The sequence below is a fragment of the Ectothiorhodospira sp. PHS-1 genome (assembly GCF_000225005.1).
Taxonomy (GTDB): domain Bacteria; phylum Pseudomonadota; class Gammaproteobacteria; order Ectothiorhodospirales; family Ectothiorhodospiraceae; genus Ectothiorhodospira.
This window is the reverse complement of the sequence record NZ_AGBG01000001.1, coordinates 56,290-113,960: the sequence shown is the minus strand read 5'-3', so window position 1 is coordinate 113,960 and position 57,671 is coordinate 56,290. Positions and strand designations below refer to the sequence as shown.

49 protein-coding genes and 1 tRNA gene (2 of these 50 only partly in view) are annotated in these 57,671 nt (G+C 64.4%); 9 read left to right on the top strand and 41 right to left on the bottom strand.

The annotated features are described in order from the left end of the window. Positions 1–501: the start of a 2-isopropylmalate synthase gene (locus ECTPHS_RS00525; protein ID WP_008930708.1), read on the bottom strand. The gene continues 1,050 nt to the left of window position 1, outside the view; only the first 501 of its 1,551 coding nucleotides appear in the window; the start codon lies at positions 499–501; its stop codon lies beyond the left edge, outside the window. 435 nt (positions 502–936) lie between these two features. On the opposite strand from ECTPHS_RS00525, the gene folD reads away from it, so the two are divergent. Further along, complete coding sequence (folD, locus tag ECTPHS_RS00520; protein ID WP_008930707.1) at positions 937–1,812, top strand: bifunctional methylenetetrahydrofolate dehydrogenase/methenyltetrahydrofolate cyclohydrolase FolD; 876 nt, start codon at positions 937–939, stop codon at positions 1,810–1,812. A 147-nt stretch (positions 1,813–1,959) separates the two neighbouring features. On the opposite strand, the gene cysS is transcribed toward folD, so the two are convergent. Further along, positions 1,960–3,342 (bottom strand): cysteine--tRNA ligase, encoded by a 1,383-nt coding sequence (gene cysS / locus ECTPHS_RS00515; RefSeq protein ID WP_008930706.1) that lies wholly within the window; start codon positions 3,340–3,342, stop codon positions 1,960–1,962. A 151-nt stretch (positions 3,343–3,493) separates the two neighbouring features. On the opposite strand from cysS, the gene ECTPHS_RS00510 reads away from it, so the two are divergent. Further along, positions 3,494–4,066: a peptidylprolyl isomerase gene (locus tag ECTPHS_RS00510; RefSeq protein ID WP_050814174.1), complete on the top strand. Its 573-nt coding sequence runs from the start codon at positions 3,494–3,496 to the stop codon at positions 4,064–4,066. 10 nt (positions 4,067–4,076) lie between these two features. Further along, positions 4,077–4,796 (top strand): UDP-2,3-diacylglucosamine diphosphatase, encoded by a 720-nt coding sequence (locus tag ECTPHS_RS00505; protein WP_008930704.1) that lies wholly within the window; start codon positions 4,077–4,079, stop codon positions 4,794–4,796. A 12-nt stretch (positions 4,797–4,808) separates the two neighbouring features. On the opposite strand, the gene ECTPHS_RS00500 is transcribed toward ECTPHS_RS00505, so the two are convergent. From ECTPHS_RS00500 to rnr, 12 genes are all read right to left on the bottom strand, one after another. After that, entirely contained in the window at positions 4,809–6,269 is a 1,461-nt protein-coding gene (locus ECTPHS_RS00500) for an HDOD domain-containing protein (RefSeq protein WP_210386873.1), read from the bottom strand. An 80-nt stretch (positions 6,270–6,349) separates the two neighbouring features. Continuing rightward, complete coding sequence (locus ECTPHS_RS00495; RefSeq protein ID WP_008930702.1) at positions 6,350–7,579, bottom strand: glycerate kinase; 1,230 nt, start codon at positions 7,577–7,579, stop codon at positions 6,350–6,352. A 23-nt stretch (positions 7,580–7,602) separates the two neighbouring features. Further along, positions 7,603–8,808, bottom strand: coding sequence for an O-succinylhomoserine sulfhydrylase (locus ECTPHS_RS00490; protein ID WP_008930701.1), 1,206 nt, complete (start codon positions 8,806–8,808; stop codon positions 7,603–7,605). A gap of 203 nt (positions 8,809–9,011) precedes the next feature. Further along, positions 9,012–10,262, bottom strand: coding sequence for an EAL and HDOD domain-containing protein (locus ECTPHS_RS00485; protein WP_008930700.1), 1,251 nt, complete (start codon positions 10,260–10,262; stop codon positions 9,012–9,014). 61 nt (positions 10,263–10,323) lie between these two features. Further along, positions 10,324–11,403 (bottom strand): alanine racemase, encoded by a 1,080-nt coding sequence (gene alr / locus ECTPHS_RS00480; protein WP_083838723.1) that lies wholly within the window; start codon positions 11,401–11,403, stop codon positions 10,324–10,326. Further along, on the bottom strand, positions 11,403–14,846 hold the full coding sequence (dnaB, locus tag ECTPHS_RS00475; RefSeq protein ID WP_008930698.1) for a replicative DNA helicase: 3,444 nt from the start codon (positions 14,844–14,846) through the stop codon (positions 11,403–11,405). Before dnaB ends, alr begins: the two co-directional genes overlap by 1 nt. 116 nt (positions 14,847–14,962) lie before the next feature. Beyond that, positions 14,963–15,415: a 50S ribosomal protein L9 gene (gene rplI, locus ECTPHS_RS00470; RefSeq protein WP_008930697.1), complete on the bottom strand. Its 453-nt coding sequence runs from the start codon at positions 15,413–15,415 to the stop codon at positions 14,963–14,965. A gap of 63 nt (positions 15,416–15,478) precedes the next feature. Next, positions 15,479–16,363 (bottom strand): DUF2232 domain-containing protein, encoded by an 885-nt coding sequence (locus tag ECTPHS_RS00465; protein WP_246828283.1) that lies wholly within the window; start codon positions 16,361–16,363, stop codon positions 15,479–15,481. Between the two features lie 67 nt (positions 16,364–16,430). Further along, the gene (rpsR, locus tag ECTPHS_RS00460) at positions 16,431–16,655 is read right to left on the bottom strand and encodes a 30S ribosomal protein S18 (protein WP_008930695.1); all 225 of its coding nucleotides are present in this window, start codon (positions 16,653–16,655) and stop codon (positions 16,431–16,433) included. Positions 16,656–16,690: 35 nt separating this feature from the next. Next, a complete protein-coding gene (rpsF, locus tag ECTPHS_RS00455; protein WP_008930694.1) occupies positions 16,691–17,101 on the bottom strand; it encodes a 30S ribosomal protein S6 in 411 nt (136 codons plus the stop codon). Positions 17,102–17,187: 86 nt separating this feature from the next. Further along, on the bottom strand, positions 17,188–17,961 hold the full coding sequence (rlmB, locus tag ECTPHS_RS00450) for a 23S rRNA (guanosine(2251)-2'-O)-methyltransferase RlmB (RefSeq protein WP_008930693.1): 774 nt from the start codon (positions 17,959–17,961) through the stop codon (positions 17,188–17,190). A gap of 3 nt (positions 17,962–17,964) precedes the next feature. Continuing rightward, the gene (gene rnr / locus ECTPHS_RS00445; protein ID WP_040404635.1) at positions 17,965–20,409 is read right to left on the bottom strand and encodes a ribonuclease R; all 2,445 of its coding nucleotides are present in this window, start codon (positions 20,407–20,409) and stop codon (positions 17,965–17,967) included. Positions 20,410–20,520: 111 nt separating this feature from the next. Here rnr and ECTPHS_RS00440 point away from each other — a divergent pair. Continuing rightward, positions 20,521–20,607 (top strand) — tRNA-Leu (locus tag ECTPHS_RS00440). A 325-nt stretch (positions 20,608–20,932) separates the two neighbouring features. On the opposite strand, the gene fabG is transcribed toward ECTPHS_RS00440, so the two are convergent. The 14 genes from fabG to ECTPHS_RS00370 form a co-directional block, all read right to left on the bottom strand. Beyond that, positions 20,933–21,706 carry a 3-oxoacyl-ACP reductase FabG gene (gene fabG, locus ECTPHS_RS00435; RefSeq protein WP_008930690.1) on the bottom strand — a complete coding sequence of 258 codons (774 nt, stop codon included), beginning with the start codon at positions 21,704–21,706 and terminating at the stop codon, positions 20,933–20,935. Between the two features lie 65 nt (positions 21,707–21,771). Beyond that, positions 21,772–24,510, bottom strand: coding sequence for a cation-transporting P-type ATPase (locus ECTPHS_RS00430; RefSeq protein WP_008930689.1), 2,739 nt, complete (start codon positions 24,508–24,510; stop codon positions 21,772–21,774). A 120-nt stretch (positions 24,511–24,630) separates the two neighbouring features. Further along, positions 24,631–25,923, bottom strand: a complete 1,293-nt coding sequence (locus ECTPHS_RS00425) for an adenylosuccinate synthase (RefSeq protein WP_008930688.1) — start codon at positions 25,921–25,923, stop codon at positions 24,631–24,633. A 2-nt stretch (positions 25,924–25,925) separates the two neighbouring features. After that, positions 25,926–27,110 carry an ATP phosphoribosyltransferase regulatory subunit gene (locus ECTPHS_RS00420; RefSeq protein WP_008930687.1) on the bottom strand — a complete coding sequence of 395 codons (1,185 nt, stop codon included), beginning with the start codon at positions 27,108–27,110 and terminating at the stop codon, positions 25,926–25,928. Positions 27,111–27,178: 68 nt separating this feature from the next. After that, positions 27,179–27,367 carry a DUF2065 domain-containing protein gene (locus ECTPHS_RS00415; protein ID WP_008930686.1) on the bottom strand — a complete coding sequence of 63 codons (189 nt, stop codon included), beginning with the start codon at positions 27,365–27,367 and terminating at the stop codon, positions 27,179–27,181. Between the two features lie 125 nt (positions 27,368–27,492). Then, positions 27,493–28,371: a protease modulator HflC gene (gene hflC, locus ECTPHS_RS00410; protein WP_040404599.1), complete on the bottom strand. Its 879-nt coding sequence runs from the start codon at positions 28,369–28,371 to the stop codon at positions 27,493–27,495. Then, positions 28,371–29,543 (bottom strand): FtsH protease activity modulator HflK, encoded by a 1,173-nt coding sequence (hflK, locus tag ECTPHS_RS00405; protein WP_008930684.1) that lies wholly within the window; start codon positions 29,541–29,543, stop codon positions 28,371–28,373. The genes hflC and hflK overlap by 1 nt, the downstream gene beginning before the upstream one ends. An 81-nt stretch (positions 29,544–29,624) precedes the next feature. Continuing rightward, positions 29,625–30,908 carry a ribosome rescue GTPase HflX gene (gene hflX / locus ECTPHS_RS00400; protein WP_008930683.1) on the bottom strand — a complete coding sequence of 428 codons (1,284 nt, stop codon included), beginning with the start codon at positions 30,906–30,908 and terminating at the stop codon, positions 29,625–29,627. A 70-nt stretch (positions 30,909–30,978) separates the two neighbouring features. Then, positions 30,979–31,227 (bottom strand): RNA chaperone Hfq, encoded by a 249-nt coding sequence (gene hfq / locus ECTPHS_RS00395; RefSeq protein ID WP_008930682.1) that lies wholly within the window; start codon positions 31,225–31,227, stop codon positions 30,979–30,981. 160 nt (positions 31,228–31,387) lie between these two features. Then, the gene (gene miaA, locus ECTPHS_RS00390) at positions 31,388–32,335 is read right to left on the bottom strand and encodes a tRNA (adenosine(37)-N6)-dimethylallyltransferase MiaA (RefSeq protein WP_040404598.1); all 948 of its coding nucleotides are present in this window, start codon (positions 32,333–32,335) and stop codon (positions 31,388–31,390) included. A gap of 1 nt (position 32,336) precedes the next feature. Then, on the bottom strand, positions 32,337–34,196 hold the full coding sequence (gene mutL, locus ECTPHS_RS00385; RefSeq protein WP_008930680.1) for a DNA mismatch repair endonuclease MutL: 1,860 nt from the start codon (positions 34,194–34,196) through the stop codon (positions 32,337–32,339). Positions 34,197–34,201: 5 nt separating this feature from the next. Further along, positions 34,202–35,560, bottom strand: a complete 1,359-nt coding sequence (locus tag ECTPHS_RS00380; protein ID WP_008930679.1) for an N-acetylmuramoyl-L-alanine amidase — start codon at positions 35,558–35,560, stop codon at positions 34,202–34,204. A gap of 106 nt (positions 35,561–35,666) precedes the next feature. Beyond that, the gene (gene tsaE / locus ECTPHS_RS00375; protein WP_008930678.1) at positions 35,667–36,128 is read right to left on the bottom strand and encodes a tRNA (adenosine(37)-N6)-threonylcarbamoyltransferase complex ATPase subunit type 1 TsaE; all 462 of its coding nucleotides are present in this window, start codon (positions 36,126–36,128) and stop codon (positions 35,667–35,669) included. After that, entirely contained in the window at positions 36,125–37,609 is a 1,485-nt protein-coding gene (locus tag ECTPHS_RS00370) for a bifunctional ADP-dependent NAD(P)H-hydrate dehydratase/NAD(P)H-hydrate epimerase (protein ID WP_008930677.1), read from the bottom strand. The genes tsaE and ECTPHS_RS00370 overlap by 4 nt, the downstream gene beginning before the upstream one ends. A gap of 52 nt (positions 37,610–37,661) precedes the next feature. Here ECTPHS_RS00370 and queG point away from each other — a divergent pair, with 52 nt between their 5' ends. Beyond that, positions 37,662–38,717, top strand: a complete 1,056-nt coding sequence (queG, locus tag ECTPHS_RS00365) for a tRNA epoxyqueuosine(34) reductase QueG (protein WP_008930676.1) — start codon at positions 37,662–37,664, stop codon at positions 38,715–38,717. Between the two features lie 11 nt (positions 38,718–38,728). Here queG and fbp read toward each other — a convergent pair whose 3' ends face one another. Then, the gene (fbp, locus tag ECTPHS_RS00360) at positions 38,729–39,754 is read right to left on the bottom strand and encodes a class 1 fructose-bisphosphatase (RefSeq protein WP_008930675.1); all 1,026 of its coding nucleotides are present in this window, start codon (positions 39,752–39,754) and stop codon (positions 38,729–38,731) included. Between the two features lie 211 nt (positions 39,755–39,965). Here fbp and ECTPHS_RS00355 point away from each other — a divergent pair, with 211 nt between their 5' ends. Beyond that, positions 39,966–41,462 (top strand): DASS family sodium-coupled anion symporter, encoded by a 1,497-nt coding sequence (locus ECTPHS_RS00355; protein WP_050814172.1) that lies wholly within the window; start codon positions 39,966–39,968, stop codon positions 41,460–41,462. 9 nt (positions 41,463–41,471) lie between these two features. Here the strand turns inward: ECTPHS_RS00355 and pgi are convergent, their stop codons facing one another. Then, positions 41,472–43,121 carry a glucose-6-phosphate isomerase gene (gene pgi / locus ECTPHS_RS00350; RefSeq protein WP_008930673.1) on the bottom strand — a complete coding sequence of 550 codons (1,650 nt, stop codon included), beginning with the start codon at positions 43,119–43,121 and terminating at the stop codon, positions 41,472–41,474. A 129-nt stretch (positions 43,122–43,250) separates the two neighbouring features. Between pgi and glgA the strand changes: the two genes are divergently transcribed. Both glgA and ppc read left to right on the top strand, forming a co-directional pair. Beyond that, on the top strand, positions 43,251–44,702 hold the full coding sequence (gene glgA, locus ECTPHS_RS00345) for a glycogen synthase GlgA (protein ID WP_008930672.1): 1,452 nt from the start codon (positions 43,251–43,253) through the stop codon (positions 44,700–44,702). Positions 44,703–44,707: 5 nt separating this feature from the next. Next, positions 44,708–47,548 (top strand): phosphoenolpyruvate carboxylase, encoded by a 2,841-nt coding sequence (gene ppc / locus ECTPHS_RS00340; protein ID WP_040404633.1) that lies wholly within the window; start codon positions 44,708–44,710, stop codon positions 47,546–47,548. A 393-nt stretch (positions 47,549–47,941) separates the two neighbouring features. Here the strand turns inward: ppc and panD are convergent, their stop codons facing one another. The 7 genes from panD to ECTPHS_RS00300 all read right to left on the bottom strand — a co-directional run bounded on the left by panD (position 47,942) and on the right by ECTPHS_RS00300 (position 54,237). Next, positions 47,942–48,322 (bottom strand): aspartate 1-decarboxylase, encoded by a 381-nt coding sequence (gene panD, locus ECTPHS_RS00330; RefSeq protein ID WP_008930669.1) that lies wholly within the window; start codon positions 48,320–48,322, stop codon positions 47,942–47,944. A gap of 83 nt (positions 48,323–48,405) precedes the next feature. After that, positions 48,406–49,269: a pantoate--beta-alanine ligase gene (gene panC / locus ECTPHS_RS00325; protein WP_008930668.1), complete on the bottom strand. Its 864-nt coding sequence runs from the start codon at positions 49,267–49,269 to the stop codon at positions 48,406–48,408. 2 nt (positions 49,270–49,271) lie between these two features. After that, positions 49,272–50,087: a 3-methyl-2-oxobutanoate hydroxymethyltransferase gene (gene panB / locus ECTPHS_RS00320; RefSeq protein ID WP_008930667.1), complete on the bottom strand. Its 816-nt coding sequence runs from the start codon at positions 50,085–50,087 to the stop codon at positions 49,272–49,274. A gap of 54 nt (positions 50,088–50,141) precedes the next feature. Next, positions 50,142–50,795: a deoxynucleoside kinase gene (locus ECTPHS_RS00315; RefSeq protein WP_008930666.1), complete on the bottom strand. Its 654-nt coding sequence runs from the start codon at positions 50,793–50,795 to the stop codon at positions 50,142–50,144. Further along, positions 50,792–51,292 (bottom strand): 2-amino-4-hydroxy-6-hydroxymethyldihydropteridine diphosphokinase, encoded by a 501-nt coding sequence (gene folK, locus ECTPHS_RS00310; RefSeq protein WP_008930665.1) that lies wholly within the window; start codon positions 51,290–51,292, stop codon positions 50,792–50,794. The genes ECTPHS_RS00315 and folK overlap by 4 nt, the downstream gene beginning before the upstream one ends. Before the next feature lie 4 nt (positions 51,293–51,296). Beyond that, complete coding sequence (gene pcnB / locus ECTPHS_RS00305; protein WP_008930664.1) at positions 51,297–52,649, bottom strand: polynucleotide adenylyltransferase PcnB; 1,353 nt, start codon at positions 52,647–52,649, stop codon at positions 51,297–51,299. 124 nt (positions 52,650–52,773) lie between these two features. After that, positions 52,774–54,237: a peptidoglycan DD-metalloendopeptidase family protein gene (locus ECTPHS_RS00300; RefSeq protein ID WP_008930663.1), complete on the bottom strand. Its 1,464-nt coding sequence runs from the start codon at positions 54,235–54,237 to the stop codon at positions 52,774–52,776. On the opposite strand from ECTPHS_RS00300, the gene ECTPHS_RS14725 reads away from it, so the two are divergent. Next, positions 54,200–54,457, top strand: a complete 258-nt coding sequence (locus tag ECTPHS_RS14725) for a hypothetical protein (RefSeq protein ID WP_168044628.1) — start codon at positions 54,200–54,202, stop codon at positions 54,455–54,457. The genes ECTPHS_RS00300 and ECTPHS_RS14725 overlap by 38 nt on opposite strands. Positions 54,458–54,643: 186 nt before the next feature. Here the strand turns inward: ECTPHS_RS14725 and phbB are convergent, their stop codons facing one another. The 4 genes from phbB to ECTPHS_RS00280 form a co-directional block, all read right to left on the bottom strand. Continuing rightward, on the bottom strand, positions 54,644–55,390 hold the full coding sequence (gene phbB / locus ECTPHS_RS00295; protein ID WP_040404593.1) for an acetoacetyl-CoA reductase: 747 nt from the start codon (positions 55,388–55,390) through the stop codon (positions 54,644–54,646). Positions 55,391–55,441: 51 nt separating this feature from the next. Next, positions 55,442–55,813 (bottom strand): phasin family protein, encoded by a 372-nt coding sequence (locus ECTPHS_RS00290; RefSeq protein WP_008930661.1) that lies wholly within the window; start codon positions 55,811–55,813, stop codon positions 55,442–55,444. A gap of 159 nt (positions 55,814–55,972) precedes the next feature. Further along, positions 55,973–56,518, bottom strand: coding sequence for a polyhydroxyalkanoate synthesis repressor PhaR (gene phaR, locus ECTPHS_RS00285; protein WP_008930660.1), 546 nt, complete (start codon positions 56,516–56,518; stop codon positions 55,973–55,975). Between the two features lie 102 nt (positions 56,519–56,620). Then, positions 56,621–57,671: the 3' portion of an acetyl-CoA C-acetyltransferase gene (locus ECTPHS_RS00280; protein WP_008930659.1), read on the bottom strand. It continues 134 nt past the right edge of the window; 1,051 of the gene's 1,185 nt are visible here — the last part of the coding sequence; its start codon lies beyond the right edge, outside the window; its stop codon occupies positions 56,621–56,623.

Below are 57,671 nucleotides of genomic sequence, written 5' to 3'. Positions count from 1 at the left end.
GGTCCTGGCACCGGCGTCGATCACCGCCTCGATCACCCGACAGAGAAAGTCCAGCTCGGAACGGCCCGCGTCCTCGGGGGAGAATTCCACGTTATCGGTCCACTGCCGGGCCCGCTTGACGGCGGCCACCGCCTGGGTGAGCACCTCGTCGGGGGACATCTTCAGCTTGTACTGCATGTGGATGGGCGAGGTGGCAAGGAAGGTGTGGATGCGGGCGGAATTGGCCTCCTTGAGGGCCTCGCCGGCGCGATCGATGTCCACGTCCTTGGCCCGGGCCAGACCGCAGACGGTGCTGTCCTGCACCGCGCGGGCCACCGCCCGCACGGATTCGAAGTCACCGGTGCTGGCGGCGGGGAAGCCGGCCTCAATGATGTCCACGCGCATCTTTTCCAGCGCCTTGGCGATGCGGACCTTTTCTTCCCGGGTCATGGATGCGCCGGGGCTCTGCTCGCCGTCGCGCAAGGTGGTGTCGAAGATGAAGAGTTTGTCTTTGCCTGCCATGTTCTGTGACCTCTGCGCGCCGGAGGGGTCCGGGCGCTTGCTCTCTGGGGGAAATTCTACATGACCCGCACCCGGCCTGGGGCGGATGTCATGGGATCAGCGAACGCGTTTGGCCTCGCCAGGCGTGAGAGAGTGTGCCGCTAGCGCGGCAGTCGCAGCAGGGATAGCAGACGGGCAATGCGGGACGCACGCATCCAGGCGCCGCTCCTGGAGGGCGGCGCCTGGATCACACCATGTTGTGCGCGCGGATCGGTCATGGGGGCATGATTTCTGGACTTGGTCTTGACTCTACCAGACGCTCCACAAGGATGCAAAGCCTACCGCAACCATCAACCATTAGCGATGACCCCCGGGATTGGACGATCAGGACATTCGGTGGGAAAATACCTCCCGTTCCAGAGACATCCGTTCCCCCCCTCAGTCAGGACCTCGCCCATGCCCGCCCGACTCATCGATGGCCGCGCCATTGCCCAGACCGTTCAACAGGAAGTCCGCCAAGCGGTGGAAGCCCGTCTTGCCGCGGGCAAGCGGGCCCCCGGGCTGGCCGTGGTGCTGGTGGGAGACGACCCGGCTTCCCATGTCTATGTCCGCAACAAACGCCGCACCTGCGAAGCCATCGGCATGGAATCCCGCTCCGTCGACCTGCCGGACAACATCTCCCTGGGAGACCTGCTGGACGTGATCGATGAACTCAATGCCGACCCCACCGTGGACGGTATCCTGGTCCAACAGCCCTTGCCCGGACACATCGACACCGAGCAAGTGGTGGAGCGCATGGACCCGGCCAAGGACGTGGATGGCTTTCATCCCTATAACATGGGTCGACTGGCCCTGCGCCTGCCACGCCTGCGGCCTTGCACCCCCTATGGCGTGCTGCGACTGCTGGAAACCACAGGGGAAACCTACAAGGGCCGTCATGCGGTGATCGTGGGCGCCTCCAACATCGTCGGCCGCCCCATGGCCCTGGAACTGATGCTGGCGGGGGCCACGGTCACCGTCTGCCATCGCTTCAGCGTCGACACCCCGGAGCATGTGGGACGCGCGGACATCGTGGTGGCCGCGGCGGGCAAGCCGGGGCTGGTGCGCGGGGACTGGATCAAGCCGGGGGCCACCGTGATCGACGTGGGCATCAACCGGCTGGAGGACGGCAGCCTGGCGGGAGACGTGGAATTTGATGCGGCGGCGGAACGGGCCGCCTGGATCACCCCGGTCCCCGGCGGCGTGGGGCCGATGACGGTGGCGATGCTGATGAAGAACACCCTGCAGGCCTGCGAGGACGCGGAGCGGGTGGCCAGCTGTTTCTTGCCCTGAACCTGTCCCCTCACCCCAACCCCTCTCCCGCAAGGGGAGAGGGGCTTGAACCGCGCCACACCCGGCAAACCCTCCCTTCTCCCCTCGGGGAGAAGGGCCGGGGATGAGGGGGAAGCCGGACACCGGCTCAGCGCCGGAACCGTTCCCTCAGCCGCGACGCCAGGTGGTGCCGCCCGGGCCATCCTCCAGTACCACGCCCTGTTCCTTGAGGACATCCCGAATCCGGTCCGCCTCGGCAAAATCCTTGCGCCGACGGGCCTCCAGACGGGCCTCAATCAGGGTCTGAATCTCGGCCTCGTCCGGTCCCTCGCCGGCCCCTCCCTGCAGATAGGCATCCGGGTCCGACCCCAGAATCCCCAGCACCCCGCCCATTTCTCGAAGCAATCCGGCCAGACGCCCCGCCGCTTCCGGCTGACTGTCCCGCAGACGGTTCACCTCATGGGCGATGTCGAACAGCACCGACAACGCCACCGGCGTGTTGAAGTCATCCTGCATGGCGGCATCGAACCGGCTCCGGAACGGCGCCCCCTCCCCTTCCGACGGCAGCGGCGCCACCCCCCGCAAGGCGGTGTACAGACGGTTCAGGGCGGCACGGGCATTGTTGAGCGGCTCGTCACTGTAGTTGAGCGGGCTACGATAGTGACTGCCCAGGATGAAATACCGCACCTCCTCGGGCCGGTAATGCGCCAGCACCTGGCGCACGGTGAAGAAATTGCCCAGGGACTTGGACATCTTCTCCTCGTTCACCCGCACGAAACCGTTGTGCATCCAGTAATTCACATAGTGTTCGCAGGAGGCCGCCTCGCTCTGGGCGATCTCGTTCTCATGGTGGGGGAACTGCAGATCCTGCCCGCCCCCATGGATGTCGAAATGATGTCCCAGATAATGGGTGGACATGGCCGAGCATTCGATATGCCAGCCGGGCCGCCCCGGTCCCCAGGGCGAGTCCCAGGCCGGCTCGCCGGGCTTGGCCGCCTTCCAGAGCACGAAATCCAGCGGATCCCGCTTGGACTCGTCCGGCGCCACCCGCTCGCCCGCCCGCAGATCCTCAATCCGCTTGCCCGACAACTTGCCGTACCCATCGAACAGGGAGACGCTGTAATACACGTCCCCGTTATCCCCCACATAGGCAAAGCCCCGCCTGAGCAGGGTGCCGATCATGTGCAGGATGTCGTGGATGTGGGCCGTGGCCCGTGGCTCGAAGCTGGGACGCGCCACCCCCAGGGCATCGGCGTCCTCGTGCATGGCCTGGATGAAACGGTCGGTCAGGGCCTCGATGGATTCACCGTTTTCCGCCGCTCGGCGGATGATCTTGTCATCGATGTCCGTGATGTTGCGCACATAGGTCACCTCATAGCCCAGCGCCTTGAGGTAGCGGTAGACCACATCGAACACCACCAGCACCCGGGCATGGCCCAGGTGACAGTAGTCATACACCGTCATGCCGCAGACATACATGCGCACCTTGCCGGGTTCCATGGACTGGAACGGGTCCTTGCGACGGGTGAGGGTGTTGTAGATATGGAGCATCGAGGATTCTGTCTCTGGTTCGTCAGAGGATTGATCTTACCAAGCCGATGGATACGGGGCCATCACCCCGGGCTTTGCCCGTCCGGGCGCCAGCGGCTATCATCACGGATCGTCAACCGGTATCACCGACGGACATCCACCAATGAAATCAATGATTCGACAGCTTGCCCTTAGCCTCACCCTGCTGTCTGCAACCATGGGAACTCAAGTCATGGCCGAAAACACTGCCCCCAGGGTCACCATCGAGACCACCAAGGGCACCATCGTCCTTGAACTCTACGCCGACAAGGCCCCCGAGACCGTCGCCAACTTCCTGGCCTATGCCAATGACGGCTTCTATGACGGCACCATCTTCCACCGGGTGATCCCCGGCTTCATGGTCCAGGGTGGCGGCTTCACCCAGGACATGCAGCAAAAGCCCACCAAGGACCCGATCCGCAACGAGGCCAACAACGGCCTGAGCAACGAAGTGGGCACCGTGGCCATGGCCCGTACCCCCAATCCCCATTCCGCCACGGCCCAGTTCTTCATCAATGTCCAGCACAACCGTTTCCTGGACTTCACCGCCGAGACGCCCCAGGGCTGGGGCTATGCCGTATTCGGCAAGGTGGTGGAAGGCATGGACGTGGTGGAAAGCATCGTTGCCGTGCCCACCGGCAACCATGGCATGCATCAGGATGTCCCCCGGGAACCCGTCATCATGACCCGCGTCAGCGCCGAGTGACCCCACGGCTGTGAGCGAGACGTTATTCATCTCGGATCTGCATCTGGACAAGGATCGTCCACACAGCCTGCGGCTCTTCGAAGGTTTTCTGCAAACCCGCGTACCCGGTGCGGACGCCCTTTACATCCTGGGCGACCTGTTCGAGTACTGGGTGGGCGACGATGACCCGGCGGAACATCTGAAACAGGCCTTCGACCTGCTCAAGTCACTGAGCAACCGGGGCATGCCCCTGTACTTCGTTCACGGCAACCGGGATTTCCTGGTGGGCGAGGCCTTTGCCCGGCGCTGCGGCTGCCGGCTGCTGGACACGGAGACGGTGGTAGACCTCTATGGTACCCCCACCCTGATCATGCACGGCGACAGCCTGTGCACCGACGACGTGGACTATATGGCCTTTCGCGCCATGGTTCGGGATCCGAAGTGGCAGGCCGCGTTCCTGGCCCGTCCCCTGCCCCAGCGCCATGCCGAGGCGGAAGAGGCCAGGGCCCGTAGCCGCTCATCCACCCGCGGCAAGTCCGCGGAGATCACCGACGTGAACAGCCGTGCCGTGGAAGATGCCCTGCGCCGCCATGGTGTCTACACCCTGATCCACGGCCACACCCACCGCCCCGCCATCCATGATCTCGATCTGGACGGCCACCCTGCCCGCCGCATTGTGCTGCACGACTGGTACGACACAGGGGGACTGCTGGTGTGCCGCCCGGACGGGATGTCGCTGGGTACCCTGTGAGGATTGCGACCGCTATCGCCCCTGCAGACGGTACAGGGCAAAACCGATATTGGCCTGCTGCACGAAATGCCGAAAGGCACGGAAATCCTCCTCGGTCAGCGGCTGGCCCGTATAGGCGCGATCACAGTAGATCAGCCCGATGGGTTTGTCCTCGGAATACATCGACATGAGAAAACAGGGATGCCTGCCCACCACCGCCACATCATGGGCGGTACGCAATCGGCCGTCATGATCCGAGGAGATCCAGTCACCCTCGCGGCTGTCGAGGGCCTGCTGAAACAGATTGGGTGGTGACTGAATCAGAGGGAAGGCAATGGTCTGCAACGGGCTGTCCCTGCGCCAGCCCAACGCCACTTTCTCCCGCAACGTCGCACGGTCGGGAGAGAGCACCGCAAACATGGTTCGATCCATCCCGATGCCGCGCTGTATACCCTCCAGAACCATCTCCAGCAGAAAACTGATATCCAGCATGCCGCTACTGAGAATCCCCGAAATCTCCTGCAGGATCTGAAACTGCAGTTCCTTGCGGTCCGGCACCGCCGCGATGGCCGTGGACGCTTCCTCCGCAAACCGGCGCGCCTTGCGCTGGATCAGCTCCGCAGCCTCCACGGCCCCGAACTGACGGGCAATATGGGCGGCCGCATCGGTATGGGTCCGCAGACTTTGTTTGACCTCATCCCGTGTCTGTCCGGTGATCGCGGTGATTCGTTCCAGACAGGCATCATAGGACTTCGGATCGGCTTTCTCCTTCAGGACACCGACCACCTCGCAGCCCAGATTGACGATACGCATCCGGGGATCCATGACCTGCGGATGCTTGCGAATGGCCTCTTCGATCAAGCCCTTCAGATTCCAGCTCCTGCACAGGGACACATCCAGTTCCGATAGCTTGAAACCCAGCACCTGACGCTCCGCCGCATCCTGGGGAATATGGCCGTCGGCCAACAACGCTTCCAGACGTTCTCCCTGCTCCCGGCAGAAACACCAGAAGGCGATACGCCCGATATTCTGCAACAGGGCCGCAATGAACACCTCCTCGGGATAATCATCGCCCGCGGCGACGGCGATCGCCTTGGCATGTACGGCGGCATGAATGGCCTGGGCGATCTCCTCATGGGCCCGGCGTTTGTTACGGGGGGAGAGGATGGCCTCAAAAAACGAACAAGCCAGCACCAGTTCGCGGATCACGTCGATGCCCAGGATGACGATGGCGCGACTGACCGTCACGATCTTCTTGCGATAAGGGTTGTAATAGAGACTGTTGCTCAGTTTGAGCAGCTTGGCGGTCAGGTTGGGGTCCTGAAGAATGGCGGTCGCCAGATCCATGGCGCCCTTCCTCTCATCCCCGATGATATCGTGGATGGTCTGAACGGTACTGGAGAAGATCGGCATCTCCTGTTCCCGCAGCATGTGTGTCCAGTCTTCCAGCGTGGAGGGATCCGCAGCGGTCGGAACGGTGGGAGTCTTGTTCATGCCTGTCAGGCCTGGGGACGGGAACGGGAAGCGCCAAGGCACGGCAGATGCGGCCGCTGCATGACATCGTCAATAATCCGTCAAGATTGCCTGATACCGATCACCAGGTCCATCACATTGGTGCCCGTCGGCCCTGTGGTCACCAGATCACCGCAGGCCTTGAGCAGCACATGGGCAGCGGCACCGGCCAGGGCCTGTTCTACGTCCAGCCCCAGCGCACCGGCGCGGGCCACCGTGCCGGCATCCACCAGGGCGCCGGCCGCCCGGGTATTGCCGTCGGAACCATCGGTGCCGGCGGCCAGCAGGGCCGTGCCGGGATGCCCCGCCAGCACCCGGGCCGCCGCCAGCGCCAGGTGCTGGTTGCGTCCGCCCAGCCCCGGATCGGCCGGCAGGATGACCGTGGTTTCGCCGCCCCAGATATGGATGCCCGGCGGGCCGGCCAGCAGCTCCCGGGCCAGGCGCTCGCCGCAGGGCGCAGCCTCTCCGCGGAGGAATTCCCCATGCAGTGTCACATTCATGCCGCAGCGTTCGGCCGCGGCCGCGGCAGCCCGACAGGCATCCCGCAACGTGGCGACCACATGGACCGGGACGGCCACTCCCGATGTATCGGTGCAATCCGGCACCCGGGCCGCCATCGCGGTCACCCACTCACGGATGCCCGGCGGCAGCTCGGGCAGAGGGCGGGCCACTGAAGGCGGCACCAGCAGACCGGAGCCGATCACCGCCGGATCATCCCCGGGCACATCCGAAATCAGATAGGCCTCGGCGCGGCGCTGCCCCAAATGGCTTCGCAGGCGCCCGCCCTTGATGCAGGAGATGGCGGCGCGCACCCGGTTCATGGCCAGGATGTCCAGACCGGAGCCCAGCAACCAACCGTTGACCCGTTGCAATTCTCCCAGCCCAGCCCCCGGCGGCAGCACCTCCACCAGAGAGGAGGTCCCGCCACTGATGAGAAAGACCATATGCCCCTGCTCGGGGGTCAACCGGATGAAATCCACCAATCGGCCGCCCGCCAGCAGACTATCGGCCCCCGGCAGGGGATGATCGGCCTGCAGACAGATGAAACGCTGATCCCGCGACAGCCGGGGATCGGCATGACCATGCCGCGTGATGACCAGCGCGCGGACCAGACGTTCTCCCAGGATCGCTCGCGCACCTTCCGCCATGGCGGCAGCGGCCTTGCCGATGGCCACCAGATGGATGGGGTCCCGTCCCTTCAGACGCCCCAGTGCCCGACGAACCACCGTGCCGCCGTGGACCGCCTCCAGGGCGGCATGGAAACAGTACAGCAGGCAGTCTCGATCACGCATCGGCGAACAGTGGCGGTCTCATCTCAGCACAGGCTGTCCAGACCCCGGGACAGATCGGCCTGGATATCCGCCGGATCTTCCAGACCCACCGCCATCCGCACCAATCCTTCGCGAATGCCCTGCTCCACCCGTTGCTCCGGCGTGATGCGCCCGTGGGTGGTGGTGGCCGGATGCGTGATCGTGGTCTTGGCATCCCCCAGGTTGGCGGTGATGGACAGCATCCGGGTGCTGTCGATCACCCGCCAGGCCGCCTCCCTGCCCCCCTTCACCTCGAAGGCGACGATACCGCCGAAAGCGGCCTGCTGGCGGGCGGCCAAGGCATGCTGGGGATGGGAGGCCAGACCGGGATAGTGCACCTTCTCCACTGCCGGATGCTTTTCCAGCCAGTGGGCCAGGGTCAGGGCGGATGCGCTATGGGCCCGCATGCGCAGGGGCAGGGTTTCCAGGCCCTTGTGGAAGACCCAGGCGTTGAAGGGACTCATGGTGGGCCCGGCGGTACGCAGGAAACCAAAGATCTCCTTGCCCACCCGTTCGCCATCCCCGACCACGGCGCCGCCCACGCAGCGTCCCTGGCCATCCAGGTATTTGGTGGCGGAGTGAATCACCAGGTCCGCCCCCAGGCTCAGCGGGCGTTGCAGCACCGGGGTGCAGAAACAGTTGTCCACCGCCAGCAAGCAGTCGTGGGTATGGGCCAGTTCCGCCAGGGCACGGATGTCTACCAGTTCGGTGAGCGGATTGGAGGGGGTCTCGGCGAACAGCATCCGGGTATTGGGGCGTAAGGCTCGCGCCCAGGCCTCCAGGTCCGACAGGGGCACATAGCTCACCTCGATGCCGAAGCGGGTGAGGTAATTGCTGAACAGGTTGGTGGTGGAGCCGAACACGGACCGGGACGAGATGATGTGGTCCCCCGCCCGGAGCAGGGACAGGCAGGTGGACAGGATCGCCGACATGCCGGAGGCCGTGGCCACGCAGGCCTCTCCGCCTTCCAGCGCGGCCAGTCGGTCCTGGAAGGCGCGCACCGTGGGATTGGTGAACCGTGCATAGATGTTGCCGGGCGTTTCGCCGGCAAACCGGGCCGCCGCCTCGGCGGCACTGGCAAAGACGAAGCTGGAGGTGGCGAAGATGGGATCGGAATGTTCCTGTTCCGCCGTGCGGGTCTGACCGGCGCGAATGGCCAGGGTATCGAAACCGGGATCACGGGAACCGGAGGTATCCAGAGGATGGGACATGGGCACTCCTGTAACACCCGCCCCGTCGGGCAAAGAAAAAGACCCGCCAAAGCAGGTCGTCACCCGCTTTAGCCGTATTTCTTGAGCGCCCGCAAGCTGGAATCAAATCGGCGCTGTCCGCTTGCCCGAAAACATCGGGACTCGGCAGGTGCCGGCCCCGGGGCAAGGGATCATTTCGATTCTGAAAAAACGGTTGCGAAGTGTCAATGCCTGGGCTTTCCCGTCAGGGAGACGGACAGCACCTCATCCGCCCATCGGCCTGCTTCCAGCATCACTTCACTGATGTCCCGGGCGGACAGTCCGGCAAAACCCGCCGCCTCGATATCGCCCCGCTCGCAGGCCCCGGCACAGGCCAGCACCTCGGCCATCTCGCCTTCCCCCCGAAGCAGCGCCGCCTTGACCGCATCCCCCAGGGGCAGCGGCGGAATGATCTGCTCCAGCGGTCGCTCCATGATCAGGTCCAGGGCGGAGAACAGTCCACAGGTGAAATAATTTTCCACCGGCCCCCTGCCAGTGCGCTTGGCCAGACGCTCGCACAGGGCGGCCCGCTCCAGGGCCAGTTGCACCAGTCCCGCCGGTCGATCCTCCAGGCCGCGGATCACCAGCATGCAGGCCCAGGTGGCCAGTTTGCGACGACCCAGGATCAGGATGGCCCGGGCCAGGGAGTCCACTTCCCGGCTCAGGCCAAAGAACGGCGAGTTGATCAACCGCAGCAGCTTGACCGCCAGTCCGGCATCCTGGGCAACGAGATGCTGCAACTGATGGACATCCAGGGTCGGGTCCTGCAGGCCGGCCAGCAGGCGCAGTACCGTCAGCTTGCCTGCCTCCAGCCCGACCGCCCTGAATAGCCGCGGACGACTGAGAAAATAGCCCTGGAAATAGTGGAACCCCAGATCACGAAGAAATTCGTAGTCCTCCAGGGATTCCACCTTTTCAGCGACGATACTCACGTCATGGCGGGCAATCTGTCTGTGAACGGACCTCAGGTCGTCCGGCTTGAGTCGGGCCGTATCCACCTTCACTTGATGCACCATGGACAGGAGGCGGTCATGGGGCCCGCCGGGCGCATAATCGTCCAGAGCCAGGATGTAGCCCCTGCCGGCCAGCCTTTTGAGGGTTTCCAGGGTTGCCTCATCCCCCGGCAGATCCGGAGGCAGATCCACGATCAGACGCCCGGCGGGCACGTTCAGGGATTCCAGTTCCCGCAACAGGCGCGGCGTCATGTTGATGGCGGCCAGGCGGGAACCGACGAGGGTATCCAGGCCGATCTCGCCAAAGACGCTCAGAATGACATGGGACGTCGCCGCATCACTACCGGTGGCCGACCGCAGGCTGGAGGCGGAGCGGAACAACAACTCGTAGGCATACACGCCCAGTTGACGGTTATAGATGGGCTGCCGGGCGATATAGGTGCTGTCGTTGTGTGAAGCCGCCTTTTCCATCGTCTCTTCCATTGACTCCCAAGACTTCCGCTGCTGATCCTCACCGGGCGGATACGACAGATACGGTATCCCCCTACCCGGTCACCACCTGTACCCGATCATGCACGCGACAGAGCAGATCATAGCTGATGGTCCGTGCCGCCGTCGCCACTTCATCCACCGGCAGCCCCTCGCCCCATAGCGTGACCACATCCCCCACCTGGACCGTCTCCAGATCGGTCAGATCCAGGGTGATCATGTCCATGGAAACACGACCGATGAGGGGTACCCGCTGTCCCCGCACCAGTACCGGCGTGCCGTTGGGTGCGTGACGGGGATAGCCGTCGGCATAACCGATGGCCGCCACCCCCACCCGGGTGGGCCGCTCGCTGCGCCAGGTGGCGCCGTAACCCACGGCCTCTCCCGGGGCCAGGGCATGAATGGCAATCAGCCGGGTACTCAAGGTCATCACCGGACGCAGACCCAGGCCGGCGGCGGATTGGTCCGCCAGCGGCGAGCCCCCGTAGAGCATGATGCCGGGACGAACCCAGTCGGCATGGGCATCGGGCAAGGCCAGGATGGCGGCGGAGTTGGCCAGGCTGCGCTCGCCGGGCAGATGCCGGGTGGCGGCCTCGAATCGGGCCAGCTGGGCGGCGTTTTCCGGGCGCTCCGGCGCGTCGGCACAGGCCAGGTGGGTCATCAGCCCGGGCACCGCCGTTACATTGGGGTCCGAAGTCAGCGCGGCCACCAGCTCGGCGGCCCGCGACGGGGCGAACCCCAGGCGTCCCATGCCGGTATCCAGTTTCAGCCAGACCCGTACCGGACGATGCAGGCGGGTGGCCGTCAGCAGGCGCAGCTGACTGTCCTCGTGCACGGTCACGGCCACGTCGAGTTGGGAGGCGGCGCGCAGATCCCGTTCGTCCTTGAAGCCCTGCAGGGCGAGAATGGGTTGATGGTGACCGGCCTCGCGCAGGGCGGCGGCCTCGTCAAGGCAGGAGACCGCCAGGGCATCCACCCGGGGGGCCAGAGATTCGGCCACCCTGAGCATGCCGTGGCCATAGGCCTCGGCCTTGATCACGGCCATGACGCGGCTATCGGGAGCCGCTTCCCGGACCCGGGCCAGATTGGCCGACAGGTGGCCAAGACACAGGCGCGCCGAGGCGGTTCTTCTCACTAGAAACCCTCATTGGAGTAGATTTCGGGCACATAATTTTCGAAGCGGGTGTACTGCCCCAGGAAGGTCAGTCGCACGGTGCCGATGGGGCCATTACGCTGCTTGGCGATGATGATCTCCGCCGTGCCCTTGTCCGGACTGTCATCGTGGTAGACCTCATCCCGGTAGATGAAGACGATGAGGTCCGCATCCTGTTCGATGGCGCCGGAGTTATGACTGACAATCCCGTCGGCCAGCCAGCAGGCATTGCCGGGCACGGTCAGATCGAACACATCCTCCTCTCCCGCCGGCTCCACCGCCACCACCCGATCCCAGAATAATTCTTCATTGGCGATGAGTCTGAGGCGCTCGTCTTGCTGGAGAAGCTCGGTTCGCGTCAATTCTTTAATGCGCATCTGGTCGCTGATGTAACTTTCAACCTCCCTAGGCAGGTCATCGGATCTGACGGATTTTCCAGATTCCTCAAGCACCTGCCTGGATACGGCAAGATAATCTCCCAAATTCAGGTCCCGGCTCTGTTTCCAATCCCACAGACCAAGCAGACGATGATCGGGGGTACAACGTATGGTACGACCGCTGGCCAGGCTAATTTTCAGTACCTGCCGTCGTCCCACGGGCCAGACGAGGTCCGTCGCCGCAGGTTGCATGTGTCCCCGGGCATCCACGGAAATCACCTCAGGGGTTCTACCTGCAAGATCGGCGATGGGCACCCGGGTGCCGTCAGCCAGCATGACCAGAGTGTCTCCGGTCACGCACTCACGCAGATCCGACATCACCGGGCGTTTGTTGGGACGCTGCTCCAGACCTCGATTGAGCTGGGAAAGGGCGATCACGGGGACCCCCATTTCCTTGGCCAGGGCCTTGAGGCCGCGGGAGATCTCGGAAATCTCGTTGGTTCGGTTCTCCGAACTGCCGGGTACCTGCATCAGCTGCAGGTAGTCCACCACAATGAGGCTGAGCTGCTTGTGCTCTCGCATCAGCCGGCGGCAGCGGGAACGCAGATCGGAAGGAGACAGCGCCGGACTGTCGTCGATATACAGCTGTGCCTCGGACAGCATGGACACGGCACTGGAAAAACGCGGCCAGTCGTCATCTTCCAGACGCCCGGTACGCAGACGCTGCTGATTGATTCTTCCCAGCGAGGAGAGCAGACGCATGGACAGTTGCTCGCCGGGCATTTCCATACTGAACACCGCCACCGGCGACTTCTGCTTCAGCGCCGCATATTCGGCGATATTCATCGCGAAGGTGGTGTTATGGACACAAAAATCCTCGGCAATGAAGTTGTGCGTACCCTCTACCGTCAGGTCATAGACCTGATGTTCACCCTGATAGTCGATGGAGACGACTTCATCCCAGTAAATATCTGAAGTTGACAGACTAGCCAAATAGCCATCATCAAGAATCCTCGCCAACCGCCCGGCGCGGACACGGGAAATTCCTCTGCTCCCCCTGCCCGCCAGGTGAGGGTTGAAACCGGGCGGGCATTCCAGCCCTGCCTGCTGATGCCATTCACGCCAGCTCTTTTCACCCTTTCTAGCCAGCACATAGGTATTCACACTCAGAGGCAATGTATCCAGATTGGTGTGCGGACGCTTGTTCGCCAACAGCGCATCCAACTTCGCCAAGGCAACTTCCTTGCCGAAGATGCCGATCTCACGAATGAAACGACGCAGGCTTTCCTGATCCAGGATCTCCAGTTCCATGGGTGAACGCCGTAACCTCGGATAGGCGTTTTTCTTGATCCGCACCTTGCTCAGAATACCGAACCGAAGCAGCAAGTGCTGTAGCCCCCGGACCAGAAGAGGACTGGAAGAGGCATAGCTGATACGCCCCTGCCCATTGGCCTGAACAAAGGCGCTGCCATCGCAGGCAAACAGACGATTGATGAACAGGGCCAAGGAATCTCGTTCCAGGGTATAAATGACGCTAGGGATATCCTTTTCCAGCGCCGAGCACCCCCATACACCATGTCTTTCAAGAAAGCGGCGCACCGGATTAGGGCTGTTTTTCGAGACATGTTCATGAGCATCCACACCAAGATCCGCGGGTGACAAGGACAACACATCACACAAGCGTTCGAAGTGGGTACCCACGGGCATGGACTGCCCGGATCGCCAATAACTGACCGTGGCCTTGCTAACCCCCAAAACTCGGGCCAGGTAATCCCCGGTGATTTCAAAATCGGACTGCACACGTCTCAGGGCAGAAGCAAAACGTGCCCGTGCCTGAATCAGATAATCCCGATCACGACTGACACGCATGGAGGGAGCACGGGTCATATCGGCGATGAGTTTGCAAGTCATACCGGCAAAACCACTCACTGCATCAGTAAAATCTTCACGCAGGCGAGGGCTCGTGTTGGTAAAAATCGGGCATGTCTGGGTGGTACCCCCATCACCGATAAAATACGCCAGTGTCTTCACTTCATGACTCGGCATCCATGTCTTCCCAAACACTGGAATACAGCGGGGCACCGCGACCTTCTCCCCCACTTGAATCTCCCCCAACGGCCGCCAACCCGATCCGGTGAGGAAGGGGTGGGTCAGGGTTGTGGAAATCTCGCGCCCACTGGCGGTCCGGACCCGGTAGACAGGCTTGATGCCGTCATCCACGAAAGCCGTGGCCTGCCCCTTGCGCAGGCGAAAATCCTCCCCCAGGGTCAGCAAATCCGCCTGACGGCGAGCCACCCGATCATCGATGGTTACCAAGGCGCCGGTTTGCGGATCGACCAGCCTGGACCCGGCCATGATGCACTTGCCCATTGACGGGCGTCCCGCCACGATCACCAGATCCCCTGCCTGCAGACCGGAGGTCATCTCGTCGAAATCGTCATAGCCCGTGGACAGGCCGGTGATGGGATTGTCCCGCTCGAAAAGCAGCTCGATGTGCTCCACGGTGGACTTGAGCAGGGTACGCATGCCGCGAAAACCCTGACGATTGCGCGCGCCCTGCTCGGCAATCTCGAATACCCGCCGCTCCGCCTCGTCCAGCAGTTCCCGGCTCTCCCGGCCCTGGGCATTGAAACCGCTGTCGGCGATCTCCGTGCCCACACTGATGAGCTGACGCAGTACCGAACGCTCGCGCACGATGTCCGCGTAGGCCCGGATATTGGCGGCACTGGGGGTGTCCTTGGCCAGCAGGCCCAGATAGGCCAGGCCACCGGCCTCCTCCAGCTCGCCGTGTGCCTCCAGGCGCTCGGAGATGGTCACCACGTCGAAGGGGGCCTGCCGGTTCGCCAGCTCGGCGATGGTACGGAAAATCAGACGATGATCATGACGATAGAAATCCACCTCGGCCACATGGTCGGAGACCGTGTCCCAGGCATCGTTTTCCAGCATCAGGCCACCGAGCACGGCCTGCTCGGCTTCGATCGAATGAGGGGGAATCTTGAGGGCTTCGGTCCCGTTGCGGGACGCGGCGGCGCGGGGCTTTTCGGGCATGGTCAGGACACCACTGGACGTGACGACAGACATGGGGAACTGTCTTGATCACCCCGGACCCGGACCGGTTCCGGCATGGGTCCCGCGGGGCATGAAGCCCCGCGGGCGGGGCGGCATTACTCTTCCACGCCCACCACAACCACCTTCACGGTGGCGTTGACGTCGGTGTGCAGGTGCACGGCCACTTCGAACTCACCGGCATGACGCAACGGGCCTTCGGGCAGGCGCACTTCGCGCTTTTCCAGCTCCACGCCGGCGGCCTTGGCGGCATCGGCGATGTCGTTGGTGCCGACGGAACCGAACAGCTTGCCTTCGCTGCCGGCACGGGCGTTGATGGTCAGGGTCATGGCTTCCAGCTTGGCCTGACGGGCCTGAGCAGCGGCCAGGGCCTGAGCGGCGGCCTTTTCCAGTTCCGCGCGGCGGGCCTCAAACTCGGCGATGTTCGCCTCGGTGGCGAACTTGGCCTTGCCCTTGGGCAGCAGGTAGTTACGGGCGTAACCGGGGCGCACGCGCACCTTGTCGCCCAGGCTTCCCAGGTTTTCCACCTTTTCGAGAAGAATCACTTCCATCGGTCTATACCTCAGTCAAAGATCAAATACGTTATCTGCCGGGAGGCACGGGATGCGCAGGCATCAGGGGGCGTCATTACCCGCATGCGCGATCCGTCCACGAAGATCCACGAAGCTGTCCACCATCCCCAACGTGGCCAGGACGACCATCATCTGCGGCAAGGCAAAGGCCATCACCACATAGGTCATCACCAACCAGAGGCGGCTCAGGTTCAGCTTGCGATTGATCCCGTGAATCACCGCCAGCCCGTGCAGGAAAAAGGCGGCCAGAAACACCAGGGACAACTCGAACATCAGGGTCATGCCGGCAAACAGCCCCAGCACCAGCAGCACCAGCAGCAGGATGGCCGGAACCCGGCCCATGCTCAGCTGATGAAACTCCTGGGCAAAACCGCCGGGGTTGTAGAGCACCGACTGCCAGTAGCGGGCCAGCACCAGGGAGAGCGACAGCGCCAGCAGGGAGACGGCGGCCAGCATGCCCGTCATCACCGCCGCGGCCTGCCTGAAGGCCTCTTCCCGCTCCAGGGTCGTCATGCCGGACTGATCGAACAAGGGACCGACGGTCTGCTGCAACACCGAGTACCACATCTGCGTGATGTCGGGCACGGACAGGTGCAACATCAGCACCACACCACAGCCGATGGCAATACCGGTGACCAGCGTGGCGGCCCATGACACGGTGCTTCGCAGCACGGTGGCCAGGGCCAGGGCCGGTACCCATTGCACCAGGGCGGTCACCAGACCCACCACCGGCGACAGGCCGGCAACCCAACCGATCAGACCCACCACCACCGCGGCCAGAGCCACTACCGCCAGGGCCTGTTGCGGCCCCACGCGCAGGGTCACCAGGGCCACGGCGGCACTGCTGACCAGCGCCAGGGGCGGGATCAGCAGGCCGATCACGCCAAAGCCGACGGTCGCGGTCACGGCCCGCAGCCGGCTTTGCATGATGAATGATGCCAGTTGCCTCATGGTTTCATGCACCCGCGCCCAGGGGCGCGGATGTCTGACGTCCTCAGTGGTTGTCGGAGTACGGCAGCAGGGCCAGGAAGCGGGCGCGCTTGATGGCGGTGGCCAGCTGGCGCTGATAACGGGCGCTGGTGCCGGTGATGCGGCTGGGCACGATCTTGCCGGTCTCGGCGACGTAGTTCTTCAGGGTGTTCAGATCCTTGTAGTCGATGAACTCGACCCCTTCGGCACTGAAACGGCAATACTTGCGACGACGGAAGAAACGGGACATGGTCTATCCTCGGAATGAATCAGGTGAACAGTGGCTCAGTTCGACGCGGCGGACGGACGATCATCATCGGAATCGTCGTCATCGCCGTCGTCGGAGAAGGAAGAGGACGTGCTGCTGTCATCGTCGTCCCGGTTCTTGGCCAGGGGGGAGACTTCGGTGAAGGCACGCTCCATGCGCATCACCAGGTGACGGATCACGGCGTCGTTGAAGCGGAAGGCACTGACCAGTTCTTCCAGGGCGCTTTCCGGGCACTCCACGTTCATCAGCACGTAGTGGGCCTTGTGCAGCTTCTGGATCGGATAGGCCAGCTGACGGCGGCCCCAGTCTTCCAGGCGATGGATCTCGCCCTCGGCCCCTTCGATGATGCCGCGATAGCGCTCCATCATGGCGGGGACCTGTTCACTCTGGTCCGGATGGACCATGAATACGATTTCGTAATGACGCATCTTCAGATTTCCTTGCGGGTGACAGCCTCCCGACCAGCGGTGAGGCAAGGTGGATCTCCGGGAACACCTCGGAAAAGAGCGGAATCTTAGCCGTTCGGGGCGGTGGAAGCAATCCGACGCTGCCGCACCGCCTCGTACAGGCACACCCCCGACGCCACCGACACGTTCAGGCTCTCCACCTGCCCCAGCATGGGCAACCGGACCAGGGCGTCACATCGCTCCATGGTCAGCCGCCGCATGCCCTTGCCTTCGGCCCCCAGCACCAGGGCGGTGGGCCCGGTGAGGTCGGCGTCATAGAGTTCTCCGGAAGCCTCGCCACTGGTTCCCACAATCCAGATGTTGAACTCCTTGAGCAGGTCCAGGGTACGCGCCAGGTTGGTGACCTGGATGAAAGGCACGCTTTCGGCGGCGCCCGAAGCCACCTTGCGCACCACCGGGGTCAGGCCGGCGGCCCGATCCCGGGGAGCAATCACGGCCGTGACGCCCGCCCCGTCCGCGGTGCGCAGACAGGCCCCCAGGTTATGGGGGTCGGTCACCCCGTCCAGCACCAGCAGCAAGGGCGCCGCGTCGCTGCCCTCCAGCCCCATGAGAAGATCGGGCAGATCCCGCTCTCCCAGAGCGGCCACCGGCTCCACCGTGGCGATGACCCCCTGGTGGCGGGCATCGCCGGCCAGGGCATCCAGCTCCCGCCGGGCTACCCGCCGGACACTCACCCGGGCCTGGGCGGCCAGGTCCAGCAGCGCCTGCATGCGCCCGTCCACCCGCCCTTCCTGAACGCGAAGTTCACGCACCCGGGCGGGGCTGCGACGCAGCAGGGCATCCACCGCATGCAACCCGAAGACATTGTCATTGGCAGCCATGCTTCACCCCTGACGGCTGCGGCGACGGCGACGGGAAGACCGGGCCTTCCCGTCGGCCTCGACCTGTGCCCCATTTGGTTCCGACGCGACCTTGGCGGTCTTCCCACTGGAGCGCTTGCCGGCCTTTTTCGGTTCGGAGGGCGGCACGGCGGCCTCGACCGGGTCAGCGGGCGTCTCCGCTTCCTGTCCGCGACTCTTGCGCCGTCGACCGCGGCCCGACTTGCGGCCCTCGCCACCGTCTCCCCGGCCACGCTTCTCCCCGGGACCCACCTCCTCCGGCACAAAATCGATCTTGCGCTCATCCAGATCCACCCGGGCCACCTTGACCCGTACCGGATCCCCCAGACGATACACCCGACCGCTACGCTCGCCGCTCAGGCGATGCCCCGCCGGATCGAAGTGGTAATAGTCGTTGGACAGACTGGTGACATGCACCAGACCTTCCACATAGATGTCCTTGAGTTCGATGAACAGACCAAAGGAAGTGACGCTGGTCACCACCCCGTCGAACACCTCGCCCACCTTGTCCAGCATGTACTCGCACTTGAGCCAGGCGGTCACGTCCCAGGAGGCCTCGTCCGCCCGCCGCTCCCGCATGGAGCAGCTTTCGCCCAGGGCCACCATGTCGATGTGGGCGTAGCAGAAGTCCTTGGGCTTGCCGCCGTCCAGCACATGATGAATGGCCCGGTGTACCAGCAGGTCCGGGTAACGCCGGATGGGCGAGGTGAAGTGCAGGTATTCCTCGTGGGCCAGACCGAAATGCCCCAGGTTGTCCGGGGCGTAGACCGCCTGGGACAGGGATCGCAGCAGCGCGGTCTGCACCAGCCGGGCATCGGGCCGAGCCTTCACCTGCTCCAGCAGGGCCGAGAAATCCGCCGGCGTGGGTTCGTCACCCCCGCGCAGGGACAGACCCAGTTCACCCAGGAAGCGACGCAGGTCCTCCAGCTTGGCGGGCTTGGGTCCTTCATGCACCCGGTACAGGGTGGGCATGCGCTTACGCTTGAGGAACCCGGCCGTGGCCACGTTGGCGGCAATCATGCACTCTTCGATGATCTTGTGGGCGTCGTTGCGCTCATAGGCCACGATGCGCTCGATCTTGCGATCCTCGCCGAAGAGGATGCGGGTCTCGGTGGTCTCGAAATCCACCGTGCCCCGGGTGTCCCGGGCCTTGCGCAACAGCTTGTAGAGGCCGTAGAGGTTTTCCAGGTGAGGCACCAGGGATTCGCGACGGCGGATGGCATCGGCCTTGCGCTCCACCAGGATCTCGGCCACCTCGGTGTAGGTGAGGCGGGCATGGGAACGCATCACCGCCTGATGGAACTTGGCATCCTTGATGCGTCCGCGGGAGTTGATGGTCATCTCGCAGGCCAGACAAAGGCGATCCACTTCCGGATTCAGGGAGCACAAGCCGTTGGACAGCACCTCCGGCAACATGGGGATGACCCGCTCGGGGAAATAGACGGACGTGCCCCGGTGACGGGCCTCCATGTCCAGAGGATCGCCCGGCCGTACATAGAAAGCCACGTCGGCGATGGCCACCCAGAGCTTGTAGCCGCGACGGCCGAGGGATTCGCAATAGACAGCATCGTCGAAGTCTCTGGAGTCTTCCCCGTCGATGGTCACCAGCGGCATGTCGCGCAGATCCAGGCGCCATTCCTTCGCCTCTTCCGGCACCTGATCGGAAAACCCCTTCACCGCCTCCTGCACCACTTCGGGCCATTCGAACGGCAGACCATGGGCGCGCACGGCAATGTCGATTTCCATGCCGGGGGCCATGTGCTCTCCAAGCACCTCGATGACCTCACCGATGGCACGGGTACGCTTGGTGGGCTGCTCCTTGATCCGAACCGTGACGATCTGGCCGGGCCGGGCCTCGCCCATGTATTCCGGCGGAACCAGGATGTCCTGGGGCATGCGCTTATTGTCGGGGGCCACAAAACCGATCCCGCCTTCCATGGCCAGGCGGCCCACCACCGTCTCGGTATTGCGCTCCAGCACCTCGATGATGGCCCCCTCCCGGCGTCCGCGGCGGTCAATGCCGATGACCCGGGCCACCGCCCGGTCGCCATGCATGAGGGCACTCATCTGACGGGGAGAGAGGAACAGGTCCTCGCCCGGTTCATCCGGGACCAGGAAGCCGAAGCCATCCGGGTGACCGACGACCCGGCCGCGAACCAGGTCGGACTGATTGACCGGCAACCAGCCGCCGGCACGGTTGCAGACCAGTTGGCCATCCCGCTCCATGGCCCGCAGGCGACGGCGAAGGGCTTCCTGGTCCACCTCTTCTTCCAGCCCCAGACGGCGGGCCAGGGGATCAAAGCCGATGGGACCATCCGAGTGGTCGACCACCTGCAGGATGAGTTCCCGACTGGGAATGGGACGTTCGTACTTGCGGGCTTCGCGATCGAAGTGGGGGTCCTGGGGCAAACTTTTTTTCTTTTTTGTCATGTACTGGCCGATCAAAATTTTTTCTGGCGGAGGTGTTGACAACCCCTCCGGCGGGTACTATCATAGCGCCTTCAGTTGAGACGCAAGAGCAACACGCTTCTCACTGGGATTGCCGAGGTGGCGGAATTGGTAGACGCGCTAGTTTCAGGTATTAGTGGGGGAGACCCCGTGGAGGTTCAAGTCCTCTCCTCGGCACCAACTTGATTTCGATGAACGGCCCGCTCAATGCGGGCCGTTTTCGTTTCAAGCGCCGGATTGTACCTCCTTTACTCCAGGAATCCCAGCCCGGACTTGCTGATCCGCCCAGCCAGCCGGATCAACCCGCCAGAAGAAAGTACAGGATGGCGAGGGCGCCGAGGAGAGCGATGACGGACATGACGACCATGAGTCGCCACATCAGCACGTCCATCGGACCCGGCAGTCGACAGACCGGACCGGAACGCCCTCCCCCGGCCCGCCGCCGAGCCGGGACTTTTGGCGCGCCACGCCTGCCCATGAACGACAACCGCATGGCGGGACCGGCTCAATCCAGCGCCAGCGCCGATTCCGGCAGGGTCTGGCCGCCGTCCACCACCAGGGTCTGACCGGTGATATAGCGCGCTTCCTCCGAGGCCAGGAACAGCATGGCCCAAGCCACGTCTTCCGGCTCTCCCAGATACCCCATGGGGATGGAGGCCTCCATCCGGCGCAGGTATTCCGGCCCCACATCCTTGAGACCCTCGGTGCGGATGTTGCCGGGCAACACGGCATTGATGGTGACGTTGTCACGGGCATATTCCAGGGCCGCCGAGCGCATGAAGCCCAGCATCCCCGCCTTGCTGGCACCGTAGTGCGCCCAGCCGGGGAAGCCCGTCATCGGTCCGGTGATGGAGGACGTGAGCAGGATGCGGCCGCTCTGCTGGCGCCGCATGGCCCAGGCGACGGATTTGACGCAGAAAAACACCCCCTTGAGGTTCACGGACATGACCCGGTCCCATTCGGCCTCGCTCATGTCCTCGATGGTCGCCGAGGGGAAGATCCCCGCATTGGCCACCAGGATATCCACGCTACCAAAATGGGACATGGCTTCGCCGATCATGGCCTCCGCATCGGCACGCTTGCTCACGTCCGCCTGACAGGCCACGGCCTGACCACCGTCTTCCTCGATCAGGGCCACCGTGGCCCGGGCGGCGGCCAGATCCAGGTCCGAGACCAGTACGCGCGCCCCCTCGGCGGCGAAGACCCGTGCAATGGTGCGACCGATCCCCTTCCCGGCTCCGGTAACCACCGTACTGCGATCCTGAACCCTGCTGACCATGGGTGTACCTCTTGATGGATTGACGCGTGGAAGTCCCCGCCCCCCCCTTGGGGCAGGGGCATTCATCATGAACCGACGGCCCCGGTTCGGCGGCCGGACTCATTGTTGATTCGATTCCGTACCGCCTTCTCCAGTTCCAGGATGAAGAACAACACCACGCCCACGGCGAGAATGACGCCCCATTCCTTCAGGCCCACCGGCTCGCTGTCGAAGAAGAACTGCATGAAGGGCGCATAGGTGAACATCAGCTGCAGGGCCACCACGATCAGGATGGCGATGAGCACGGCCCGGGTCCCGATCAACCCCTTGAAGCTCAGGGATGTAACCTGCAGGGAACGCACGCTCAGGAGATAGAAGATCTCCATCACCACCAGGGTGTTGACCGCATGGGTACGGGCCATTTCCACACTATAGCCCTGCTGCACCGACCACAGGTAGATGCCGAAGATCCCGATCAGGAACAGGAACGACACGAACAGGATACGCCAGATCAGAAACAGGGACAGGATGGCCTCCCCCGGCGCCCGGGGCGGCCGTTTCATGACATTCTTCTCCGCCGGCTCGAAGGCCAGCGCCATGGCCAATGCCACGGAACTGACCATGTTCACCCACAACACCTGCAGGGGGGTGATGGGCAGGGCCATGCCCAGCATGATGGCGGCGACGATGGAGCCGGATTCACCGCTGTTGATGGGCAACAGGAAGGTGATGGCCTTCTTCAGGTTGTCATAGACCCGGCGCCCCTCCCGCACCGCGTGGGCGATGGAGGCGAAGTTATCGTCCGCCAGCACCATCTCCGATGCCTCCTTGGCGGTCTCGGTGCCGTTGCGTCCCATGGCCACGCCCACGTCCGCCTGCTTGAGGGCCGGGGCATCGTTGACACCATCGCCGGTCATGGCCACCACATAGCCATGCCATTGCAGGGCACGCACCAGACGCAGCTTGTGTTCGGGAGTGGTGCGGGCAAACACATCCACCTCCGGCACGGTACGGCGCAGGGTCTCGTCGTCCATGGCATCCAGATCCCGGCCGGTCAGTACCTTGTCCCCATTGGCCAGGCCCAGTTGTCCGGCAATGGCCCGTGCCGTGCCGGCATGGTCGCCGGTAATCATCTTCACCCGGATGCCTGCCTGCTGACAGTCGGCCACCGCCTGGATGGCCTCCTCCCGTGGTGGGTCGATGAGTCCGAACAGGCCGATCAGTTCCAGGCCGTCCTCCACGTCGGAGAATTTCAGTTCCCGATGCCCCGGGTCCGCCGGCATGCAGGCCACGGCCAGCACCCGCTCGCCCCGGGCCGCCAGGGCATCCACCCGTTCCAGCCAGGCGTCCCGATCCAGTGCTGCCGGGCCGTCGGTGGTACGCACCCGGCAACACATTTCCAGTAACTGCTCGGGCGCGCCCTTCACGTAGATCATGCCCTGCCCTTCATGGTCATGGTTCAGGGTGGCCATGAAGCGGTGTTCGGACTCGAAGGGGATGATGTCGGTGCGGGGACGGTCCTTGTGTTCGAAGACCGGGTCCATGGCGGCCTTGATGCCGGCGGTGAGCAAGGCCCCTTCCATGGGATCGCCCTCCACCTGCCACTGCCCATCCTTCTTTCGCAGACGGGAGTCGTTGCACAGCACCATGGCCCGCAGGGCCTCCAGCAACAGATCCTCTCCAGCCGGATCCACCTCCTTGCCATCCACGGTGAAGCCACCATGAGGATCGTAACCCACCCCGGTGATCTCGTAGTCCCGCCCGGCCAGGGCGACGGAGCGTACCGTCATCTCGTTGCGGGTCAGGGTGCCGGTCTTGTCGGAACAGATGATGGAGACCGAACCCAGGGTTTCCACCGCCGGCAGGCGACGGATGATGGCGTTGCGGGAGGCCATGAACTGAACGCCGATAGCCAGGGTCACGGTGAGGATGGCGGGCAGCCCCTCGGGAATGGCCGCCACCGCCAGGGCCACGGAGGCCATGAACATCTCCACGGCAGTGTAGTCCCATACCAGCATGCCGAAGGCGAACACCAGGCCCGCCAGACCGATGATGGCCACCGTCAGCCAGCGGGCAAAGACATTCATGGCCCGCAGCAGCGGCGTGGTGAGGGATTCCACGTCGGACAGCAGGGTGCTGATGCGGCCGATCTGGGTGCGGGCGCCGGTTTCCACCACCACGCCGGTGGCCTGCCCCGCCGTCACCAGGGTGCCGGAGAAGGCCATGGATGTCTGATCCCCCAGATCGGCCTCGGCGGAGACCGCCTCCACGGACTTGTCCACGGGGACGGATTCGCCGGTGAGCATCGCCTCCTGCACCTGTAGACCCTTGACCTTGATCAGTCGCAGATCCGCGGGCACCTTGTCGCCGGATTCCAGCAACACAAGGTCACCGGGCACCAGCGCCTCGGCCTCGACGGTCATGCGCTCGCCGCCCCGGATGACCGCGGCATGGGGGGAGAGCATGTCCCGGATCGCCTGCAGGGCCTTTTCCGCCTTGCCTTCCTGAACGAAGCCGATGATGGAGTTGAGCAGCACCACCGCCAGGATGACGCCGGTATCCACCCAGTGCCCCAGCAGGGCGGTAATGACCGCGGCGCCCAGCAGGACGTAGATGAGCAGGTTGTTGAACTGGGCCAGGAAACGGCCCAGGGGGCCACGGGTCTTGGGGGGCGGGAGACGGTTGGGACCGTATTCGGCGCGGCGGCGCTCGATCTCGTCCGTGGTCAGACCTTCACGGTCGGAGGTCTCCAGTTGCCCGATTGCATCCCCGGCCTCCAGGTGATGCCAGCGGGGGGTGACTTCGGTCTCTTTTTCCTCGGACATGGGTCATCCTTCTTGTGAGTGGACTCACGCGTGAGTGTACCCGGCGCCCCTCTCCCCCCGTCGGGGGAGAGGAAGAGAATCGGGGAGACCGAACGGCGGACCGCCGGCACTCCCCTGCCCTTACTGGAAGGGATGACGCATCAGGATGGTCTGATCCCGGTCGGGGCCGGTGGAGATGATATCCACCGGGATACCAGCGATCGCCTGGATACGCTCCAGGTAGGCGCGGGCGTTGGGGGGCAGACGGTCGTATTCGGTAATCCCCAGGGTGGACTCCTGCCAGCCGGGCATTTCTTCGTACACCGGTTCGCATTCGGCATAGGATTCAGCGCCGGCCGGAGGTTCGGTGACCATGGTGTCGCCGCAGCGGTAGCCCACGCAGATCTGCAGGGTCTCCAGGCCATCCAGCACGTCCAGCTTGGTGATGCAAAGGCCGCTGATGCTGTTGATGGACACGGCCCGCTTGAGGGCCACGGCATCGAACCAGCCGCAGCGACGGGGACGGCCGGTGGTGGAACCGAACTCATGACCGCGGCGGGCCAGATGCTCGCCCATGGTATCGAACAGTTCGGTGGGGAACGGACCGGCACCCACCCGGGTGGTGTAGGCCTTGGTGATCCCCAGCACGTAGTCCAGGTCCAGCGGACCCACACCGCTGCCGGTGCAGACGCCACCGGCGGTAGTATTGGAGGAAGTCACGAAGGGATAAGTGCCGTGGTCCACGTCCAGCAGGGTGCCCTGGGCGCCTTCGAACATCACCGCCGCCCCTGCATTACGCAGGTTGCGCAGACGCTCCGGCACGTCGATCACCAAGGGCTTGAGCTGCTCGCCCATGGCCAGGGATTGTTCCAGCACCTGCTGAAAATCGATGGTGTCGGTGTGGAAATAATGCTTGAGCACGAAATTGTGATAATTGAGCACCTCGCCCAGCTTGGCGGCAAAACGATCCCGGTGGAACAGATCCCCCAGACGCAGGCCGCGGCGGGCAATCTTGTCCTCATAGGCCGGACCGATGCCGCGACCGGTGGTGCCGATGGCGGAGGCGCCCCGGGCCTTTTCCCGGGCCTGATCCAGGCTGACATGAAACGGTAGGATCAGCTGGCAGGATTCCGACAGGCGCAGACGCTCCCGCACTGGCACGCCGTTGTCTTCCAGCATGGCCATTTCCTTGAGCAAAGCTTCGGGGGAGAGCACCACGCCGTTGCCGATCATGCACTCCACCCCCTCCCGCAGGATGCCGGAGGGAATCAGGTGCAATACCGTTTTCTTGCCTTCGATCACCAGGGTATGACCGGCGTTGTGCCCCCCCTGGAACCGCACTACGGCGGCGGCCTTTTCGGTGAGCAGGTCCACGACCTTGCCCTTGCCTTCATCGCCCCACTGACTGCCCAGGACTACCACGAATTTACTCATTTTCAAGCGTCCACCACTGTCCACTGATTGTTTGTCTTGACCAGCACCCGGTCACAGCCCAGGGCCACTGCATCGTTATTCTGCCCGTCCAGCCCCTGGATCACCCGCTCTCCCCGGCAACGCAGGTCGACGATGGCGTGGTTCAGGGCCGGGTCCGGGTCCGCCGGCGCCAGGATGCCCCCCGGCGCGGCCCGCTCCGGACACCGGGACAGGCGCACCAGAGTCTTGAGATCGGCGCTGAAACCGGTGGCCGGACGGGCGCGCCCGAACACGCGCCCGATGTCGTCATAACGGCCGCCGCGGGCCACTTCCTGGCCGTTGCCGGGCAGGTAGGCGGCAAAGACCAGGCCGGTGTGATAGTGATAACCCCGCAGTTCCGCCAGATCCACGTGCAGGGTCACATCGGGGTGGGAGGCTTGCACTGCCTGCGCCAGGTGTTCCAGGGCGTCCAGGGAGATCATCACGGCATCGTCGGCACCGGCCAGTTCGATGCGGGCCCGGTCCAGGGTGTCCCGGTCGCCGTTCAGATCCGCCAGGACACCCAGGCGCCGGCGCTGATCCGCAGTGATCGGCAGCTGAGCCAGGCAGGTACGGATTTCCGGCAGAGCCTTGCGTTGCAGCAGGTCGAACAGACGGGTTTCCTGCTCCGGGTCCAGCGCCGCGTCGGCGGCCAGGCTGCGGAAAATGCCCACATGCCCCAGGTCCACGCAGGGAGTGTCCACTTCGCAGACCGCCAGGGTCTCCAGCATCAGGCGCAGGATCTCCACGTCACTGGCCAGACCGGCATGACCGTACAGTTCTGCCCCCAGTTGCAACAGGCTGCGGGAACCGGCAAAGCCGTCGGGACGGGTATGCAACACAGTGCCCACGTAGCACAGACGACTGACCCCCTCGCGCTTGAGGCGATGGGCATCAATCCGGGCCACCTGCGGGGTCATGTCGGCGCGCACGCCCATGAGTCGGCCATTGAGCTGATCGGTGAGCTTGAAGGTCTGCAGGTCCAGGCCGTGGCCGGTGCCCGTGAGCAGGGACTCCAGGTATTCCACGAAGGGCGGCATCACCAGCTCGTAGCCCCAGCCGTGATAAAGGTCAAGGATGCGGCGACGGCAGGTTTCCAGACGCTCCGCCAGCGGCGGCAGGGCCTCGTCGATACCTTCCGGCAACAGCCAGCGGTTGGAATCAGTCATGTGAAAGAATCGCTTGGATGGGTGCGGCATTATAACCCGAGCCGGCCGGCATCACGAAAAATGCGGCGTCATGCCCGTATCCACCAGAGGACCAAAGCCCCGGTCAACAGGCTGAACAGGCCGATCCCCCGCAGCACGTTGTCGGGCAGTTCGGCCACCTGCAGCAGGCCACGGCGAAAACCGGCGGGATTGAGAAACGGCAGCAGGCCTTCGATGATCATGAGCAGGGCCAGTGCCGCCAGCAGATCGGACCACATAATGAGGGAGTGACCTCGCGTTGATCAGCCCCCCCCAGGGGGGGAGGAAAGAAACGATGCCGGTTGCCGGACGACAAACGGCGGCCACAGGGGCCGCCGCTGTCACGGATTTCAAACCGTCGGGATCACTGCTCCCGGGGTCTGCCCATGCCCATGGGGTCTTGGAAATAGCGGAAGAACTGGGAATCCGGCTCCAGGACATAGAAGTTGTCCTTACCCACCATGGTGTTGCGATAGGCCAGCAGGCTGCGGTAGAAGGTGAAGAATTCCGTGTCCTGCTCGTAGGCCGCGGCATAGGCCGCTGCCGCCGATGCGTCACCTTCCCCCCGGATCTGCTCGGCGTCACGATAGGCGTTGGCGATGATCACCGTGCGCTGACGGTCTGCATCAGCGCGGATGCGCTCTGCCTGCTCCTGACCACGGGCACGGAAGTCCTGGGCGATACGCTCACGCTCGGCGCGCATCCGGCTGAACACCGACTCACTCACCTCGTCGGGCAGGTCCATGCGGCGGATGCGCACGTCCACCAGGGTCACGCCCAACTCACGAGCGGTGTCCAGGGCCTGCTCGCGCACCGCACCCATGATGGTGATGCGCTCACCGGATACCACCTGATCCAGGGTGTATCGGGCGAACTCGTTACGCATGCCGTCGCGCAGGATCTGCGCCATGCGGTCCTGGGCATTGCGCTCGTCACCCCGGGTGGCACGGAAGAACTGACCCACGTCGTCGATACGCCACTTTGCATAGAAGTCGACGATGACGTTCTTGGCCTCACTGGTGAGGAACCGGTCCGGCGGGATGTCCAGGGTCATGATCCGGGCATCGAACTTGCGCACGTTGTTGACGATGGGGAACTTGAAATGCAGCCCCGGGTCCAGGTCCGTGCGCTTGATCTCGCCCAGACTGAACACGATCACGCGGTCTCTCTCGTCCACCGTGAAGGTGGACATCCACACGACCAAGGCCGCAACGGCTATGGCAATCGCTGCGATCCTAAACATCAACGCACCTCCCGGGAACGGGGATCAGGCCGCTGCTGATTGAGGGGCTGCAACGGCATGGGACGGGTGGAGAGGGTGGATGGCGTGGTGCCGGAAGCGCGAGCATCCCGCAGGGCCTGGCCGTCGCCACCCATGAGCTTGTCCAGGGGCAGGAACAGCAGGTTGTTGCCGCCCTTCACATCCACGAACACCTTGCTGGCAGAACCCAGCACCACTTCAGTGGTTTCGATGAACAGACGCTCGCGGGTGACTTCCGGTGCCAACTGGTATTCGGTCAGCAACTGGGTGAAACGGGCCGCGTCACCTTCCGCCTGGGCCAGGACCTGATCCCGATAGGCCATGGCCTCTTCCATCAGTCGGGCCGCCTCGCCGCGGGCGCGGGGAATCACGGTATTGGCATAAGCCTCGGCCTCGTTACGGAAACGCACCTCGTCCTCACGGGCACGGATGGCATCGGCAAAAGCCTCCTGCACCGGCTCCGGCGGCTGGGCCTGCTGCATACTCACGGCGGTCACGGCAATGCCGGCGCCGTAGGCGTCCAGGGCCTCCTGAATCACCACCCGGGCGGAGGTGGCCACCTCGCCACGACCGGCACCCAGAATGAACTCCAGGGTGTTCTTGCCGATGCGCTCACGAATGGCGGACTCCATCACCTGTCGGGCAGTGGCATCCGGGTTACGGACATTGAACAGGAACTTTTCCGGGTCCATCACACGGTACTGCACGGCGATATCCACGTCGATGATGTTTTCATCGCCCGTGAGCATCAGCGCCCGGTGCTGGATGGAACGGATGTTGTCGATATCGACGATCTCCACCCGCTCGATGGGATAGGGCAGATGCCAGTTGGGGCCGGGGGTGGCCACGGACTGGAAGGCGCCAAAGCGCAGCACTACGCCCCGCTCACCCTCGCTGACGATGAAGAAGCCGGAAGCCAGCCAGATCACCAGGGCCAGGATGACGGCCAGGCTGATGCCGGCCGAGGCATGCTTGCCCATGCCGCCACCGTTACCCCCCTCGCCACCACCGCCGCCGCCGAAGACGGCGCCCAGCTTGTTGGACAGTTTCTTCAGGACCTCATCCAGGTCCGGCGGACCCTGGTTGCCGCCACGGTTGCCACCGCCGCCACCCCAGGGGTCTTTGCTGTTGTTTCCTGGTTCGTTCCAGGGCATGAGCTGACTCCGTTGAAAACGCGATCAAACGTCTGATGATAACAGGAAAAACGTGCAGATCAGGCGTACAAACTGCCCATTTTAGTCATCCATCAGTTTCGGTGTGAACCCACCCCCCCGAAAAAGTTCCTCCAGGCGCCGCCGGGGCAGCCTGACCTTGAGGCGCAGCTCGCCGGTTTCGCTCACCTCCTCGGCTTCCACCGCCTCCAGGGCATAGAGCCCCGCCCGTTCACGACCGGCCTGGGGCGGTAACGCCAGCCAGCCCTGGACGATGGATTCGGCGAAGTAGTCCCCCAACCATTGCAACAGGTCGTCCACCCCTGCCCCGGTTTGGGCCGATACCCAGGCCCGGGTGGGCGTGCCCACGGTACCCGGCTCGATCCGAGGCTCAGCGCCGGGAATGAGATCGATCTTGTTGAAGACCAGCACCTGGGGCACGTCCCTGGCGCCGATCTCCTCCAGCACCTCGTCCACCTGCCGTAGATAGATATCCCGCTCGGCGGCATGGGCATCCACCACGTGCAGCAGCAGCGCCGCTTCCCGGGTTTCGGTGAGGGTGGCGCGAAAGGCCGCCACCAGGTCATGGGGCAGATGACGTACAAAGCCCACCGTATCCGCCAGAATGACGCGCTGCTGGGAAGGCAGATCCACCCGACGCAGGGTCGGATCCAGGGTGGCGAAAAGCTGGTCGGCAGCATAGACCCCGGCCTGGGTGAGCCGATTGAACAGGGTGGACTTGCCGGCATTGGTGTAACCCACCAGGGAAACGGTGGGGATCTCCGCCCGCCGTCGCGACTGCCGCCCCTGCTCCCGCTGCTGCTCCACCTTCTCCAGTCGTTTCTGGATCTGCTTGATGCGCACGCCTAGGAGCCGCCGGTCGGTTTCCAGCTGCGTCTCGCCCGGGCCACGCAGGCCGATGCCGCCCTTTTGCCGTTCCAGGTGGGTCCAGCCCCGCACCAGCCGGGTGGACATGTGGCGCAACTGGGCCAGTTCCACCTGCAGCTTGCCCTCGTGGGAGCGGGCACGCTGGGCAAAGATGTCCAGGATCAGGCCGGACCGGTCCAGCACCCGGCACTGGAACAGTCGTTCCAGGTTGCGCTCCTGGCTTGGCGAGAGGGCGTGATCGAAGATGACCAGTTCGGCTCCATGGGCCGCCACCAGATCGCGGACTTCCTCCGCCTTGCCGCTGCCGATGAAATAACGGGGGTCGGGCGCCTTACGGGTACCGGTCGCCAGAGCCAGCGGATCGGCACCAGCGGAGCGGGCCAGCTCCATGAACTCGGAGCAGTCGTCATCACCGTCCTGCGCGGGAAGGTCCACATGGACCAGAATGGCGCGCTCGCCACTGCGGGGTCTTTCGAACAAGTGGTGTCACACCCTCGATGTGAATGGGTCGGATGCCTTTCCCCGACGGGGGAAAGGCCTGCCGGAGGCATCAGTGATGGCTATCCTGATCACCCTCATCGCCCGTGGACAGCTTGACCGGCCGGGACGGCACGATGGTGGAAATGGCGTGCTTGTAGACCATCTGGCTCACGCTGTTCTTGAGCAATACCACGAACTGATCGAAGGAATCGATCTGCCCCTGCAGCTTGATGCCGTTCACCAGGTAGATGGAGACCGGAATGCGTTCCTTGCGAAGGGTATTGAGAAAGGGTTCTTGTAGCGTCTGCCCTTTTGACATGGTCTGCTCCCGGATTATGGTCATCACGATTGTGTTCAGCAGGCGGGGGTGGACGATCCCGGCCCCAAGCCTGATGGTTTCAGTCTAGCATACCGCCCGAGCCAAAAATCCCACGCCGATTCCGTTCCCGAACAGACGTGGACGGGCAGGCGCGTAGCGGTCATTGCGACCCCAGGTGGTCCCGCACCCGCGCCAGCACGCCATTGGGGTCAAGGTGCTCCGGATCCAGCACTTCCACCTCGGGATAGCCACGCAACCAGGTCATCTGTCGCTTGGCCAGCTGTCGGGTGGCGGTGATCGCCTGGGCCACCATGACCTCATGGTCGATCCGACCCTCCAGATACTCCCATGCCTGACGATATCCCACCGCCCGCATGGCGGGCAGATCCAGACTCAGGTCATCCCGCGCCCGCAGGGCACTGACTTCATCCAGCAGACCCTGTCCGAGCATTTGACGGAAGCGATGGGCAATCCGTTCCCTCAACCGGGTACGATCCGGCGGCATCAGGGCCAGACGCAACACCCGCCAGGGCAGTTGCGAACGACGGCCCCCCCCATGGAACGAGGACAGGGGTGACCCGGTGATGCGATAGACCTCCAGGGCCCGCTGCAGCCGCTGGGGGTCGTTGGGATGGATGCGCGAGGCCGATACCGGGTCCACCCGGGTCAGTTCCCGATGCACCGCCTCCCAGCCCTGCTCGGCCGCCAGGGCGTCGATTCCGGCCCGGATGACGGGATCCGCTTCCGGCAGGGTATCCAGACCAAAATCCAGGGCCCTGAAATAGAGCATGGTCCCGCCCACCAGCAGGGGCACCCGCCCCCGCGCCGTGATGTCGCCCATCAGGGCCAGGGCGTCCTCCCGGAACCGGGCGGCGGAATAGGCCTGGGCCGGGTCCAGGATATCCACCAGATGATGGGGGACCCGGGCCAGCACATCGGCCCCGGGCTTGGCGGTGCCCACGTCCATACCCCGATAGATCAGCGCGGAGTCCACGCTGATGATCTCCAGGGGCAGGGACTCGCACAGGCGGATGGCCAGATCAGTCTTGCCGGTGGCCGTCGGCCCCATCAGGAAGACCGCCGGCGGGAGTGTCGGGGCAGAGGTCATGTCAGCGGCCCCGCAGGAACAGACGGTCCAGCTGTTCCATGGACAGGCTGACCCAGGTGGGCCGGCCGTGGTTGCACTGGCCGCTGCGCTCGGTGGCTTCCATGTCCCGCAACAGGGCGTTCATTTCAGGAATGCTCAGGCGCCGGTTGGCCCGCACCGAGCCGTGGCAGGCCATGGTGGCCAGCAGGGCGTTGACCTGCGCCTCCACCCGACGGGACAGGCCATGGGCCTTGAGATCGGCGATCACGTCCCGCACCAGGGTGGCCGTATCGCCCCCGGACAACAGGCTGGGCACCGCCCGCAGCCGCAACTGCTCGGGCCCGGCCCGGTCCACCTCGAAACCCAGGCGCCGGAAGTCCTCCTGATGAGTCTCGGCGGTGTCCGCCTCGGCCCGGCTCACGGCCAGGGTCTCGGGCACCAGCAGGGGCTGGGACTTGAGTCCCTCCGACCAGTAGGCCCGCTTGAGACGCTCATAGGTCACCCGTTCATGCCCCGCGTGCATGTCTACCAGCACCAGTCCGTCCACGGTCTGGGACAGGATATAGACGCCCTGCAACTGAGCCAGGGCATGGCCCAAGGGGTGGTCCACCGGTTCGGCGGCCGAGTCGGCGGACCGATCCGGCTCCGGGTGCAGGCGGGCATAGGCGGCCATGGACTCGGCCACCGGCAGGTGCAGGCTGCCCTGGCGCACAGGCCCTGGCCCATACCCTCCCCCGCTTCCCCGACCCGACGGGGAATGCGCCGGAGCGGATGACGGCGACACGGCGGGCACAGGGACGACAGGCCCCGTCGTCGGCATCGTGGCCGCCAGGGTGGGCTCCTCGCCGGCGGCAGGTTCACCGGCAGCGGGCTTCACCCCGGGACGCAATTCGGCCAGGGCCCGGTGCAGACTGCTGAAGAGGAAATCATGCACCATCCGCGACTCGCGAAAGCGCACTTCATGCTTGGCCGGATGGGCGTTCACATCCACCAGCACCGGATCCAGGGTCAGGTAGAGCACGAAAGCCGCATGGCGGCCGTGATAGAGCACGTCCTGGTAGGCCTGACGCACCGCATGGCTCACCACCTTGTCCCGGACCATGCGACCGTTGACATAGAAATACTGCAGATCCGCCTGACTGCGGGAAAAGGTGGGCAACCCCATCCAACCCTCCAGCCTGAGACCGGCGGCGGCCTGTTCGATGAAGACCGACTGCCCGATGAAAGCCTGGCCACAGACCTGAGCCACCCGATGATCCCGCTCGGCCTGGGACGAGGCCGCCGGCAGCCGCAGGGTGGATTTGCCGTTATGACTCAGGTCCAGGGTCACATCGAAGCGGGACAACCCGATCCTTCGCACCACTTCTTCCAGATGGCCGTACTCGGTGCGTTCCGTGCGCAGGAACTTGCGCCGTGCCGGGACATTGAAGAACAGGTCCTTGACGTCGATGGTGGTACCCACCGGATGAGGGGCCGGCTCGGGATCGTCGAAGCGGTCGCCGCCATCGCCCCGCAGGCGCCAGCCGCTATCCTCCCCGGCCACCGCTGAGGTCAGGGTCAGGCGGGAGACCGAGGCAATGCTGGGCAGGGCTTCGCCCCGAAAACCCAGGCTGGCCACCCGTTCCAGATCCTCCAGACTGGTGATCTTGCTGGTGGCATGGCGGGACAGGGCCAGGGCCAGTTCGTGGCGCGGAATCCCGCATCCGTCGTCCCGGATGCGGATACGCCGCACCCCGCCCTGCTCCACCTCGATGTGGATGCGACCGGCACCGGCGTCCAGGCTGTTCTCCAGCAACTCCTTGACCACGGAGGATGGACGTTCCACCACCTCGCCGGCGGCAATCTGGTTGATCAGCTGGGGGGGGAGTTCCTGAATGGACACGCGCGTCAGCTATCCCGCATGGGAATTTCCAGCACCTGGCCCACCCGGATGACATCGGAGCTGAGATTGTTGTGCGCGCGGAGCTGGGACACCGGTACCTGGTAGCGGGTGGCGATGCCGGAGAGGGTCTCGCCGCGCTGGATCACATGCCGCCCGCGGCGCCGTTCCGCCAGCAGGGTGCCCGGTGGGGCATGGCCGTCGAAATAGGCCCGCAGGCCGCCGAGCAAGGCCTCGGCCATGGACTGCTGGAAGGCCGGCGTGCGCAACTTGCGCTCCTCGGCGGGATTGGAGATGAAGGCGGCCTCCACCAGCACGGAAGGCACGTCAGGGGAACGCAGTACGGCAAAGCCGGCCCGCTCCACCCGGGGACTGCGGACCTTCCCCACCCGGTGCAGTTCACCGATCATGGCATCCGCCAGGGTCTTGCTGGCCTCCAGGGTGCCGTTCTGGGTCAGGTCCAGCAGGACCGAGGCCAGGACGTCATCCTTGTCGTTGATGGGCACCGCCCCCAGGCGCCGGTCGGCCTCGTTCTCCCGCTGGGCCAGCCAACGTGCCGCCTCACTGGTGGCGCCGCGATCGGAGAGCATGTAGACAGAGGAACCCTGCACCTGGGCATTGGGGGCGGCATCGGCATGGATGGAGATGAAGACGTCGGCATGCTGCTGCCGCGCCCGGTTGATGCGTTCACGCAAGGGCAGGAAATAGTCGCCGGTACGGATCATCACCGGCGTCATGCCCGGCTCCCGCTGCACCAGGGTCTCCAGACGGCGGGCAATGGCCAGCACCACGTCTTTTTCATAGGTACCGCCGGGTCCGATGGCGCCCGGGTCCTTGCCCCCGTGTCCGGCATCGATGGCGACGATCACATCCCGGGACCGAACCGCTTCCCGGACGGACTGGGTGACGACCGGCTCGGCAACACCTTCCTGCTGGAGGTCGATCACCAGACGGTGACCGGCCCCGTCGGCGGGCCGCAAGAGGAAGGTTCGGGGACTGACGGGATGCCTGAGATCGATCACCACCCGCAGATCCTGTTCATTGCGGGGGGCATGGCGCACGCCGCGCAAAGGCCCCGAGGCGGCACCGGCGGCACGCAGATCGACGGCGGCCCGGGCCTTGCGCAGATCAAGCACCACCCGGTCCGGATTGCTGAGGGTGAACACGGCATGATCCACCGGACCACTGAGCTCGAACACCAGACGCGTCACCTCGCCGTCCACGGAGGTGCGCACCCCTCTCACCGCCGTCTGACCGGACGCCCATACGGCCCCCGGCCACCACAGACCGGCCGCCGTCGCACTGGAGGCGAACAGCAGACTTCGCAGGAATTGCCGCCGCCTGGCTTGGTATCCGTCGTCGGTCACGGTTCCGACCCCCTGAAAAGATTCAGACTCTCTCCTATAGTGTGGCTGATGAGACGGGAATTGCAAGCCTGAAAGGGCTGTAATATTAGCCAGATACGCGGCTGTCTTAGGGTGAATTCTCCATCACCTGCCGTACCCACTCCGCACCGGCGGGGCTTTGCGCCGACACCACCACACGACGTCCCGCGCCGCTGGCCGTCAGGGACAGGCACAGATCCGGCGCCGGCAACCAGCCCCGCCCCTGCCGCGGCCACTCCACCAGATTCAGTGCCTGCCCCCCCAGTTCCTCGCGAACCCCCAGGTATTCCAGCTCCTCGGGGTCCTCCAGTCGGTAGAGATCAAAGTGCAGGATGCGACGACCGGCGATGTCATAGGGTTCCACCAGGGTATAGGTGGGACTCTTGACCGCCCCCCCATGCCCCAGCCCCCGCAGGAAACCCCGGACCAGGGTGGTCTTGCCCGCCCCCAGGTCCCCTTCCAGAAACACCACCCCCTCGTGGGGGCAGGCCGCCGCCAGACGAGCCCCGAAGGCTTCGGTGGCGGCCTCGTCCGCCAGTTCCAGGATCATGAATTGATGACCTCGCGCAGATGACATAGAAGATCGGAGGCCAGCAGCCCCCGCTCACCGACCCGGGCCGCCCGATCGGCGGCCGCGCCATGGACCCAGCAACCCAGGGCCGCCGACTCTGCCAGGCTCCCGCCCGCGGGCAGATGCTGGGCCAGCAACCCGGCAATGATACCGGTCAGCACATCCCCCATGCCGCCGGAAGCCATGCCGGGATTACCGGTATCACACAGATGCAGCCCGGATGCATCCCGGATCAGACTGCCCACCCCCTTGAGGACACAGACGCCGCCATGGCGCCGGACAATGGCGGCGGCCGCGCCGGGTCGGTCGGCCTGGATCGTCGCTGTGTCACACCCCAGCAGGCGCGCCGCCTCACCGGGATGCGGGGTCAGAATCCAGTCTTCCCGGCATCGGGGGGCGGCGGCCAGCAGATTCAGGCCATCGGCATCCACCACCATCGGCCCATCCCAGTCCCCGAGGCGCGCCCACAGGCGCCGCCCCCAGTCTCCGGTGCCCAGCCCCGGCCCCACGGCCACCACGTCGGCCCGCGCCAACAGGACCTCCAGGTCACCGGGGCGCTGGATGCCGTGGCACATCAATTCCGGTCGCGCCAGGGGAATCAGGGCGGCATGATCGGGATGGGTGGCCAGGGTCACCAGTCCCGCCCCCACCCGGGCCGCCGCCTCTCCCGCCAGCCGAACAGCCCCCGGCATGCCCCGACCGCCGCCGATCACCAGTACATGACCAAAATGGCCCTTGTGGGCATCCCGGGATCGCGGCGGGAAGGCCCGGGACAGGTCGGGCCGGACCCGCCGGGCCGCCGGCGGCAGGTCGTCGAACACCGGCGCCGGAACCCCCAGCCCATCCATGAACAGTTCCCCCCGACAGGCCGGACCCGCCCCGGTCATGAGCCCCAGTTTGAGGCCGATGAAGCTCAGGGTGACGTCGGCCTCCACCACACATCCCATGACGGCGCCGGTATCCGCATTCAGCCCCGAGGGGATGTCCAGGGCCAGCACCGGGCCGGCCGCCCGGTTGATGGAGCGGATCAGGCGGGCCATGTCGCCTTCCACCGCCCGCGTCAGCCCCGTCCCCAGCAAACCGTCCACGATCACGTCCGCGGCCGCCAGGGCCTCGTCCGGCGCCGACAGGGGCTGACCGCAGGCCTGCCAGTCCCGCCAGGCCCGCTCGGCTTCGCCGCGGAGCCGGGCGGGATCGGTGGCCGCCACCACCCGCACCGACAGACCCGCCTCCAGGGCCAGGCGAGCCAGCACATAGCCGTCCCCGCCGTTGTTGCCCGGCCCGCAACAGACGGCCAGGGTACGGGCCCCGGGCCACTGCCGCCTCAGCCGGTCCAGGGCGGCCGCGCCGGCCCGGCACATGAGGGTGTAACCGGGAATACCGTGATCCTCGATGGCCCGGCGGTCCAACTCCCGGACCTGGGCTGCGGTGTAAAGGGCTTCGGGCAGGTCGGCGGACATGGCAGGCTCGATCCGGTGGCAAAGGGCTTGTCAGCCGTAGTATAAGCCCAGGATGACCACCACTGATCTGCTCGCCCTGACCCAACGGATCAAGACCTGGGCGCTGGAACTGGGCTTTGACCGGGCCGGCATTTGCGACACCGACCTCGCCGTCCACGAGGCCCATCTGCTGCGCTGGCTGGACCAGGGCCGCCATGGCGAGATGGACTACATGGCCCGCCACGGCACCCGGCGCTCCCGTCCTGAAGCACTGGTCCCTGGCACCCTGCGCATCATCTCCGTGCGCATGGCCTACTGGCCGCCCCGGACCCGGGACGCCGGCTCCGTGCTCGACGATCCCGAGGCGGCCTTCATCTCCCGCTATGCCCTCGGACGGGACTACCACAAGGTGATCCGCAAGCGTCTGCAGACCCTGGCCGAGCGCATCGAGTCGGTCACCGGACCCTTCGGCTACCGGGCCTTTGTCGACAGCGCCCCGGTGCTGGAAAAGGCCCTGGCGGAGAAGGCCGGACTGGGCTGGATCGGCAAGCACACCAACCTGCTCAGCCGGCACCACGGTTCCTGGTACTTCCTCGGTGAACTCTACACCGACCTGCCCCTGCCCCTGGATGAGCCGGAGCGCAGTCACTGCGGTCGCTGTCGGGCCTGCCTGGACGTCTGCCCCACCGCGGCCATCGTTGCGCCCTATGAACTGGATGCCCGGCGCTGCATCTCCTATCTCACCATCGAGCACCCCGGCAACATCCCCGAGCCGCTGCGGCCGCTGATGGGCAACCGGATCTACGGCTGCGACGACTGTCAGCTGGTCTGCCCCTGGAATCGCCGGGCCGGGGTGGCGGTGGAACCGGACTTTCGTGCCCGGCATGGGCTGGATGACATCGACCTGGTGACTCTGTTCGACTGGGACGAGCCGACCTTCCTGCGACTCACCGAAGGGTCGGTGATCCGGCGCATCGGCCATGAACGGTGGCTACGCAATCTGGCCGTGGGGCTGGGCAATGCCCGGCCCTCACCCACCGTCCGGGAAGCCCTGACGCGGCGACTGGAACATCCCAGCGCCTGTGTGCGGGAACATGTGCGGTGGGCCCTGGACCGGCACGGTCAATGAGAGAATACCGGTTATCGGGCCTCGGCCAGGAACCGCTCCACATCCTCCACCATTCGCCGCGAGCCGACATAGAACGGTACCCGTTGGTGCAGATCCTCCGGCGGGATCTCCAGGATGCGGCGGGCGCCGTCGCTGGCCTTGCCGCCGGCCTGCTCCGCGATCATGGCGATGGGGTTGCACTCGTACAGCAGACGCAGCTTGCCCTGGGGGGCCTTCTGGGTGGAGGGATACAGGAACACCCCGCCCTTGAGGAGATTGCGATGGACGTCCGAGACCAGGGAACCGATGTAGCGCGAGGTATAGGGACGACGGGTGTCCGGGTCCACCACCTGGCAATGCTTGATGAACTGCTTCACCCCCGCCGGGAAGTGGGCATAGTTGCCTTCGTTGATACTGTAGATGGTGCCGTTCTCGGGGGTGCGGATGTCCGGGTGGGAAAGGCAGAACTCACCGATGGTCGGGTCCAGGGTGAAACCGTTCACCCCCTTGCCGGTGGTGTACACCAGCATGGTGGATGAGCCGTAGATCACATAACCGGCCGCCACCTGCTCCGTCCCCGGTTGCAGAAAGTCGGACAAGTCCGCCGGGGTGCCCCGTTCGGTACGGCGGCGATAGATGGAAAAGATGGTGCCGACGGAGACATTTACGTCGATATTGGACGAGCCGTCCAAAGGGTCCATGCAGAACACGTACTTGCCGTCACGGGACAGGCCGTCATCGAAGATGGTGATTTCCTGGTCTTCCTCGGAGGCGATGGCGCAGCACTCGCCGGTGGAACGCAGGGCGGCGATGAAGTGCTCATTGGCGAACAGGTCCAGCTTCTGGACGTCCTCGCCCTGGACGTTCACATCGCCGGCACGACCCAGAATGTCCACCAGCCCCGCCTTGTTGATCTTCTTGTTCACCACCTTGGCCGCCACGCCCACATGGTGCAGCAACCGGGACAATTCCCCCTTGGCATAGGGAAAATCCGCCTGGCGCTGAATGACGAACTCGTTGAGGGTGGTGATGTTGTAAGTGCCGGTCGCTCTTGTCATGATTTATCCGTCAGCCATCATTTTGTTCGGCAAGAGCATACCATGGGTCCCGTCCCATGGCCCCCAGCCCCAAGGGCCGCCGCTTCTTGTCCACCGCCATCCCGTCATGCCCGTCAGCGGCATGACATGACCGGCGGCTATACTGCAGCACAGCAATCCGACCCGACACCCGAGTATCGGGCACGACCGTCATATCCCAATGGAGAGCATCATGACTTCGTCCACGGAAGCCGGCACATCCACCGCGCCCAAGCCCGTCTCGCCTTCCCTCTGGCGGCCCAGGCTGGGGCTGGTGCTTGGCCCCCTGGTCTTTTTCGGCATGCTGCTGGCGGGCCCGCCCGGGGAACTGGCCGCCCATACCTGGGCCGTGGCCGCCCTCACCGCGCTCATGGCCATCTGGTGGGTGACCGAGGCCATCCCCATCCCGGCCACCGCCCTGCTGCCCATTGCCGTACTACCCCTGCTGGGGGCAAGCACCATCGCCGAAGCGGCGGCACCCTATGCCAATCCCCTGATCTTCCTGTTCCTGGGCGGATTCATGATCGCCCTGGCCATCCAGCGCTGGAACCTGCACCGGCGCATCGCCCTGGTGATCCTGGGCCTGGCCGGACAGCGACTGGATCACCTGGTGGCCGGCTTCATGGGCGCCACGGCGGGGCTGAGCATGTGGGTGAGCAATACCGCCACCGCCGCCCTGATGCTGCCCATCGGCATCTCGGTGCTGATCCTGCTGGAAGACCGGGGCATGGAAAAGGCACAGATCCGCAACGTGGGGCTGGCCCTGCTGCTGGGGATCGCCTTCGGCGCCAACATCGGCGGCATGGTCACCCTTATCGGCACCCCGCCCAACGCCCTGCTCGCCGCCTACATGAACGACAACTACGACCATCAGATCGGCTTTGCCCAGTGGATGATGGTGGGCCTGCCCCTGGCCCTGACCCTGCTGGTGGCCTGCTGGTGGGTGCTATGTCGCTGGGCCTTCCCGGTGTCCCGGCGGCCACTGGAAGGGATCGGTGAACTGCTGCGCCAACAACGGGAACAGCTCGGCCCGATGACCCGGGCGGAACTGCGGGTGCTGTTCGTCTTCGTCGCCGTGGCCCTGGCCTGGATCCTGCGTCCGCTGCTGGAATCCCTGTTCCCCGGCGTCTCCATCACCGATCCCGGCATTGCCATCGTCGGTGCCCTGGCTCTGTTCCTGATCCCGGCGGACTTCCGGCGGCACCAGTTCCTGCTGGACTGGGAGTCCACCCGCCAGCTGCCCTGGGGGGTGCTGATCCTGGTGGGCGGGGGCCTGAGCCTGGGCTCCGCCATCGGCGGCAGCGGCCTGTCGGACCACATCGCCACCTCCCTGGTACAACTGAGCAACTGGCCCACCTGGACCCTGGTGGGCATCGTGGCCTTGAGCGCCATGTTGCTCAGTCACGTCACCAGCAACACGGCCACGGCGGCCACGGTGCTGCCGCTGGCAGCCTCCCTGGCGGTCAGCCTGGGCCACGACCCCCTGCTGCTGGCCATCCCCGTGGCCCTGGCGGCCTCCTGTGCCTTCATGCTGCCCGTGGCCACCCCGCCCAATGCCATCGTCTTCAGCAGTGAGCGGATCACGGTGCCGGACATGGTTCGGGCGGGCTGGCGCATCAGCCTGATCGCGCTGATCCTGGTGACCGCCGCCGTGTTCGGCCTGGCGATGCCGCTACTGGCCGGGGCATGAAGACCGGGCTTACTCCCGCGTCAGCCGTTTGTAGTAGTTGATCAGTCCGTTGGTGGAGGCATCATGCCCCGCCACCGGGTCCGGGTCCCGCAGCTCCCGCAGCACGGTGCGGGCCAGCTGCTTGCCCAGCTCCACCCCCCACTGGTCGAAGGAGTTCACATTCCAGATCACCCCCTGGACGAAGATCTTGTGCTCATAGAGGGCAATCAGCGAGCCCAGGGTACGGGGAGTGAGGCGCTTGAACAGGATGGAATTGGTGGGCCGGTTGCCCTCGAACACCCGATGGGGGGCCAGGGCCTGCACCTGGGCCTCGGGCATCCCGGCGGCCCGCATTTCCTCCCGGCATTCCTCCAGGGTCTTGCCCCGCATCAGGGCCTCGGTCTGGGCAAAGAAATTGGACAACAGGATAGCGTGATGCTCCCCCAGGGGGTGATGGCTCAGGCAGGGGGCCAGAAAATCACAGGGGATGAGCTGGGTCCCCTGGTGGATGAGCTGATAGAAGGCATGCTGGCCATTGGTTCCCGGCTCGCCCCAGATGGCCGGCCCCGTGTGCCAGCTCACCCGCCGCCCCTGCCGGTCCACCGACTTGCCGTTGCTCTCCATGTCCCCCTGCTGGAAGTAGGCCGGGAACCGGTGCAGATACTGGTCATAGGGCAGAATGGCATGGCTGCGGGCACCAAAGAAATTCACATACCACACTCCCAGCAGGGCCAGGATGACGGGCATGTTCTCCTCCAGCGGCGCGGCGCGAAAATGCTCGTCCATGGCGTGGGCACCGTCCAGCAGGGCCTCGAAGTGGTCCATGCCCAGGGACAGGGCAATGGACAGGCCGATGGCGGACCACAGGGAATAGCGTCCCCCCACCCAGTCCCAGAACTCGAACATGTTGGCCGGATCGATGCCGAAGGCGGCCACCGCTTCCCGGTGGGTGGACACGGCCACGAAATGACGGGCGATGGCTGCTTCACAGCCCCCCTGTTCCAGGAACCAGCGCCGGGCTGAATGGGCATTGGTGAGGGTCTCCTGGGTGGTGAAGGTCTTGGAAGCGATCACGAACAGCACCGTCTCCGGGTCCACCTGGGCCAGAGTCCGGGTCAGGTGGGTGGCATCCACATTGGAGACGAAATGCATCTGCAGGCGCTCATGGGCATAGGGTTTCAAGGCCTCGCAGACCATCAGCGGCCCCAGGTCCGAGCCGCCGATGCCGATATTCACCACATGCTGGATCGGTCGACCGGTATGCCCCGTCCACTGCCCCGATCTCACCCGCGCCACGAAGTCGCCCATGTGGGACAGCACCCGGCGCACCCGGGGCATGACGTCTTCCCCATCCACCCACATGGGCCGGTCACCGCGGTTGCGCAGGGCCACATGCAGCACCGCCCGATCCTCGGTGGTATTGATGCGCTCACCGGCGAACATGCGGTCCCGCCACTGGGGCACCAGCGCGGCCCGGGCCAGTTCCACCAGCAGATCCCGGGTTTCGGCCGTGATGCGGTTCTTGGAATAGTCCAGCAGGATGTCCTCGAACTGCAGGCTGAAGCGCTGAAAACGCTGGGGATCCTGGCGAAAGAGCTCACGCATGTGAAGATCGCAAACGGCCTCGTGATGGGCTTCCAGGGCTTGCCAGGCGAGGGTCTTGGGCAGTGCGTTGCTCATGGGTCACTCCATTTCTATGTTCACGAACGCGAGATTATTTATCTATTATGATGGTCCTAAACCCATCATAAACAGGGAGCGCTTCATGGCCGTGACGTCATCAAGGCGCCGCGGACATGACATCGGCCTATGCGAATTCTCTTCGCCACCAGCGAGGCACACCCCCTCATCAAGACCGGCGGACTGGCGGACGTCTGCGGCAGTCTGCCCCCGGCCCTGAAACGGCTCCGGCACGATATCCGTCTGATTCTACCCGCCTATCCGGCCGCCCGCGCCGCAGCAGGCAAGCTGGAGACGGTGGCCGAGTTCCCCGTGGCCGGCAGTGAGCAGCCGGTCAGGATCCTGGAAGGGCTGCTGCCCAAGACCCGCGTCCGGCTCTATCTGGTGGACTCCCCCCTGCATTTCGATCGTGCAGGGGATCCCTACCGGGCCTCCGACGGGCGTGACTGGCAGGACAATCACCTGCGCTTCGGCGTCTTTGCCCGGGCCATCGTGAAACTGTCCCTGGACCAGGCAGGCCTGGACTGGAAGCCCCAGATCCTGCATTGCAACGACTGGCAGACGGGTCTGGCCCCGGCCCTGCTGAGCCAGCACGGAGAGCGGCCGGCCACCCTGTTCACCATCCATAACCTGGCCTACCAGGGCCTGTTCCCCCGTCATGCCCAAGAGGATCTGATCCTGCCGCCGGAATTCTGGGGCATGTACGGCCTGGAGTTTCATGGCCAGCTCTCGTTCATCAAGGGGGGACTGGTCTATGCGGACCATCTCACCACGGTCAGCCCCACCTACGCCCGGGAGATCCGTACCGCTCAGTTCGGCTGCGGTCTGGACGGCTTGCTCAATGCCCGCGCCCAGGACCTGAGCGGCATCCTCAACGGCGCCGACTACCGGCACTGGGACCCGGCCGGAGACCGCCATCTGGCCCGGCGCTACAACGCCGAACAACCGGAGGGCAAGGCCGACTGCAAGGCCGCCCTGCAGGCCCACTTCGGCCTTGAGATCAATCCCGACATACCGCTGCTGGGCCACGTGGGGCGCATGGTGGCACAGAAAGGGGTGGACCTGATCCTGTCCGCCTGCGAACCCCTGCTGGCGGCCGGTCAGGTCCAGCTGGCCATCCTGGGCAGTGGCGACCGCACCCTGGAGTCACGGGCCCGGGCCATGGCCACGCGCTACCCCGGCGCCATGGGTCTGCACGTGGGTTACAACGAGGCCCTGGCCCACCAGATAGAAGCCGGCGCGGATCTGTTCCTGATGCCCTCCCGGTTCGAACCCTGCGGCCTGAATCAGCTCTACAGCCTGCGCTACGGCACCGTACCGGTGGTCCGGCGCACCGGCGGCCTGGCGGACACGGTGATCGACGCCGACGCCCACCACATGGCCGAGGGGACCGCCACCGGCCTGGTCTTTGACGGCCCCACCACCGAGGCCCTGGGCGAGGCGATTCAACGGGGCCTCGCCCTGTACCGGGACCGCACCGTCTGGACCCGTCTCATGGGGCACGGCATGCGCCAGGAATTCAGCTGGGACCGCAGCGCCCAGGCCTATCAGGATCTCTACAAGCGACTGGTGAACCGATGATGCCCATTACCACCAAGGACACCTCTCGCTTCCTAGTCCCCAGGGACCGGGAACTGCGCGCCCGGGTGAAGCTGTTCGGCAATCTGCTGGGCAACATCATCCGGCGCCTGGAAGGGGAAGCGGTACTGCAGGCGGTGGAAACCCTGCGCAAGGGTTTCGTGGCGCTGCGCAAGAAGGACAACCCGGACAAGCGGGAGCGTCTGATGCGCTATATCGACGCCCTGGACCCGAAGACCCTGGAAACCATCATCCGGGCCTTCAGCATCTACTTCAGCCTGGTCAACCTGGCCGAAGAGGAATACCTGCACCGGGAGCGCCGCCGCCAGGTCACCGAGGGCGGCCCCCTGTGGCTGGGCTCCTTCGATCACACCATCCGGGTTTTCCACGGTCGGGGCGCCCCCCCGCGGGCGCTGGAAAGCCTGCTCGACCAGCTGGAATACATGCCGGTGTTCACCGCCCATCCCACCGAGGCCCGGCGGCGCACGGTGATGGAGGCCCAGCGGCGCATCTTCCTGGCGGCGGAGCGCCTGGACATGCCGCGCCTGGGCCGGGAGGAACGGGAAGAACTGACCCGCCAGCTTGAGGTGCAGATCCAGATCCTGTGGCGCACCAATGAAGTCCGGGTGAAGAAGCCCCAGGTGCAGGACGAGATCAAGTACGGGCTGTTCTATTACGTGGAAAGCCTGTTCGACGCCGTGCCCCATACCTACCGCCTGCTGGAAAAGGCGATCCGGCGCAGCTACGGCAGCGACGAACACGGCAACCCGGTCGTCAGGGTGCCCAGTTTCCTGCGCTTTGGTTCCTGGATCGGCGGGGACCGGGACGGCAATCCCTACGTCACCCCGGCCATCACCGAGATGGCCTGTCGCCTGGCCATGGAGCAGGTGCTGTCCGAATACCTGCAGCGGGTACACACCCTGCGTTTCGTCCTGACCCATTCCCTGCTCATGTGCCGCCCCGCCGAGGACTTCATGGCAAGCCTTGAGGAGGATGAGAATATCTCCAGGGCGGTGTTCAAGGACCTGCCGGACAAGATGGAATCAGAACCCTACCGGCGCAAGCTCTACATCATCCGTTACCGGCTGCGCGAGACCCTCGACACGGTGCGTCGTCGGCTCGCCGGAGAAACGGCGGTGATGCCCACCCATGCAGCCTATGCCTCCAGCGCGGCCCTGCTGCGGGATCTGACCCTGATCCGCGACTCCCTGATCAGCCATGGAGACGGCAATGTGGCCAGAGGGGAACTGACCGACCTGATCCGCCAGGTGGAAACCTTCGGCTTTCACCTGCATCACCTGGATGTCCGACAGGAATCCACCGTGCACACCACGGCGGTGACGGAAATTCTGGCCCAATGGGAACCGGATATCGACTACGGCAAGCAGGACGAGGCATCCCGCCTGCGGCGACTCTCGGAACTGCTAGACCGGAAACAGTTGCCGCGCCTCTCCCGTGATGCCCTCTCCGAGACCACACGGGAGACTCTGGAGGTCTTCCACGTCATTGCCCGCATGCGCGGCGAGGTGGGTCCGGAGGGCATCGGCACCTATGTGATCTCCATGACTCACGCCGCCTCCCACGTCATGGAAGTGATGCTGCTGGCACGCCTGGCGGGACTGTGCGGCCGCAACGACCAGGACGAGCCCTTCTGCCATGTCCGGATCTCGCCCCTGTTTGAAACCATCGAGGACTTGCGGCACGTGGAGTCGGTGCTGGAGCACCTGCTGGGCAACCCCGTCTATCGGACCCTGCTGCGCGCCGCGGGCAATCTTCAGGAAGTCATGCTGGGGTACTCGGACTCCTGCAAGGACGGCGGCATCCTCGCCTCCGCCTGGAACCTGTACCAGGCCCAGCAGCGGATCATCGCCATCACCGGCGCCCACGAGGTGGAATGCCGTCTGTTCCACGGCCGGGGCGGCACCATCGGTCGCGGCGGCGGCCCCACCCACGAGTCCATCCTGGCCCAGCCGCCCGGCACGGTACAGGCCCGAATCAAATTCACCGAACAAGGGGAGGTCCTGTCCTACAAGTACAGCAACACGGAAACGGCCATCTACGAGCTGAGCATGGGCACCACAGGGCTGATCAAGGCCAGCGGGGGGCTGATCGGCCTGGGCAGCCAGGACCGGGCAGCGGATCTGGAGGTCATGGACACCCTGGCCCAGCAGGGGGAAAAGGCCTATCGCACCCTGACGGACCGTACCCGGGGTGTGCTGGACTATTTCTACGAAGTCACGCCGGTGGAGGAGATAGGTCAGCTCAACATCGGCTCCCGCCCTTCCCATCGGCGCAAGGCAGACCGCTCCAAGAATTCCATCCGTGCCATCCCCTGGGTATTCGGCTGGGCGCAGGCACGCCATACGGTCCCCGCCTGGTACGGCCTGGGCAGCGCCCTGCGACAATGGCGCGGGGATGATCCCGGGCGTCTGGAACAACTCCGGCAGATGTATCGGGAATGGCCCTTTTTCCGCGCCCTGCTCTCCAACAGCCAGATGTCCATGGCCAAGGCGGACATGGAGATCGCGGAAGAATACGCCAGACTATGCCACGACCGGGCCCTGGCGAAGCGGGTGTTCGGTCTCATCCGGGAGGAATACCTTCGCACGGTGGAGGAGGTACTCACCGTCTCATCCAAGGAGACCCTGCTGGATGACAATCCGGTGCTGGCCCTGTCCCTGATGCGCAGGAATCCCTATCTGGACCCCCTCAATCACATCCAGATCACTCTGCTGAGACGTCACCGGGCCCTGCAGGGGAGCGGAAGCGACGGGGTGGATGACCCGTGGCTTTCCCCCCTGCTGCGCTCCATCAATGCCATTGCGGCGGGGATGCGCAACACCGGCTGACGGACGGAAGCATTCATGGGATGACAGGTAGCGCCAAACGGCGGCGGCGGCAGGCAAAATCCGGCGGACGGACCATAATCGGTAAAGCGTCGCCGCCGACTGCCAGGGCGCGATGCGATCCAGCCTGTCAACACCATGCTTGCCGAAAGACGGCGGAGGTAATCGGCCATGAACCTGGCCACGGTTCGCTATATTGCCCAGAGCAAGGGCATTGATCCCGGGTCATTACCCAAAAGAGAACTGATCCGGGTCATCCAAGTGACGGAAGGAAACTCACCCTGCTTCGGCTCCACCGAGACAGGGAACTGCGAACGGGTGGAGTGTCACTGGCACCTGGACTGTCTGAAAACATCCAGGCACCAGGGCAACTGACACCCCCCCGGTGGAGTCTGCTCAGGCGGCCTGGGTGGCAATCTCGTCGCCGGTGCCGGTGACGTGGTTATGCTCGTTCAGGTAGACTAGGGAAGGCTTGAACAGGTCCGCCTCGGCCGCCGTCATCTGGGCGTAGGCGCAGATGATCACCCGATCACCGGGACTGGCCTTGTGAGCCGCGGCGCCGTTGACCGAGATCACCCGACTGCCCGCCTCGGCGCGGATGGCGTAGGTGGTGAAACGCTCCCCGTTGGTCACGTTGTAGATCTGGATCTGCTCATAGGGGCGAATGCCCGCCAGTTCCAGGAGATCCGAGTCAATGGCACAGGAGCCTTCGTAGTCCAGTTCGGCGTGGGTTACCGCCGCCCTGTGGAGCTTGCATTTGAGCAGAGTCAAGAACATGGTTTGAAACATCCTCCAGGCATTACGCCCCTTCGAGTCCCCGAGGGGCTGTCGTTATCATCCCTGCACATACAGGACTCCGTTCATCCGGCGGATGAAGGAAGGTCCAGGCATAGATTGTCAATGAGCCTCGCCCGGCCCAGCCAGGCGGCCGCCAGGATCACCAGTTGGGTGTCTCCCGGCCGTGGCGGCAACAGATCCCGTCTTCGCCGCACTGCAACATAATCGGGCCGCAGACCCCGTTTTTCAAGCTTTTTCTCCGCTTCCCGCTCCAGATCGGGGCAATCCCGCTCCCCTGCCTGCATGCGCGCGGCCAGTTCCGACAGCACCTGATGAACAGCCGGGGCCAATGGGCGTTCATCCGCGCCCAGATAGGCATTGCGCGAACTCATGGCCAGGCCGTCGGCTTCACGGACCGTGGCCAGTCCTTCGATGCGCACCGGGATATCCAGATCGGCGACCATGCGCCGGATCAGCAACAGTTGCTGGAAATCCTTCTCCCCGAACACGGCCACATCCGGCTGCACCAGGTTGAACAGCTTGCAGACCACGGTGGCCACGCCGGCAAAATGACCCGGCCGATGCGCCCCCTCCAGCAATGCGGACAGTTCAGGCACTTCCACCCGGGTCACCTGCCCCCGACCCGCCGGATACAGTTCACCTTCGGAGGGCGCAAACACCAGGTCCGCGGCCTCGGCCGCCAGCAGACGGCAGTCTTCCGCCAGGGTACGGGGATAGGCGGCCAGATCTTCGGCCCGGTCGAACTGGAGAGGGTTGACGAAGATGCTCACCACCACCCGGTCCGCCAGAGTACGGGCGTGGCGCACCAGACTCAGGTGGCCTTCATGGAGATTGCCCATGGTGGGCACCAGGGCAACCGTGCAGCCCTCTACCTGCCAGGCCCGGCGTGCGCCTCGCAGGTCTTTAACGTGATGTACGATATCCATGATCAGGTCAGGAAGCTGTGTTCCGCGGCGGGGAATGCCCCCGATTTGACTGCCTGCACGTAGGCCGCCAGAGCGGCCTGCACGGTCGGCTGGTCAGCGAGGAAATTCTTCGCAAAGCGCGGGGCGTGATCGGTCATCCCCAGAATGTCCTGCACCACCAGGATCTGTCCGTCACACTGGGCACCGGCACCGATGCCGATGACGGGGATCCGGGCCATGGCACGGATCTCCGCCGCCAGGGTGGAGGGTACGCATTCCAGCAGCAACATGTCGGCGCCGGCCTCCTGCAGGGCCATGGCATCCTTGATCATGCGCTGGGCAGCTGCCGCCTCCCGCCCCTGGACCCGGTACCCACCGAGCTTGTGGACCGACTGGGGCCGCAGCCCCAGATGGGCACAGACAGGGATGCCGTGATGGGACATGGCGGTGACCACTGCCACCTGCTGGGCATCTCCCTCCAGCTTGACCATCTGCGCCCCGCCTTCCTGCATGAGTCGGGCGGCATTGTGCAGGGCCTGGTCCACCGACACGTAACTCATGAACGGCATGTCGGCCATCAGCAGGGCACGACGCAGGCCACGGGCCACGGCCCGGGTGTGGTAGATCACATCATCCACCGTCACCGGTACCGTGGTCTCGTGGCCCAGCACCACCATGCCCAGGGAATCCCCCACCAGCACCAGATCCACGCCGGCCGCGTCCATCAGCCGGGCCTGGGTGGCATCATAGGCGGTGAGACTGGCGATGGGTTCCTGTCTCTCGCACAGGCCCTGCAGATCCCGCAGGGTCAGTCTCTTTGTCTGGGAGTGTACGCTCACGCTATATCCGCGGTTATCAGAATGAAGATGATGGTCTGCCCCACCGACCACCGCTCAGACGGCGGAGGGCAGCGGATTGAAGTAATGACGCCCCGCGCGCACCGTGCGCATGAACGTCAGCAGCTGCTGAAAATCCTCGTCCCGTTTGACCCAGTCGATCTCGCCGGCGTTGACGATCAGCAGTGGAGCCTCCGCATAATGATAGAAGAAACTGGCATAGGTATCACTCAAACGCTGTAAATAGACACTGTCCATCATGCGCTCGAAAGCGCGTCCCCGTTGCGCGATGCGCTCCCGCAGGACCTCGACCGGAGCCTGCAGATAGATCACCAGATCCGGCCGGGGGACATTCCGGTCCAGCTCATTGCGAATCTGCTGGTACAGACGATACTCGTCGGCGTCCAGGGCCACTTGGGCAAACAACTCATCCTTGGCCAGCACAAAATCCACTACCCGGATCGATGAATGCCCCGCATCCTGCCGGGCCATGCCACGGAGTAGCTGCAGACGCTGCATGAGAAAGCTGAGTTGGGTGGGCAGAGCAGTACTACGGGGATCCTGATAAAAACGCTCCAGAAAGGGATTGTCCTCGGAGGATTCCAGTAGCAGTTCGGCATTTAGGGCCTCGGCCAAGCGCTGGGCCAAGCTGGTCTTGCCCACACCAATGGGGCCCTCGACAGCGATATACGTCGGTTCGGCTTCAGTCATGCAGGTTCTTCCACCAGTCTTTCCAGGCCGGAGAGCGGACACCGGACCAGCAGATCCGCCAGTGCTCCCTGGCCGGGAATTCGGAGATCGGGGGCTATTTCCGCCAGAGGATACAGGACAAAGGCTCGCGCCTGTATACCGGGATGGGGCACCGTCAGATGCGGCTCCCGGATGACCCGGTCACCATAGAGGAGGATATCCAGGTCCAGGGTTCGCGGTCCCCAGCGCTCGCCGTGGCGCACACGACCATGACGACGTTCCAATTCCAGCAATGCCCGCAGCAGTTCCGAGGGAGAGAGCCGGGTTTCCAGTGCGGCCACCGCATTGATGTAGTCCGGCTGATCGGGCGGCCCCATGGGGGGACTGCGATAGAGGGAGGACTGCCGCGACAGGCGGGAATGGGACAAGCCCGCCAGGGTCCCCAGGGCATCAAGAACCTGGGTGCGCGGCGTCCCCAGATTGGCGCCGATACCAATATAGGCCAGTACGGGCGACATGACGTCAGACGTTGCCGGATGACTTGCTGCGCGACCGGCGTCGCCGGCGGGACCGGGGTTTCTTGTCGGACACTTCCACCATGCGACGCCGCTCCGCCTCGTCCACTTCCTGCAGTCGGGTCCACCACTCACAGCCTTCCGCAAGCGCCTCGCCGGAGCGGGCACGCAGACAGTAGAAATCATAGGCAGCCCGGAACCTGGGATGGGTCAGCAGACGCAGGGCACGGGCACCGCGACGATGCTCGAAGCGGGGCTGCAGTTCCCAGATCTCCCGCATGGGCAGGGCAAATCGCTTGGGAATCAGGATATGGCGGGCCTGGCGCGACAGAATCATGCTCCCGGCATGCTGCAGCGCGGGAAGTTCGGCCTCGCCCTCCTCCATGAAGCGGCGCGCGGCGTGGCGTACCGGCTCCCACAGCAGAACCGCGTAAAGGAATGCCGGATTGACCCCCTTGCCGGACTGGATGCGTTCATCCGTATTGCGCAGGGCATTGGCCACGAAGGTGATGGGAAAACCCTCTTCCTCGTGGGCGAGGGCCTCTTCCGTCAGCGGGAACATCCGTCCGAAAAGATCATGATGCCGCAGTGCCTCGAAGGTCTGCAGCCCGCAGCCGGCGTGAAACAACTTGATCACCTCGTCGAACAGGCGCGCCGGCGGCACATCCAGCAGCAGATCCCCCAGACGAGACAGGCAGGACTCCGTCGCCGCATCCAGGCGAAAGCCCAACTTGGTGGCAAAGCGAACGGCACGCAGCATGCGCACAGGGTCTTCCCGGTAACGCACCTCGGGATCTCCGATCAGCCGCAACACCCCCTGATTGAGATCATCCATGCCGCCGGTGTAATCCACCACCGAGAAGTCACGGATGTCGTAATACAGGGCGTTGACGGAAAAATCCCGGCGCCAGGCATCCTGCTCGATGGTGCCGTAGACATTGTCCCGGATGATGCGCCCCCCCTCAATCAGGGCCTCGGGGACGCCATCGGCATCTCCGTCATCAATGAAGCTGTCATGGGGGGCACGAAAGGTGGCAACCTCGATGATCTCCGGTCCGTAGAACACATGAGCCAGGCGGAAGCGCCGCCCGATCAGCCGGCAGTTCCGGAACAGACGCCGAACCTCATCCGGATGGGCATCCGTGGCCACATCGAAGTCTTTCGGTTCACGGCCCAGCAACAGATCCCGCACCCCACCGCCGACCAGGCAGGCACGAAAGCCGGCATCCTTCAGACGGTAGAGGACCTTGAGGGCGTTCTCGCTGATGTTGGCGCGGGAAATGCCGTGCTCCGCACGGGCATAGATGCGGGGAGCACCGGCACCGGATTCAGGCTGAATTGGCTGAAGTTCGTTGGACACGCATGTCTTATGCTGCTTGTTGTGGGCGCTATCATAGCAGCTTCGTATCGGCATGAGGACTTTACCTGATGAAGCCGGCGCCTACGGGCGGGGTCATACCCGCCCAGCGGCTTCATGCCATGCATCACATGGCCATTTCGGAATACGGCAGCATCGCCACCTGACGAGACTGACGCGGCCCCTTCACCTCCGCCAGCAGGGTACCGCTCACCTTCTGGAACCGTTTGAGTTCCTCACCGGTCAGACGCTCGCTGCGCGGCAACTCGGCACGCATGGCGTCCACAGGACGACCATTCACATGCAGTTCATAGTGCAGATGTGGGCCGGTACTACGACCGGTATTACCAGACAGAGCAATGCGCTGACCGCGTGACACCGTCTCGCCGGGACGCACCAGGGCCCGGCTCAGATGTAGATAGCGGGTGGTGTAGCCCTGTCCGTGCTCAATCACCAGGAAGCGACCGGCATAGGGATGCGAGTCCACCCGCACCACCCGGCCGTCGGCGGGCGCCACGATGGGGGTGCCGATGGGCATGGCGAAATCCGTGCCATGATGGGGGGCGACGGTGCCGGTCACCGGATGCCGACGCCTCAAATCGAAGGGAGAACTGATCCGATAGCTGCCGGTGAAGGGTCGGCGATCAAAGGGCGGCAACAAGCTGTGACCTTCGGGGGTGTAGAAGCGTCCATCCACATGACGGGCGGCACTGATGTTCAACTGCGCCCCCTGGTAATCAAAGGCCAGCAGTCGCAGCTCGATGGGCTCGCTCTCGCCGGCCAGGGTCTCCTGTTCCACCAGCAGGGAGAAGACATCCCCACTGCGGGCATGCATGCGTACCGGCAGGTGACGATCCAGCAGCACCGCCAGGGCGGCGGCCGACCGACCGGAGAGTTCGTCCCGACCGGCCAGGGCAGCGGAAATGCTGCCCTCGACCCTGGCCGTGATCACCATATGGGTGATCTCACGACTGTTCTGCACCTCGCGGCGTTCAAAGTCCCAGCCGTCCGCGACCCGCTCCCACTCCACGCCCTTGCCACGCTCGGTCCAGATCCGCAGGCGGGTCAGATAGCCCTCATCATCGGTCTGCCAGTCCACCTGCTGCCCCACGCGCAGGCGATTGAGCACGCGGGCGTTATCGGCATCGCCCAGCAGGCGGTACAGGGTCGCCATGGGCAGCCCCCAGTCATCCACCCAAAGAGAGGAGAGTCGATCACCACGGGCAATGGTGTACTCGAACCAATCGGAAGCCTTGGGCGCCTCCTCCTCGTCACCCAGGCTGAAGGACTCGTAGGAGGTCGGGTTCTCGTCCGTCCCCGGCGCCGGACTCATGCGCTCCTGGGGCATGAAGGAAGCCCGTTGCAACTCACCCTGCCCCGCCTCGGCGGCTGAAGCCACGGCAATGCGGCGTTGTTCCCGGGGTTCCTGGGCGGCCGACAGGGCTTCGCCACCTTCGGCCGACGAACCGGCAGGGATCTCCAGGGGCTGAGTGAGGGTTGCGGACGGGGAGGCATCACCACCGAAACCGGAAAGGATTTTGGGATACACAGCAATGATGATCAGGAAAACAGCAAAGATTCCCATCACCATCGAAAAGCTTGGTCTTGAAAACGGCATGGATGCCCCCGTAATTTGCTCACAATGCCTTGCCCTTGTCCTGCCGGCTTCTGACGGCGCGCATGGTGTCGGGCGCGGGTTACTTTCCGGTCACGCCGGCAAAACCCGGACGGTCAAAGCGCTGGAGACATCGGCGGCGCCGACTCCCCTTTGCGGGTATTTCCGCTTAACCCCAAAACACGGGGGAGAATAGCACCAGACAGGATCAGGTGCGAATAAATATCATCAAATCAAGTGTTGAGGCTGCATTTTTACCACATCACTTTCACTTTTTTGTGACGCTTATCACGCTTTGAAAAAGCTCCCCTGCACAAAAACGGGCCCCAAAACGGGGCCCGTACGAGACATGAGTCTCGGTCGACGAGGGCAAACAACAATCTCAGAAGGAAGTAAACAAACCACCGTTGACCGGGATGTTGGCACCGGTGATGTAGCCCGCTTCCTCGTCGCAGAGCATGGCCACGGCGAAGGCAATGTCAGCCGTGCTACCCATGCGACCCGCCGGAATCTGCGCCACGATGGCGTTGCGCACGTCTTCCGGCATGGCATCGGTCATGGCCGTGGCGGTATAGCCGGGGGACACGGTGTTGACGGTCACACCCTTGGCGGCCGTCTCCTGGGCCACCGCCATGGTGAAGCCATGCATGCCCGCCTTGGCCGCGGAATAGTTGGCCTGACCGAACTGCCCCTTCTGACCATTGACAGAAGAGATGTTGACGATGCGGCCGAAACCACGCGAGGTCATCCCTTCCACCACGTGACGGGTGACGTTGAACACGCTGTTCAGGTTGATGTTGATCACATCACGCCACTGGTCTTCGGTCATCTTGCGCAGCGTCTTGTCCTTGGTGATGCCGGCGCAGTTGACCAGGATGTCGACGGGTCCCAGGCGGGACTCGATATCCTGGATCATGTCGGCACAGGACTGGAAGGAGGATACATCGCCGGCGGCGACGTGCATGTCCAGACCCTCCGCCTTCATCTGCTGCTGCCAGGCCTCGGCCTCGGCCTGCAGCGCGGGCAGGTAATTGGCCACGACCACATGACCCTGACGGGCCAGCTTCTTGCAGATCTCGGTGCCGATACCGCCGGTACCGCCGGTCACTAACGCTACTCGCTTGGTCACTATTCGGACTCCTTGTTGCTTGACTGGCCTTGAGGGCTACGACAGAGAAAATCAGGCAGCCTTCTTGACAACAGTACTCACGTGCTTGACGGTTTCTTCCGCCACCTTGACGGAATCATTCATCAGCTGACTCATGGAATTGCGGGCATCATCAAGGATCTCCTGCCCGTTCTTGTAAGTGGCAACCATCTTCTGGCTGCAATCACGCAGCAGATCCGTCTGCAGGGTCACGAGTTCCTGATACCCCTTGGCCTTGCCCACCTGCTCAAGGTGTTTCATGCTCACATCCACCAGGCCCGTGGTCAAGTCCAGCTGCTGCTCAACCAGCTTCTGGAAGGTCTGCTGGTTGATGTCGCTCAGCTTGCGGAAGGTGTCGAAGCCGGTCTGGTTGGCTTTGCTGAACAGTTCGATCATGTCGTTCATGATGTGCTCTCCGGGGTTAGGGTTACATGGATACAGCATCCAGCCTTGCCGCCACTCATGCTGCGGCGCAACATATAACCCCATCCGGACACGGCGTCAAGCCGATGTGCGGGTTTTGCGACGCACCCCACCCCCTCTCCGCCGTGCGCGGACAGCCGACTATTTCGGTTTTTTTTTCGCCTTGTCCGCGGCGCCGGCACCCCCGTCGGCTGAGTCCGCCGGCGGCGACTGTTCCAGCGGCTTGGCGGGATCCTTCCTGGCCTCATGACCCGGGCTGGGGAATACCGCAGCCTTGAAGAACTGATCCTGCATGCCTTTCCAGAACTCCAGGTTGCGACGGGTCATCTCGGTAATGTCCCAAGTGGCACGCCCTCCCAGCACATCCCGCATGCGGTCATTAAAGTCCCGCTGCTGATCGGCAAAGAACCGTAGGCTCTGGTCCAGATAACCAGAGAAGGCTTCATGGACCGCCTCGTCATAGAAGCGGATGAAACGCACCAGCATCTCGGTGGTGAAAAGTGGCTCTCCGGCCGTTTCCTGTTCGGTGATGATCTGAATCAGAATGCCCCGGGTGATGTCCTTGCTCGACTGACTATCGATCACCTTCACGTTGATCCCGCGGCGCACCAGCTGCTGTACATCGGCCAGCGTCACATAACGGCTCTCCTCGGTGTCATAGAGACGCCGATTGGGATACTTCTTCACTATCCGCGGTTCGTTCACCCACTTCTCCCATCAACATTCAACTGGACCGCTTGCGAGGGGCGGATCCGGCAGGGATCCCCGAATCCGCCCGTCACGCCCCGGTCAGACCGCCTCGACAGCCAGCGCCACACCCTGACCACCCCCGATGCACAGGGTGGCCAGCCCCCGTCTGGCACCGGTACGCTTCATGCCATGCAGAAGGGTCACCAGCACCCGGGCGCCGGAGGCACCGATGGGATGACCGATGGCAATGGCCCCACCGCTCACGTTCACCTTGGACAGGTCCCAGCCCAGCTGCTTGTTGACAGCGATGGCCTGAGCGGCAAAGGCTTCGTTGGCCTCCACCATGTCCAGATCAGCGGGACGCCAGCCGGCCTTCTCCAGACACTTGATGGTGGCAGGGATGGGGCCAGTACCCATGATCGCCGGATCCACGCCGGCGGCGGCAAAGGAAACGATACGGGCCAGGGGGGTGAGACCCAGTTCGTTGGCCATGGATTCGCGCATGACCACCACGGCCGCGGCGCCGTCATTGATGCCGGAGGCATTGCCGGCGGTCACCGTGCCGTCCCGACTGAAAGCCGGCCTCAGCTTGCCCAGACCTTCCGCCGTGGTGCCGTGACGGGGAAACTCGTCCGCATCAAAGACCTTGACCTCACCCTTTCTCTGCGGAATTTCCACCGGCACGATCTCATCCTTGAAATATCCCGCCTTCTGAGCGGCCTCGGCCCGCTGCTGAGACTGGGCGGCAAAGGCATCCTGCTCGTCCCGGCTGATCTTGAACTCACCAGCGATGTTCTCGGCGGTGGTACCCATGTGATAATCATTGAAGGCGCACCACAGGCCATCCTTGATCATGGTGTCCACCATCTTCCAGTCCCCCATCTTGGTCCCCTGACGGGAACCCGGCAGGACATGGGGCGAGGCACTCATGTTTTCCTGACCACCGGCGATGACTACATTGGAATCGCCGCACAGAACCGATTGCCAGGCCAGATGAACCGCCTTGAGGCCGCTGCCGCAGACCTTGTTGATGGTCATGGCAGGGGAAGAATAGGGAATACCGGCTTCCACCGCGGCTTGACGGGCAGGGTTCTGGCCCACGCCCGCCTGCAATACCTGTCCGAGGACGACCTCGTCCACCTGCTCGGGA

Excerpts from the sequence above, each read along its gene's own strand:
- folD (WP_008930707.1), top strand. The coding sequence starts at position 937 with ATGCCCGCCCGACTCATCGATGGCCGCGCCATTGCCCAGACCGTTCAA.
- cysS (WP_008930706.1), bottom strand. The coding sequence starts at position 3,342 with ATGCTCCATATCTACAACACCCTCACCCGTCGCAAGGACCCGTTCCAG.
- ECTPHS_RS00510 (WP_050814174.1), top strand. The coding sequence starts at position 3,494 with ATGATTCGACAGCTTGCCCTTAGCCTCACCCTGCTGTCTGCAACCATG.
- ECTPHS_RS00500 (WP_210386873.1), bottom strand. The coding sequence starts at position 6,269 with ATGAACAAGACTCCCACCGTTCCGACCGCTGCGGATCCCTCCACGCTG.
- ECTPHS_RS00495 (WP_008930702.1), bottom strand. The coding sequence starts at position 7,579 with ATGCGTGATCGAGACTGCCTGCTGTACTGTTTCCATGCCGCCCTGGAG.
- ECTPHS_RS00490 (WP_008930701.1), bottom strand. The coding sequence starts at position 8,808 with ATGTCCCATCCTCTGGATACCTCCGGTTCCCGTGATCCCGGTTTCGAT.
- ECTPHS_RS00485 (WP_008930700.1), bottom strand. The coding sequence starts at position 10,262 with ATGGAAGAGACGATGGAAAAGGCGGCTTCACACAACGACAGCACCTAT.
- dnaB (WP_008930698.1), bottom strand. The coding sequence starts at position 14,846 with ATGCCCGAAAAGCCCCGCGCCGCCGCGTCCCGCAACGGGACCGAAGCC.
- rplI (WP_008930697.1), bottom strand. The coding sequence starts at position 15,415 with ATGGAAGTGATTCTTCTCGAAAAGGTGGAAAACCTGGGAAGCCTGGGC.
- ECTPHS_RS00465 (WP_246828283.1), bottom strand. The coding sequence starts at position 16,363 with ATGCAAAGCCGGCTGCGGGCCGTGACCGCGACCGTCGGCTTTGGCGTG.
- rpsR (WP_008930695.1), bottom strand. The coding sequence starts at position 16,655 with ATGTCCCGTTTCTTCCGTCGTCGCAAGTATTGCCGTTTCAGTGCCGAA.
- rpsF (WP_008930694.1), bottom strand. The coding sequence starts at position 17,101 with ATGCGTCATTACGAAATCGTATTCATGGTCCATCCGGACCAGAGTGAA.
- rlmB (WP_008930693.1), bottom strand. The coding sequence starts at position 17,961 with ATGGCTGCCAATGACAATGTCTTCGGGTTGCATGCGGTGGATGCCCTG.
- rnr (WP_040404635.1), bottom strand. The coding sequence starts at position 20,409 with ATGACAAAAAAGAAAAAAAGTTTGCCCCAGGACCCCCACTTCGATCGC.
- fabG (WP_008930690.1), bottom strand. The coding sequence starts at position 21,706 with ATGGTCAGCAGGGTTCAGGATCGCAGTACGGTGGTTACCGGAGCCGGG.
- ECTPHS_RS00430 (WP_008930689.1), bottom strand. The coding sequence starts at position 24,510 with ATGTCCGAGGAAAAAGAGACCGAAGTCACCCCCCGCTGGCATCACCTG.
- ECTPHS_RS00425 (WP_008930688.1), bottom strand. The coding sequence starts at position 25,923 with ATGAGTAAATTCGTGGTAGTCCTGGGCAGTCAGTGGGGCGATGAAGGC.
- ECTPHS_RS00420 (WP_008930687.1), bottom strand. The coding sequence starts at position 27,110 with ATGACTGATTCCAACCGCTGGCTGTTGCCGGAAGGTATCGACGAGGCC.
- ECTPHS_RS00415 (WP_008930686.1), bottom strand. The coding sequence starts at position 27,367 with ATGTGGTCCGATCTGCTGGCGGCACTGGCCCTGCTCATGATCATCGAA.
- hflC (WP_040404599.1), bottom strand. The coding sequence starts at position 28,371 with ATGTTTAGGATCGCAGCGATTGCCATAGCCGTTGCGGCCTTGGTCGTG.
- hflK (WP_008930684.1), bottom strand. The coding sequence starts at position 29,543 with ATGCCCTGGAACGAACCAGGAAACAACAGCAAAGACCCCTGGGGTGGC.
- hfq (WP_008930682.1), bottom strand. The coding sequence starts at position 31,227 with ATGTCAAAAGGGCAGACGCTACAAGAACCCTTTCTCAATACCCTTCGC.
- miaA (WP_040404598.1), bottom strand. The coding sequence starts at position 32,335 with ATGACCTCTGCCCCGACACTCCCGCCGGCGGTCTTCCTGATGGGGCCG.
- tsaE (WP_008930678.1), bottom strand. The coding sequence starts at position 36,128 with ATGATCCTGGAACTGGCGGACGAGGCCGCCACCGAAGCCTTCGGGGCT.
- ECTPHS_RS00370 (WP_008930677.1), bottom strand. The coding sequence starts at position 37,609 with ATGTCCGCCGACCTGCCCGAAGCCCTTTACACCGCAGCCCAGGTCCGG.
- queG (WP_008930676.1), top strand. The coding sequence starts at position 37,662 with ATGACCACCACTGATCTGCTCGCCCTGACCCAACGGATCAAGACCTGG.
- fbp (WP_008930675.1), bottom strand. The coding sequence starts at position 39,754 with ATGACAAGAGCGACCGGCACTTACAACATCACCACCCTCAACGAGTTC.
- ECTPHS_RS00355 (WP_050814172.1), top strand. The coding sequence starts at position 39,966 with ATGACTTCGTCCACGGAAGCCGGCACATCCACCGCGCCCAAGCCCGTC.
- pgi (WP_008930673.1), bottom strand. The coding sequence starts at position 43,121 with ATGAGCAACGCACTGCCCAAGACCCTCGCCTGGCAAGCCCTGGAAGCC.
- glgA (WP_008930672.1), top strand. The coding sequence starts at position 43,251 with ATGCGAATTCTCTTCGCCACCAGCGAGGCACACCCCCTCATCAAGACC.
- panD (WP_008930669.1), bottom strand. The coding sequence starts at position 48,322 with ATGTTCTTGACTCTGCTCAAATGCAAGCTCCACAGGGCGGCGGTAACC.
- panC (WP_008930668.1), bottom strand. The coding sequence starts at position 49,269 with ATGGATATCGTACATCACGTTAAAGACCTGCGAGGCGCACGCCGGGCC.
- ECTPHS_RS00315 (WP_008930666.1), bottom strand. The coding sequence starts at position 50,795 with ATGACTGAAGCCGAACCGACGTATATCGCTGTCGAGGGCCCCATTGGT.
- folK (WP_008930665.1), bottom strand. The coding sequence starts at position 51,292 with ATGTCGCCCGTACTGGCCTATATTGGTATCGGCGCCAATCTGGGGACG.
- ECTPHS_RS14725 (WP_168044628.1), top strand. The coding sequence starts at position 54,200 with ATGATGATCAGGAAAACAGCAAAGATTCCCATCACCATCGAAAAGCTT.
- ECTPHS_RS00300 (WP_008930663.1), bottom strand. The coding sequence starts at position 54,237 with ATGGTGATGGGAATCTTTGCTGTTTTCCTGATCATCATTGCTGTGTAT.
- ECTPHS_RS00290 (WP_008930661.1), bottom strand. The coding sequence starts at position 55,813 with ATGAACGACATGATCGAACTGTTCAGCAAAGCCAACCAGACCGGCTTC.